General features: G+C 49.7%; 48 protein-coding genes, 2 rRNA genes and 1 riboswitch. Of the genes, 48 read left to right on the forward strand and 2 right to left on the reverse strand.

All coding sequences use genetic code 11. The annotated features are described in order from the left end of the window. The 21 genes from A8709_RS01920 to A8709_RS02020 form a co-directional block, all read left to right on the forward strand. Positions 1-83 (forward strand): 23S ribosomal RNA (locus A8709_RS01920); the annotation flags it as partial. A gap of 130 nt (positions 84-213) precedes the next feature. Continuing rightward, positions 214-330, forward strand: a 5S ribosomal RNA gene (gene rrf / locus A8709_RS01925). Between the two features lie 480 nt (positions 331-810). Next, positions 811-1,401 carry a chromate efflux transporter ChrB gene (chrB, locus tag A8709_RS01930; RefSeq protein WP_065850521.1) on the forward strand — a complete coding sequence of 197 codons (591 nt, stop codon included), beginning with the start codon at positions 811-813 and terminating at the stop codon, positions 1,399-1,401. Positions 1,402-1,403: 2 nt separating this feature from the next. Then, positions 1,404-1,937: a chromate efflux transporter ChrA gene (chrA, locus tag A8709_RS01935; protein WP_167356978.1), complete on the forward strand. Its 534-nt coding sequence runs from the start codon at positions 1,404-1,406 to the stop codon at positions 1,935-1,937. A 266-nt stretch (positions 1,938-2,203) separates the two neighbouring features. After that, positions 2,204-3,739, forward strand: coding sequence for an ABC transporter ATP-binding protein (locus A8709_RS01940; protein ID WP_065850523.1), 1,536 nt, complete (start codon positions 2,204-2,206; stop codon positions 3,737-3,739). Beyond that, positions 3,736-4,857 (forward strand): ABC transporter permease, encoded by a 1,122-nt coding sequence (locus tag A8709_RS01945; RefSeq protein ID WP_065850524.1) that lies wholly within the window; start codon positions 3,736-3,738, stop codon positions 4,855-4,857. The genes A8709_RS01940 and A8709_RS01945 overlap by 4 nt, the downstream gene beginning before the upstream one ends. 120 nt (positions 4,858-4,977) lie before the next feature. After that, complete coding sequence (locus A8709_RS01950) at positions 4,978-5,907, forward strand: ABC transporter permease (RefSeq protein WP_065850525.1); 930 nt, start codon at positions 4,978-4,980, stop codon at positions 5,905-5,907. A 238-nt stretch (positions 5,908-6,145) separates the two neighbouring features. Then, the gene (locus tag A8709_RS01955; protein WP_065850526.1) at positions 6,146-6,631 is read left to right on the forward strand and encodes a nucleoside deaminase; all 486 of its coding nucleotides are present in this window, start codon (positions 6,146-6,148) and stop codon (positions 6,629-6,631) included. A gap of 1,932 nt (positions 6,632-8,563) precedes the next feature. After that, positions 8,564-10,033, forward strand: coding sequence for a factor-independent urate hydroxylase (gene pucL, locus A8709_RS01960; RefSeq protein WP_084224600.1), 1,470 nt, complete (start codon positions 8,564-8,566; stop codon positions 10,031-10,033). Next, positions 10,030-10,386: a hydroxyisourate hydrolase gene (gene uraH / locus A8709_RS01965; protein WP_065850527.1), complete on the forward strand. Its 357-nt coding sequence runs from the start codon at positions 10,030-10,032 to the stop codon at positions 10,384-10,386. Before pucL ends, uraH begins: the two co-directional genes overlap by 4 nt. Before the next feature lie 43 nt (positions 10,387-10,429). Further along, entirely contained in the window at positions 10,430-11,821 is a 1,392-nt protein-coding gene (locus tag A8709_RS01970) for an allantoinase (protein WP_065850528.1), read from the forward strand. Beyond that, a complete protein-coding gene (locus A8709_RS01975; protein ID WP_244163069.1) occupies positions 11,814-13,106 on the forward strand; it encodes a Zn-dependent hydrolase in 1,293 nt (430 codons plus the stop codon). The genes A8709_RS01970 and A8709_RS01975 overlap by 8 nt, the downstream gene beginning before the upstream one ends. Beyond that, entirely contained in the window at positions 13,093-14,328 is a 1,236-nt protein-coding gene (locus A8709_RS01980) for a pyridoxal-phosphate-dependent aminotransferase family protein (RefSeq protein ID WP_065850529.1), read from the forward strand. Before A8709_RS01975 ends, A8709_RS01980 begins: the two co-directional genes overlap by 14 nt. A 2-nt stretch (positions 14,329-14,330) precedes the next feature. Then, positions 14,331-15,926 (forward strand): gamma-glutamyltransferase, encoded by a 1,596-nt coding sequence (ggt, locus tag A8709_RS01985; RefSeq protein ID WP_065850530.1) that lies wholly within the window; start codon positions 14,331-14,333, stop codon positions 15,924-15,926. A gap of 100 nt (positions 15,927-16,026) precedes the next feature. Then, on the forward strand, positions 16,027-17,061 hold the full coding sequence (locus A8709_RS01990; protein WP_065850531.1) for an XdhC family protein: 1,035 nt from the start codon (positions 16,027-16,029) through the stop codon (positions 17,059-17,061). Continuing rightward, positions 17,058-17,699 (forward strand): NTP transferase domain-containing protein, encoded by a 642-nt coding sequence (locus A8709_RS01995; protein ID WP_167356973.1) that lies wholly within the window; start codon positions 17,058-17,060, stop codon positions 17,697-17,699. Before A8709_RS01990 ends, A8709_RS01995 begins: the two co-directional genes overlap by 4 nt. Before the next feature lie 326 nt (positions 17,700-18,025). Continuing rightward, positions 18,026-19,030, forward strand: coding sequence for an FAD binding domain-containing protein (locus A8709_RS02000; RefSeq protein ID WP_065850533.1), 1,005 nt, complete (start codon positions 18,026-18,028; stop codon positions 19,028-19,030). Beyond that, positions 19,014-21,314 carry a xanthine dehydrogenase subunit D gene (gene pucD / locus A8709_RS02005; RefSeq protein WP_065850534.1) on the forward strand — a complete coding sequence of 767 codons (2,301 nt, stop codon included), beginning with the start codon at positions 19,014-19,016 and terminating at the stop codon, positions 21,312-21,314. The genes A8709_RS02000 and pucD overlap by 17 nt, the downstream gene beginning before the upstream one ends. Continuing rightward, on the forward strand, positions 21,307-21,792 hold the full coding sequence (locus tag A8709_RS02010) for a (2Fe-2S)-binding protein (RefSeq protein ID WP_244163070.1): 486 nt from the start codon (positions 21,307-21,309) through the stop codon (positions 21,790-21,792). The genes pucD and A8709_RS02010 overlap by 8 nt, the downstream gene beginning before the upstream one ends. A 5-nt stretch (positions 21,793-21,797) precedes the next feature. After that, positions 21,798-22,940, forward strand: coding sequence for a BMP family ABC transporter substrate-binding protein (locus A8709_RS02015; RefSeq protein ID WP_065850535.1), 1,143 nt, complete (start codon positions 21,798-21,800; stop codon positions 22,938-22,940). Between the two features lie 21 nt (positions 22,941-22,961). Further along, positions 22,962-23,942 carry an aromatic ring-hydroxylating dioxygenase subunit alpha gene (locus A8709_RS02020; RefSeq protein ID WP_065850536.1) on the forward strand — a complete coding sequence of 327 codons (981 nt, stop codon included), beginning with the start codon at positions 22,962-22,964 and terminating at the stop codon, positions 23,940-23,942. Positions 23,943-24,064: 122 nt separating this feature from the next. Here the strand turns inward: A8709_RS02020 and A8709_RS02025 are convergent, their stop codons facing one another. Further along, positions 24,065-24,265, reverse strand: a complete 201-nt coding sequence (locus tag A8709_RS02025) for a hypothetical protein (protein WP_065850537.1) — start codon at positions 24,263-24,265, stop codon at positions 24,065-24,067. 76 nt (positions 24,266-24,341) lie between these two features. Between A8709_RS02025 and A8709_RS02030 the strand changes: the two genes are divergently transcribed. From A8709_RS02030 to purD, 25 genes are all read left to right on the forward strand, one after another. Next, positions 24,342-26,648, forward strand: a complete 2,307-nt coding sequence (locus tag A8709_RS02030; RefSeq protein WP_065850538.1) for an ATP-binding protein — start codon at positions 24,342-24,344, stop codon at positions 26,646-26,648. After that, positions 26,645-27,277, forward strand: coding sequence for a response regulator transcription factor (locus A8709_RS02035; protein ID WP_065850539.1), 633 nt, complete (start codon positions 26,645-26,647; stop codon positions 27,275-27,277). Before A8709_RS02030 ends, A8709_RS02035 begins: the two co-directional genes overlap by 4 nt. Before the next feature lie 15 nt (positions 27,278-27,292). Further along, positions 27,293-28,231 carry a polyprenyl synthetase family protein gene (locus A8709_RS02040; RefSeq protein ID WP_065850540.1) on the forward strand — a complete coding sequence of 313 codons (939 nt, stop codon included), beginning with the start codon at positions 27,293-27,295 and terminating at the stop codon, positions 28,229-28,231. A 207-nt stretch (positions 28,232-28,438) separates the two neighbouring features. Then, the gene (locus tag A8709_RS02045; protein WP_065850541.1) at positions 28,439-29,935 is read left to right on the forward strand and encodes a response regulator transcription factor; all 1,497 of its coding nucleotides are present in this window, start codon (positions 28,439-28,441) and stop codon (positions 29,933-29,935) included. 1 nt (position 29,936) lies between these two features. Next, positions 29,937-31,679 carry a sensor histidine kinase gene (locus A8709_RS02050; RefSeq protein ID WP_065850542.1) on the forward strand — a complete coding sequence of 581 codons (1,743 nt, stop codon included), beginning with the start codon at positions 29,937-29,939 and terminating at the stop codon, positions 31,677-31,679. 230 nt (positions 31,680-31,909) lie between these two features. Further along, positions 31,910-32,827 (forward strand): ABC transporter permease, encoded by a 918-nt coding sequence (locus A8709_RS02055; RefSeq protein WP_065850543.1) that lies wholly within the window; start codon positions 31,910-31,912, stop codon positions 32,825-32,827. Positions 32,828-32,852: 25 nt separating this feature from the next. Continuing rightward, on the forward strand, positions 32,853-33,734 hold the full coding sequence (locus A8709_RS02060) for a carbohydrate ABC transporter permease (RefSeq protein WP_065850544.1): 882 nt from the start codon (positions 32,853-32,855) through the stop codon (positions 33,732-33,734). 56 nt (positions 33,735-33,790) lie between these two features. Next, positions 33,791-35,419 (forward strand): extracellular solute-binding protein, encoded by a 1,629-nt coding sequence (locus A8709_RS02065; protein WP_065850545.1) that lies wholly within the window; start codon positions 33,791-33,793, stop codon positions 35,417-35,419. 92 nt (positions 35,420-35,511) lie between these two features. Beyond that, positions 35,512-37,047, forward strand: coding sequence for an ABC transporter substrate-binding protein (locus A8709_RS02070; RefSeq protein WP_065850546.1), 1,536 nt, complete (start codon positions 35,512-35,514; stop codon positions 37,045-37,047). Then, positions 37,044-38,003, forward strand: coding sequence for a pectinesterase family protein (locus tag A8709_RS02075; protein WP_141692388.1), 960 nt, complete (start codon positions 37,044-37,046; stop codon positions 38,001-38,003). The genes A8709_RS02070 and A8709_RS02075 overlap by 4 nt, the downstream gene beginning before the upstream one ends. A gap of 313 nt (positions 38,004-38,316) precedes the next feature. Further along, positions 38,317-38,499, forward strand: a complete 183-nt coding sequence (locus tag A8709_RS34855) for a hypothetical protein (RefSeq protein ID WP_141692389.1) — start codon at positions 38,317-38,319, stop codon at positions 38,497-38,499. A 221-nt stretch (positions 38,500-38,720) separates the two neighbouring features. Then, positions 38,721-40,187: a catalase gene (locus A8709_RS02080; RefSeq protein WP_208607625.1), complete on the forward strand. Its 1,467-nt coding sequence runs from the start codon at positions 38,721-38,723 to the stop codon at positions 40,185-40,187. A 38-nt stretch (positions 40,188-40,225) separates the two neighbouring features. Then, complete coding sequence (locus A8709_RS02085) at positions 40,226-40,498, forward strand: Fur family transcriptional regulator (protein WP_065850548.1); 273 nt, start codon at positions 40,226-40,228, stop codon at positions 40,496-40,498. A gap of 310 nt (positions 40,499-40,808) precedes the next feature. After that, positions 40,809-40,910, forward strand: a riboswitch (purine riboswitch). Between the two features lie 135 nt (positions 40,911-41,045). Further along, entirely contained in the window at positions 41,046-41,531 is a 486-nt protein-coding gene (gene purE, locus A8709_RS02090) for a 5-(carboxyamino)imidazole ribonucleotide mutase (protein ID WP_065850549.1), read from the forward strand. After that, positions 41,528-42,700 (forward strand): 5-(carboxyamino)imidazole ribonucleotide synthase, encoded by a 1,173-nt coding sequence (gene purK / locus A8709_RS02095; RefSeq protein ID WP_065850550.1) that lies wholly within the window; start codon positions 41,528-41,530, stop codon positions 42,698-42,700. Before purE ends, purK begins: the two co-directional genes overlap by 4 nt. A gap of 25 nt (positions 42,701-42,725) precedes the next feature. Then, positions 42,726-44,021, forward strand: coding sequence for an adenylosuccinate lyase (gene purB, locus A8709_RS02100; RefSeq protein ID WP_065850551.1), 1,296 nt, complete (start codon positions 42,726-42,728; stop codon positions 44,019-44,021). A gap of 65 nt (positions 44,022-44,086) precedes the next feature. Then, positions 44,087-44,944 (forward strand): phosphoribosylaminoimidazolesuccinocarboxamide synthase, encoded by an 858-nt coding sequence (locus tag A8709_RS02105; RefSeq protein WP_065850630.1) that lies wholly within the window; start codon positions 44,087-44,089, stop codon positions 44,942-44,944. A 25-nt stretch (positions 44,945-44,969) separates the two neighbouring features. Next, positions 44,970-45,209: a phosphoribosylformylglycinamidine synthase subunit PurS gene (purS, locus tag A8709_RS02110; protein ID WP_065850552.1), complete on the forward strand. Its 240-nt coding sequence runs from the start codon at positions 44,970-44,972 to the stop codon at positions 45,207-45,209. Positions 45,210-45,260: 51 nt separating this feature from the next. Continuing rightward, positions 45,261-45,956 (forward strand): phosphoribosylformylglycinamidine synthase subunit PurQ, encoded by a 696-nt coding sequence (gene purQ / locus A8709_RS02115; protein WP_065850553.1) that lies wholly within the window; start codon positions 45,261-45,263, stop codon positions 45,954-45,956. Next, positions 45,934-48,177, forward strand: coding sequence for a phosphoribosylformylglycinamidine synthase subunit PurL (gene purL, locus A8709_RS02120; RefSeq protein ID WP_065850554.1), 2,244 nt, complete (start codon positions 45,934-45,936; stop codon positions 48,175-48,177). Before purQ ends, purL begins: the two co-directional genes overlap by 23 nt. After that, complete coding sequence (gene purF, locus A8709_RS02125; protein WP_084224602.1) at positions 48,162-49,694, forward strand: amidophosphoribosyltransferase; 1,533 nt, start codon at positions 48,162-48,164, stop codon at positions 49,692-49,694. Before purL ends, purF begins: the two co-directional genes overlap by 16 nt. Before the next feature lie 107 nt (positions 49,695-49,801). Further along, positions 49,802-50,842: a phosphoribosylformylglycinamidine cyclo-ligase gene (purM, locus tag A8709_RS02130; protein ID WP_065850555.1), complete on the forward strand. Its 1,041-nt coding sequence runs from the start codon at positions 49,802-49,804 to the stop codon at positions 50,840-50,842. Then, a complete protein-coding gene (gene purN, locus A8709_RS02135) occupies positions 50,842-51,453 on the forward strand; it encodes a phosphoribosylglycinamide formyltransferase (protein ID WP_065850556.1) in 612 nt (203 codons plus the stop codon). Before purM ends, purN begins: the two co-directional genes overlap by 1 nt. Positions 51,454-52,086: 633 nt before the next feature. Further along, the gene (gene purH / locus A8709_RS02140) at positions 52,087-53,634 is read left to right on the forward strand and encodes a bifunctional phosphoribosylaminoimidazolecarboxamide formyltransferase/IMP cyclohydrolase (RefSeq protein ID WP_065850557.1); all 1,548 of its coding nucleotides are present in this window, start codon (positions 52,087-52,089) and stop codon (positions 53,632-53,634) included. Between the two features lie 66 nt (positions 53,635-53,700). Further along, positions 53,701-54,966 carry a phosphoribosylamine--glycine ligase gene (gene purD, locus A8709_RS02145; RefSeq protein ID WP_065850558.1) on the forward strand — a complete coding sequence of 422 codons (1,266 nt, stop codon included), beginning with the start codon at positions 53,701-53,703 and terminating at the stop codon, positions 54,964-54,966. Between the two features lie 379 nt (positions 54,967-55,345). Here purD and A8709_RS35375 read toward each other — a convergent pair whose 3' ends face one another. After that, positions 55,346-55,474, reverse strand: coding sequence for a hypothetical protein (locus tag A8709_RS35375; protein ID WP_279615838.1), 129 nt, complete (start codon positions 55,472-55,474; stop codon positions 55,346-55,348). A 93-nt stretch (positions 55,475-55,567) separates the two neighbouring features. On the opposite strand from A8709_RS35375, the gene A8709_RS02150 reads away from it, so the two are divergent. Together A8709_RS02150 and A8709_RS02155 are read left to right on the forward strand one after the other, a co-directional pair. Then, on the forward strand, positions 55,568-56,521 hold the full coding sequence (locus A8709_RS02150; RefSeq protein WP_084224603.1) for an N-acetylmuramoyl-L-alanine amidase family protein: 954 nt from the start codon (positions 55,568-55,570) through the stop codon (positions 56,519-56,521). A 179-nt stretch (positions 56,522-56,700) separates the two neighbouring features. Then, positions 56,701-57,495: a DODA-type extradiol aromatic ring-opening family dioxygenase gene (locus A8709_RS02155; protein WP_065850559.1), complete on the forward strand. Its 795-nt coding sequence runs from the start codon at positions 56,701-56,703 to the stop codon at positions 57,493-57,495. The last annotated feature ends 176 nt before the right edge of the window (positions 57,496-57,671 follow it).

Consider the following 57,671-nt stretch of genomic DNA (forward strand, 5'->3'; position numbering starts at 1 on the left):
AGACGACGAGGTTGATAGGTTCGAGGTGGAAGTGCGGTAACGTATGCAGCTGACGAATACTAATCGGTCGAGGGCTTAACCTAATCCCAACCAAGTGAAGATAAGCTTTGTAGCGAATTCCGAGTACTTGATTGGGGCCCAGAAAATCCTAAGTATATTACTTTACGCACGTTTCGTATCTAGTTTTCAAGGCGCAAACAAACGCTTTGACTGTTTGGTGATGATGGCGGAGGGGACCCACGCGTTCCCATCTCGAACACGACCGTTAAGCCCTCCAGCGTCGATGGTACTTGAACCGCAGGGTTCTGGGAGAGTAGAACGTTGCCAAGCAACTGAAAGAGTCTTATCCGGAGAAATCCTGATAAGACTCTTTTTTGCATTTGTTACGGCTCCACCAGACTAGCAGCATCACTCTCGTTAGTGACACTGTCATCAGCGATTAACTGTATTAACTACAGCTAATTTCGGTGATTGGCCCTGAAAAATCGAGTTAGATGGAAAAGCTACATCTAATATCAGCTGATATGGTGATTTTCATCTGAGCAGGCGATATTAGCTACATAAAATCCAGTTATCGCGATGAAAGTTGCAAAAATGGCGAAATTAGCTGTACAAAATCCAGTTAGCTTAGTGGGAAGGCAGCGGTGTGCTTGGAGGAGTGTTGCGAGGGCTGGATCCCAAGATTTACAAAAAACTTTGTCATTTTCACAAAAATACAAAGAGAATCCTAATAAATACTTCATTTTATATTACAATAAAGCTTAGTTTACTTCTTAGGGAATAACAACGATGGAATGGGAGTGATACATAGTGGAGAACGCCTATGTTCAGATAGGGACGGCGATGTTCCGGACAGGGATTTTGGGATATGGCGGCGGGCCGTCGATTGTGCCATTAATTCGGTATGAAGCGGTGACGCGTTTTAAGTGGATGAAGGATGAGGAGTTCATGGAGGTACTCGCGATAGCGAATACACTGCCAGGGCCGATTGCCACGAAGCTGGCGGGCTATTTGGGTTATCGGCTCAAAGGAAGCTGGGGGGCGCTGGTTGGTGTTCTGGCCCATATTTTGCCTACGTGTGTGGCGATGGTGGGCTTGTACTCGTTTATTACATTTTTCAGCACGTCGCATGTGATCAAGGGTATGATTGCGGCAGTGGTGCCCATCGTTGCGGTCATGTTGGGTGTGATGGCGTATGAATTTGGAGAGAAAGCGATTAAAGGACTAGGCTGGCCAGCGGGGGTTACCTTTTTCATCATTGCATTCCTGCTGCTGCAACCATTAGCGGTGCACCCGGCAATCGTGATATTCATGTTCCTTCTCTACGGAGCATTCCATCACAAACTGAAGGACAAGTGGACGAAGAGCAAGAAACCGCTTGGCAAAGGTGAAGGCGTATGATAATGGACTGGTGGCATTTACTCGTTAGCTTCTTTCTTGCGAATGTGTTCGGTTATGGCGGCGGGCCTTCGTCGATTCCGCTGATGTTCCAAGAGATCGTCACGAATCACAGCTGGATGAACAGCAGTGAGTTCTCGAATATGTTAGCGCTGGGCAATGCGCTGCCGGGGCCGATCGCGACGAAGATCGCCGCGTATGTCGGCTACCAAATCGGCGGCTGGATTGGCGTGCTTATTGCAGTGGCGGCAACGGTGGTTCCGTCAATTATTGCGCTGATTATTTTGTTGAACATTTTGCAGAAATACAAGCAATCCCCTGTGATTAAAGGGATGACGCTGCTGGTGCAGCCCGTGATTGCGATTATGATGGTGCTGGTCACCTGGAGCAGCTTGGTAGAATCGACGAAAGTGATCGGGTATTTGCAGTTTTTTGGGATCGCGGCAGTCGCTTTTTATTTGATTCAAATGCGTAAGATTCACCCCGCCTTTGTCATTCTTGCCGGGTTCGTATATGGTGGAATTTTCTTATCGACGTAATCTAATCTCACATTTTTGGCGCTAAGCACAAAGCTTGCGCCTCTTTTCGTTACATCACCAAACTTCATGTCACCTTTATTGACGCCAAACAGAGGCTGACCGTATAGTGATGTGAAAGGGATAGACGTGAAATGACTGAAGATATCGGAATCCTGAAACAGCAAATCCCTTGGGAGATGCTGTTTTGTCATATCGGGGTGTACGGATATGGTGAGATGTCATTGACCTGTATCGGGGTGTTAACGGAATAAGGAGGTCGAGCGCCAATGCGTACTCAAGATAATTATGCGGTTGAGATGATCCAAATCGTGAAGCGTTTCGGATCGGTGCTCGCGAATGATGAGGTGGATTTCCGGGCGAAATCAGGAGAGATACACGCGCTGCTTGGCGAAAATGGTGCAGGCAAAAGCACGATGATGTGCATGCTGTCCGGCGTGTACCGCCCAACGAGCGGCGAGATTCTGATTCATGGCGAAAAGGTGCGCATTCGCTCACCAAAGGATGCGATGAAGCTGGGCATCGGCATGGTGTTTCAGAACTTCCGCCTTGTGCAAACCTTAACCGCGGCGGAAAATATTGTGCTGGGGGAAGCTGGCGCATTCTGGCGCGGACCCGGTTGGTTGGCGAAGAAATCGGAGGAAATCGAGGCGATTTCGAAGCGTTTTGGGCTGCTGTTTCCTGTGGATCGGCCCATCTGGCAGCTATCCGTTGGCGAGCAGCAGCGAGTGGAAATTGTAAAGACGCTCTATCGGGGAGCGGATTTTATTATTTTAGATGAGCCAACGTCGGTGTTGACGCCTGGCGAGGTGGATCAGCTTTTTGAGACGCTGGACCGTATGAAGAAGGAAGGCAAAACGGTCATTATAACGACGCATAAGCTCAAAGAGGTGATGTTCGCGGCGGATCATATTTCGGTCATGCGCAAGGGCAAGATGATTGCGACAATGTCGAAATCGGAAACGAGCGAGCGTGAGCTGGCGCAGTTGATGGTGGGCGAGATGAGTCTGAATAGCCGCGCACCTTTAAGAACGCAGACAACGGGTAAGCCGATGCTCACGGTTCGAGGGCTTGATGTCTATGCGGACCATGGACGCAAGGTGCTGGATGGGCTTCATTTTCAGGTCAATGAAGGTGAGATTGTCGGTATTGCTGGTGTCTCCGGGAATGGGCAGAAGGAGCTGGCAGAGGTGCTGACGGGGCTGCGGATGTGGAAGCAGGGGGGAGTTGATTTTGATGGCAAAGCCCTGCGGAATGGATCGGTTCGGGCGGCGATTGAGCTGGGGATTGGGCATGTGCCGGAGAATCGGATGCGGAGCGGTCTGGCCGGGAGCCTCGGTTCGGTGGATAATTTGCTGTTCAAGACGTATCGTTCCTCGGAGCGATCGAGGTTTGGTTTATTGAGGACAGGAAGCAATCGGAGCTGGTCACAGAAGTTAGTTGAGACCTTCGATGTGAAAACGTCGGGGATCGATGCGCCGATTCAGTTTATGTCGGGTGGGAATCAGCAGAAGCTGCTTTTTGCCAGGGAGATTGATCAAGGTCCGAAGCTCATGATTGCGGTGCATCCGACACAGGGGCTCGATGTGGGTGCCTCGGAAGGTGTATATCAGTTGTTGGAGGATTTGCGAAGCAAGGGACGTTCTGTTTTGCTCATTTCGGAGGATTTGGATGAAGTGCTGCAGCTAGCTGATCGCATCCTTGTGATGTACGATGGGCGAATTGTTGGGAATATAGCGAGGGAAGCGGCAAGCCGCGAACATATCGGTATGCTGATGGCGGGATCGGAGGAGGATGCAGGATGAGGGAACAACGAACAGCAGGCAGCATTCCCGTCGAAAATAAGGTGCCTAGGCACGGAGCAGGGTTCCGCTTGCCGTATCGGTTAGAAATCGATCCTGCAGGAGCGAACAGTCCTTGGTGGATAACGATTGTCGCCATCGCATTAGCGCTAGTAGCTTGCGGTGTGTTCATTGCCCTGAATGGGATGAATCCGTTCATGGTCTACAGCAAAATGGTAAAGGGAGCTTTCGGCTCTACTTTTGGATTAACGGAAACGCTGGTGAAGGCGATTCCTCTGCTTTTATGTGGGCTGGGTGTGTCTATCGCATATCGCATCTCTGTGTGGAACATTGGGGCGGAAGGCCAGTTCGTGGCAGGAGCCATGGCGGCGACAGCGATTACGGTGTATTTTCCGACGCTGCCGATGTATGCATCGATTCCGTTGATGATGGTCGCGGGCATCGTGGCCGGCGGTTTCTGGGGATTGCTGACTGCAATTCCGCGGAATTATTTTCAGGTAAATGAACTCATTACCTCGTTGATGCTGAACTATGTGGCGCTGCTTGCGCTGAATTATGTGGTTTTCGGACCGTGGAAAGACCCGAAGGGTTTTAACTTCCCAGGTTCTCCGATGTTTAAAGCGGCGCAGACGTTACCGGCCTTTGGCACGACGCGACTGCATATAGGTATTATTTTCGCCATCATCGCGGTACTGATCTATGCCTTCGTTGTTCGGTATACGCGGTGGGGCTATGAATTGCGATTAATTGGAGCCAACAGTGAGGCAGCTAAGAACGCCGGCATTCGCATTTCCAGACATGTGCTTGTGGTGATGGTAATTAGCGGTGGACTGGCGGGACTGGCGGGAATGAGTGAAGTGTCTGGGGTGGCGCATCGGCTGATGTACGGGATTTCGCCAGGGTACGGGTATACGGCAATTATTGTGGCTTGGCTTGCAAAATTGAATCCAATTGGCCTCGTGATCTCATCCGTGCTCTTCGGTGGGCTTATTGTCGGCGGGTACAGTGTGCAAACGATCGGACTTCCGTCCTCCATATCGTCGATGATTCAAGGCGCGATTCTGTTTTTCCTGATTGCTGGTGGGATGGCAGGAAAATTCCGCATTCGGCGGAACGGCTAATGGGATTTGGTGCGAAGGGGTCAGGGATCATTAAAGTGTGGCGTTCAGCGCGACAGGCGATGTCGTACAGTGACATTGTTAATGGCATTAATGAATGGTTCAAAAAGGAGGCATAAAGAGATGGACACGATCACGCAAATCATTGTTTCGGCGATCTCATCGGGTACTCCGTTGCTGTTAGCCGTGTTGGGAGGCATCTTGATCGAGAGATCGGGCATCATGCAGCTAGGCGCAGAAGGCCTAATGCTGATGGGCGCTGTGACTTCGTGCCTCGTTTACATCCATACAGGCAGTTTGGTGCTGGCGATACTGTGTGTGCTTGCGGTTAGTGGAGTTCTCGGGTTGCTTCATGGGTTTCTCTGTGTGACACTGCATGCGAATCAGGTTGTTTGCGGGCTGGCGATGACGATATTTGGCGCGGGACTAAGCGCGTACTTAGGTAAACCGGTGAGTGGACATCCACTTGTGGGTGCAGTGCCGAAACTGAATATGCCTTGGCTGGAGCCTGTGCCAGTGATTGGGAAGATTTTTGCCCATATGGATTTATTTACATGGTTAAGTTTCGTGCTGGTGCTGGCCATGCATCTGTTCATCCACCGTACGTCATGGGGGCTGCATCTTCGGGCAGTTGGCGGTAATCCGGCTACGGCCGATGTGATGGGGATTCCGGTAGTGGCGATCCGTTATGGCTGCATAATTATAGGTTCGATGCTGATCGGGATTGGCGGGGCGGATTTGCTGCTCGTGTACACACCCACTTGGAACGAGGGGATGACCTCCGGACGCGGGTGGATTGCTGTGGCGCTTATTATTTTCGCGAGATGGAATCCAATTCGTGCTCTGGTGTGCGCGTATTTCTTCGGTATCCTAGATAGTCTGGGGTTCCGTGTGCAGCTGATCGGCAGCCATATTCCTTCTTATTTTCTGAAAATGATTCCGTACGTCGTCACCATTCTGGTACTGATGTTCCTCGGTTGGCGGAATAAAAATAAGCCATCTGGTGCGCCTGAGGCGCTTGGGGTGCCTTATATACGTGAGCAGAGATTTTAGCTTAGGGCAAAGCGGCTAGGGAAGAACCTGGGGGAATCCAGGAAATGCAAGAAATGCAAGAAATGTAAGAAATGCAAGAAATGCAAGAGCGAAACTAGAAGTAGGGCGAGAGCAAAACTAAAACTTGGGACATGAAAAGAGTAAAACTAGGAGTAACAACATGGGAGAGACACAAAGGAGTAACAATATTGGCAAAACAACAAGGAGTAACACCATGGGAAAAACAGGAGGATCAAATATGAGTGAATTCGAGGTTCATATTCCATATCTAAAAAGATGTGTGGAGCTTTCCTTGTTAGCGAGAGAAGCTGGCAATACACCGTTCGGTTCGTTGCTCGTTGGACCAACGGGTGAGATTCTGCTGGAGCACGGTAATGTGGAGATTACCGAATCGAACTGCACAGGGCATGCGGAAACGATGCTCATGGAGGTGGCTTCGAAGCGGTACAGTAAGGAAGAGCTGTGGGCGTGCACGCTGTACACTTCGACGGAGCCATGCGCCATGTGCGCGGGGGCGATTTATTGGGGCAACGTGGGGCGCGTCGTCTTTGGGATGTCGGAAGCGATGCTTATTGTGCTGACGGGAGACAGCGAGCAGAATCCGACATTGGCGTTGCCTTGTCGGGAGGTTTTTGCGAGAGGGAACAAGCCGATCGAGGTGATCGGTCCTGTTCCTGAGGTTCTGAACGCAGCTATTGCGGCGCATAGCGGGTACTGGAAGTGAGAGAAGCCACTGGGACGAAGTTTGTCCTGGTGGCTTCTTTCGCATGTTGTACTTCGTACAACATAATTGATGGATTTGGCCTCAATTAGAGGCCGATGTTGTAGTTTGTGCAACATTTTGGGGCGATTTCAACCGAAATGGGCTGAAATAAGAAATAATGTTGTACGTCGTACAACCTGAAGACGGATTTGGCGTGTTTAGGGGCTTCGAGGTTGTATGAAGTACAACTTCGGGAGATAAGGGGAGGGAGTGGAGTGAGTGATGGAGGATGGATTGAAAAGTAGAAGGAGAAGCCACTGGGACGAAGTTGTCCTGGTGGCTTTTTTGCATGTTGTACTTTGTACAACATATTTGATGAATTTGGCCCCGACGAGAGGCCGATGTTGTACGTCGTGCAACTTGCAGAAGGATTTGGCGTGTTTAGGGGCTTCGAGGTTGTATGAAATACAACTTCGGGAGATAAGGGGAGGGAGTGGAGTGAGTGATGGAGGATGGATTGAAAAGTAGAAGGAGAAGCCACTGGGACGAAGTTGTCCTGGTGGCTTTTTTGCATGTTGTACTTTGTACAACATATTTGATGAATTTGGCCCCGACGAGAGGCCGATGTTGTACGTCGTGCAACTTGCAGAAGGATTTGGCGTGTTTAGGGGCTTCGAGGTTGTATGAAATACAACTTCGGGAGATAAGGGGAGGGAGTGGAGTGAGTGATGGAGGATGGATTGAAAAGTAGAAGGAGAAGCCACTGGGACGAAGTTGTCCTGGTGGCTTTTTTGCATGTTGTACTTTGTACAACATATTTGATGAATTTGGCCCCGACGAGAGGCCGATGTTGTACGTCGTGCAACTTGCAGAAGGATTTGGCGTGTTTAGGGGCTTCGAGGTTGTATGAAATACAACTTCGGGAGATAAGGGGAGGGAGTGGAGTGAGTGATGGAGGATGGATTGAAAAGTAGAAGGAGAAGCCACTGGGACGAAGTTGTCCTGGTGGCTTTTTTGCATGTTGTACTTTGTACAACATATTTGATGAATTTGGCCCCGACGAGAGGCCGATGTTGTACGTCGTGCAACTTGCAGAAGGATTTGGCGTGTTTAGGGGCTTCGAGGTTGTATGAAATACAACTTCGGGAGATAAGGGGAGGGAGTGGAGTGAGTGATGGAGGATGGATTGAAAAGTAGAAGGAGAAGCCACTGGGACGAAGTTGTCCTGGTGGCTTTTTTGCATGTTGTACTTCGTACAACATATTTAATGGATTTGGCCTCAATGAGAGGCCGATGTTGTATTTTGTGCAACATTTTTGGGAGATTTCAACCGAAATGGGCTGAAATGAGAAATAATGTTGTACGTCGTACAACTTGCAGAAGGATTTGGCGTGTTTAGGGGCTTCGAGGTTGTATGAAGTACAACTTCGGGAGATAAGGGGAGGGAGTAGAGTGAGTGTTGGGAGAGGGAAGGAAAGTAGAAGGTGATGCGGCTGTAGAAGAAGGATTGGCAAGTACAGGTGGAGTGGAGTGAGTGATGGGGGAAAGATTGAAAAGTGGAAGGAGATGCGGCTGTAGAAGAAGGATCGGCAAATACAGGTGGAGTGAATGTTGGTGTATGGATTGGAAGTAGAAGGAGGTGCGTCTGCAGGAGAAGGATTGGCAAGTACAAGGTGGAGTGAGTGTTGGGGATGGATTAGAAGTACAAGGAGATGCGACTGAGGGGGAAGGAAGCAGAAATGGAGTGAGCAGAGATGAAGTGGGGGCGATTTGTGAATGTGAGGAGCACAGTGCGCAGCTATTTTAGCAAAAATACAAAAAAACTTAACGATGTTATGAAAGTTTACAAACTTCTTTCATATAAATTGACCCATAGGGATGGTGCATTTACAATGAAACAAATCTTGGTAAAACATGCATGGAATTTCAGGCGGAAATTGAGGTGACGAGGCGATGAAGCACTCACGGAAGCAAGTCAATGATATGACTCAAGAAGCGTTCGTTCTAGCGTTTGGCCCTCTTTTTGAACACTCGCCTTGGGTGGCAGAGCGGGCTGCGGGATCTCGGCCTTTTGCCACCCTGCAGGATATGATAAGTGCTCTTGAACTAGCAGTCGAGCAAGCCAATCGGGAAGAGCAATTAGCGCTGCTGAGGGCACATCCCGATCTCGGAACCCGCGTGCGGATGACCGACCATTCCGTCCAGGAGCAGTCAGGTGCCGGTCTGAACCAGTTAACCCCTGAAGAATACGAACAATTTCTTTCTTTTAATAAACAGTACACGGATCGGTTCCAGTTCCCTTTTATCATGGCGGTGAAGGGGCAGACCAAGGATACAATACGCGAGGCACTACGTCTTCGGATCGCGGGCGATCCGGAAGTGGAGCTGCATACGGCATTGCAAGAGGTAGGCAAGATTGGGCGTTTTCGGTTGGCAGATATCGTGATGAATGAAACGGAGGAGAAAGCGATGGAACAAGCAAAAGGCACAGAGAGAATCATGTACTACGGAAAAGGTGACGTCTGGGTCTATCGTTCCTACGCCAAACCTTTGACGAATATTACCCTGATACCAGAATCCGGGTTTACCGGTCGAGATAATGTGCTGTTCGGAATGAACATCAAAGTCGCGGTGAGCGGCGAGAAGTTGTTTACGTCCTTTAGTGAAGGCGATAACACACACGTTGTGGCAACGGACTCGATGAAGAATTTCATCTTGCGCAAGGCGGGCGAATATGAAGGATCTACGGCAGAAGGGTTCTTGGCTTTCGCGAGTCGACTCTTCCTTGAGAAGTACCCTTGGATGACGGGGATAAAAATGAGTGCGGATCAGGTGGCTTTCGAAGTGCTGCCAGTACCTGGCGAATCAGGCTTTCAAGCAGGAGATCTCGTCTATCGCTATTCTCAAAATGAACACCCAACCGCAGCGGTAGAACTTGTTCGCACAGAGGATGGCGTTGGCGTCGTTGACCACTCCGCTGGTATTGCCGATCTCAAACTGATCAAAGTCAAAGGAAGCTCGTTCGCTGGTTTCGTGCGTGATGAATACACAACGCTTCCGGAATCGTCAGATCGCCCGCTCTTTATTTTCCTAGACATTGCTTGGAGCTATGAGTCAAGTGAGGATGCTTTCGATGCAGACTTGGGTCGTTATGTAGCGGCAGAGCAAATTCGTGACATTGCGCATACCGTATTCCATGAGCAGCATTCACCGTCGATTCAAAATCTCATCTATCGGATCGGACAACGCTCGCTGCAACGGTTCCCGCAACTGAAAGAAATTCGGTTCGAATCGAATAACCGGACATGGGAAACGATTCTTGAGGAAGTGTCCGCAGGTGAGGGCAAGGTGTTTACAGAGCCTAGACCACCGTATGGTTTCCAAGGATTTTCGATGACAAAGCGTGATCTGGAGGGCCTATGAGCGTAGGGATCACATCGCACGTGCTGGATGTTAGCCGAGGCCAACCAGCGGTTGGTGTCAGGATTGATTTATTCAGGCTCGAAGGCGGTATAGCGGAGTTGCTGCGCACCGACTTTACAAATACAGACGGCAGGTTACCAGGGCCGATGCTAAGTGGGGAAGATTTTACAGGTGGGACGTATGAATTGCTATTTCATGTAGGGGACTACTTCAGAGAGAAGGGCGTTGAGCTTCCAGAGCCGGCCTTTCTAGATCAGGTGCCGATACGCTTCGGCGTTGCCAATAGCGAGATGCATTATCACGTTCCCTTATTAATTGCCCCATGGGGGTACAACACCTATCGCGGGAGCTAGTTCAAGATGACAGACAGAAAGCTTCGAGGGAGGGTTTCGTAAGATGAATCACTATGATCTTATCATTCGCAAAGGGACTGTGGTCCTGCAAGATGAGTGTCGGCAGATAGACATCGGAATACGGGACGGCAAAATTGCAGCACTAGGCGAAAACCTCAAATACTCGGAGCAGACGCCTGTATATGACGCGGAGAACCTAACAATTATGCCCGGCATGATTGATGCGCATGTTCATTTCAATGAGCCGGCACTCGGTCACTGGGAAGGGTTCGCAACGGGCTCGGCTTCCCTTGCTGCTGGCGGATGCACGACCTATATCGATATGCCGCTAAATGGCGTTCCGCCAACCGTAAGACTCAGCGCGTTGGAGCTAAAGCTGGATGCGGCAGCAGGCCAATCCTATGTGGATTATGCACTCTGGGGCGGTCTTGTACCCGGCAATATTGGTCAACTCGAGGAATTGGCGAAAGCGGGTGTGATTGGCTTCAAAGCGTTCATGTCCTGTCCGGGTGGAGAGGGTGAAGACATTTTCGCAGAGGTCGATGACGTGACTCTCTTCGAGGGGATGAAGGAGATTGCGCGCTTAGGGCTGGTGCTGGCGCTTCATGCGGAGAGCGAGGAGATCGTCGCCAAGCTCGGCGCTGAGGCTGTGCAAGCTGGCAAACGCAGCGCATTGGATTTCATCGCCACGCGGCCTATTGCCGCCGAAGTGGAAGCAGTAAACCGCGCCCTAGGCTACGCGGAGCAGACAGGCTGTAAGCTGCACTTCGTGCATATCTCCAGTGCAGAAGCGGTGCAAGTCATCACCGAGGCGAAGGTGAAGGGATTGGACGTGACCGTGGAAACGTGCCCGCACTATTTGGTACTCACAGATGAGGACGTGGCACGTCTCGGTCCCGTGGCCAAATGCGCACCGCCCGTACGCACGGCGGAAGATCAAGCGCGGCTATGGAGAGAACTGGCCGCAGGTCGGTTCGACATCATTGCCTCCGACCACTCGCCATCGCCAAAGCATATGAAGCAAGGGGACTTTTTCGCGGCGTGGGGCGGTATTTCAGGTGCGCAAAGCTCGTTAGAGCTCATGATCGATGAGGGGCATCTCCGCAGAGATATTCCGCTGCCAGAGCTCGCTCGGATGCTAGCGATAGAGCCAGCTAAACGCTTCGGATTATATCCGCGTAAAGGTGAAATTGCCCTTGGTGCCGACGCAGATTTAGCCATCATCGATTTGGCAACGGGCTATACCTTGCAAGAGAGTGACTTGCACTACCGCCATAAGCAAAGCCCCTATGTGGGGAAAACGTTCAACTGCAGCGTGAAAGCAACCTTCCTGCGGGGAACGAAGGTGTATGACAGAAGTGTTGGCGTTGGAGCAGATACAGACGGCGCTTGGTTGCGTCACAATGCAGCGATCGGAGGCGGGCTAGATGGCTAAAATGCAACAGCATCCACAGGAAGAAATCCTAGCTCAATATGGCGAGCGTATGCTCCTTGCTTTGGATTGGTTATCGACGTTCGGCTCAGATCCCGAAGGCGGCGTGACCCGTCTCTTGTATGCGGAGCCTTGGCTCAAGGCGCAATTAGCTCTGATCGACAACATGCAAAGCATGGGGCTCAAGGCAGATTTCGATGAAATCGGCAATGTGTACGGCAAATTGCAAGGGTCCAACCCTGCATTAAAGCCGGTCCTGACAGGCTCGCATATCGATACTGTCAAAAACGGCGGGAAATACGACGGTGCATACGGTGTCATCGCTTCGATGATGGCGCTGGGGTATTTGAAGGCTGTATATGGAACACCGAAACGGACGCTGGAAATGGTCTCCTTTTGCGAGGAGGAGGGAAGTCGCTTCCCATTGGCGTATTGGGGTTCTGGCCATGTGACCGGGGTTCTGTCGTTAGCTGAAGGCGTCGGACTGGCCGATCCAGAGGGGGTAACATTACTTGAGGCGATGGAGCAAGCGGGCTTCGAGACCTCGCAATCTGGACAGTACCCGGCGAAGCGTGATGATATTGGCGCATATATTGAAATTCATATCGAACAAGGCGCAGTCCTTGAGTTTAAAGAGAAGCAAATTGGCGTTGTGACAGCCATTGTAGGCCAAATCCGTATGACCGTTGTGGTGACAGGCACGCCGAATCATGCAGGAACGACGCCGATGACGATGCGCAAAGATGCGCTCGCTGCAGCTGCTGAAATGGTCGCGTTGACCGAGCAGATGGCACTTACGGAGGGTGAGCCGATGGTAGCCACCGTAGGACGGCTTGAAGTCAAACGGGGAACATCGAACGTAGTGCCTGGTGAAGTGGAATTCACCTTAGATATCCGACATACTGACGAGCGAAAGATAGAGGCTTTTCGTGCAGATTTGCTGGCAAAGTTCATGGAAATCGCGGTGCGAAGAGATCTTCATATAGAAATGGTTGAACATCTAAATGCATTACCCGTGGCCATGGATAGCGGGATATCGGCAGAAATTGAGGCTGCCTGTGACTTCTATGGCTATGAGCATATCCGCATGCCAAGCGGCGCTGGACATGACGCTCAGTTATTTGGGCCGATATGTCCTTCGGCGATGATTTTTGTACCTAGTCGGGCTGGTATCTCTCACAGTCCCAAAGAGTTCACGAAGCCTGATGAGCTGGTGGTCGGCTTCCAAACGCTCGTTCATGTGTTGTATCAATATGGTTATGGGGGGAAAGCAGATGAAACATTATAAGGATTTATCACCCTCGCTCCGAACCATCATGACCCCAGGGCCCGTCGAGGTAGACCCAAGGGTGCTGCGCGCGATGTCCTATCCAATTCTGGGCCAGTTCGATCCGGAATTCACCGAGCTGATGAATGAAACGATGGAGATGCTGCGTGAGGTTTTTCAAACGACGAATCAATGGGCTTTCCCGATTGATGGCACCTCCCGATCAGGGATTGAGGCTGTGCTCGTTAGTATCATTGAACCAGGAGATAAGGTGCTCGTTCCGATCTACGGGCGATTTGGGAATTTACTGGTAGAAATAGCGGAGCGCTGCGGCGCGGAAGTGATCATGATAGAGAAGGATTGGGGCTCCGTATTCGAGCCTGAGGAAATTATTTCAGCCATTGCACGTGTAAAGCCTACGATTGTAGCTATGGTTCATGGCGAAACGTCAACGGGTTGTATACAACCGTTCGATGGGATTGGAGCCGCTTGCCGTCAAGTGGATGCACTTCTCGTTGTAGATGCGGTAGCGACCATTGGCGGTGTACCTGTGAAGACAGACGAATGGCAGCTGGATGCGGTGATTGGCGGCACGCAAAAATGTTTATCCGTCCCATCGGGAATGTCACCGATTACGTACAATGATCGCATCGAAGCGAAGGTGCTCAGACGCAAGACCATCGAGCGCGGACTGCGGGAGAAAGGCTCCGCTGTATCAACAGGTAAACCCGTGGCGAGCAACTACTTTGATCTCGGACAACTGCAAGACTACTGGAGTCCGAAGCGATTGAATCATCATACAGAGGCAACGACAATGTTGTATGCGCTGCGTGAAGGCTTGCGGATTGTGCTGCAAGAGGGGCTGGCAGAGCGCTTCGATCGTCACAAGCGTCACGAAGAGGCTTTGGTTGCTGGGCTGCAAGCGATGGGATTGACGCTCTATGGAGATCCCGCCTGTAAGCTGCCGGTCGTCACCTGTATTCGCATTCCAGGAGCGGTGGATGGTGAGGTTGTTCGAACGATGCTTCTGAATAGCTTTGGTATTGAAATCGCGAGCTCCTTCGGACCGCTAAAGGGTCAGATTTGGCGCATCGGCACGATGGGTTTTAGCTGTAATCAAAAGAATGTGCTGCACGTGCTTGGGGCGCTGGAGGCAACGCTGCATTGGCATGGTGTGGATATATCTGTAGGGAAGGCGCTGCAAGCTGCACTAGCGGTGTACGCTCATAAACGGGAGGAATAATCATGTTAAACATCATGCCACGAGCAGAGCGAGCCATGATTGCTACGCCTCATTATTTGGCTAGTTCAGTGGGGAGCGCGATTCTACAGCAAGGCGGCAATGCCTTCGACGCGGCAATTGCCATTAGTGCGACCCTGGGTGTCGTTTACCCTCATATGACGGGGCTCGGCGGGGATGCTTTCTTCCTCATGCATGATGCGGCAACCGGCGCATATTCCGGATTTAATGGCAGCGGCAAATCGGCTGCGAAGGCGACGCCTGATTTTTATAAAGAGCAAGGGATGGAGAAAATTCCACAACGCGGCATTTTAAGCGCGATCACGGTTCCAGGTATGGTAGATGCCTGGTGGCAGGTGTGGGAAAAGCACGGCAAGCTCCCCTGGGCAGAGTTGCTGGAGCCTGCTATCGCTTATGCGGAAAAGGGGTTCCCGATCTCGCGTAATTTACTGTACTGGATGCGCAAAGATGAGCCGTTTATTCGTGCTTCTGCGCAGCTTCGTGCTTTGTATATGCGGGATGGTGAGCTGTTGAAGGAAGGCGATCGCCTTATTCAGGCTGATATGGGAAGAACATTGCGTCTTATCCAACAAGAAGGCAGAGATGTATTCTACTCTGGTGAGTTGATGCAGACGATGATTAATAGCATGAAGCAAGATGGCGGGTTGCTGGAGGAAGAGGATTTCCGCAGCTTCGCAGGTGAATGGGTGGAGTTGCTTTCAACGACGTATCGTGGCTATGAAATTTATCAAATGCCGCCGAACTCACAAGGGTTCACAGCGCTTATGATGATGAATATGCTGGAACATGTCGATGTTGCAGCTGTGCCGAGAGCTTCGGCGAATTTCTATCATCTCATGTCTGAGGTGATTAAGAAGGCATTCAAAGATCGTGATCTGTATCTCACGGATCCTCATTTCAGGGAGATTCCGCTCGAGCGATTGTTGTCCAAATCATACGCGCAGGAGCTATGGCATGATATTCAGGCGAAGCCTTTTCAAGCAAGTGAGCATCTCTCGCCAGCAATCGGCCAGGACACCGCGTATGCGGCTGTAGTAGACGAGGAAGGGAACTCGGTTTCTTTTATCCAAAGCCTCTATTTCGATTTCGGAGCGGCATACGTCCCCGAGGATACAGGGATTATTATGCAAAACAGGGGTTCCTTCTTCTCCCTTGATCCGAATTGTGCGAACGCGCTAGAGCCAGGCAAAAGATCCTTCCATACCTTGATGCCCGCGATGGTGAGTAAGGCAGGTAAGCCTTATATGCTGTTCGGTACTCAAGGGGGAGAAGGTCAGCCGCAAACACAGCTTTCTATACTCACCGGGGTATTGGACTATGGTTTATCAATTCAAGAAGCGATATCGCTTCCGCGTTGGGTGTATGGCCGTACGTGGGGAGAAGATGGCGACGCATTAAAGTTAGAGCATCGACTTGATCCTGAGGTGTATACACGGCTAAGGCAGTGGGGGCATCGCGTGGAGCCTGTGAAGTCATGGGATGGCATCATGGGGCAGGCGCAGGGCATTGTGATTGATGAGCAGGGTTTCAAAAGTGGTGCAGCTGATCCGCGTGGCGACGGGTTGGCGATTGGCTGGTAGCCAGCGGGTAAGGCGCGTGTAGAATGATGGCAAAGGTAACGAACACATAAGGGAATATATGGAGAATCAAGGCATTTGTAAAAAGAAGGAGCGATGAGCGATGGAGGCCTATGACATTTTGCTAGCTGTGGAGAGTAATCCCAATGCACGTGTATTGGCGACAGTGATTCATGTGGAAGGCCACGCTTATCGTAAGCAAGGAGCTGTCATGCTGCTAATGGCAGATGGAAGCACGGTAGGGAGTATTTCCCCAGGTTGTTTGGAAGGGGACCTCGCCGCCTATGTGCCAGGCGTGTGGGACTCGCAAAAGCCTCAAATGGTGGAATATGACATGCGGCCTGCCGACGACTTCGGTTGGGGAGAAACAATTGGATGCGGCGGGCTGATTCGAATTCTACTGGAACCCTTGTCGGGGGAGCTTCTGGTGAATCTACTGGTGATAAAAGCAAGCTTAGATCGCGGTGAAGAGATGGAGCTGATCCGCACTTATACAGATGGGTATTCCGAGATTGCCTACACGCTGCGTGAACCTGGCAAGGTGGAGACTACGCTGCCTTCTGATAGGGATCCAATGAGGTACGAGACAAGATTACGCTTCATGCCGAAGCCAAGAGTCATCGTGTTTGGGGCGAATCCGGATGCACGTCCATTGGTGCAAATGGCTGCAAACAGTGGGTTTCGCGTGGTTGTTGCGGATTGGCGCGAAGCGTACTGCAATGGGGATAAGTTTCCCGGGGTAGAAACGGTTGTAGCTTTTCCTGAGGCATTAGTCAAAAAGCTTGCGCTGAACGATCGTGACTATGTTATCATCATGAGTCATCAATTGGAGAAAGACACCGCTTTTTTCCAAGGTGTTATGGCTTACAACCTGCATTATCTCGGGATTATGGGGTCGAAGGACCGCACGGGTAAAATGCTGGAGGGCTTCGAGCGCCCCGACTACCTGCATGCGCCTATTGGGGTAAGCATCGGCTCAGAGGGCGCATTCGAGAATGCGATCTCTATCGTCGCGGAGTTGATTGCGGTAAAGCGCGGTAAGCATGGTAGACACGGAAAACATAGTAATCCAGGAGCAGGTCCGTGGAGTTCCCCCCTAGCTAACGGACGGGATGTCCAAAGTTTTAGCACATGGTGACACATGGGAAGAAGCTGGTCGGCATTTATTTGGCGGCGGGAAGCAGCCGTCGCATGGGGACAGCGAAGCAGTGTTTAGAGCTGGCGGAGGGCATTAGTCTTGGCGGTATTGCGCTGACGGAGGCGCTGCACTCCGAGCTGGAGCAGGTGATTGTTGTCGTGCGCAAAGGCGATACGTTGGGCTGGTTGCCGGAGGAGGCACATGGGCACATTTCGAGTGGCCGATGCCGAATCGCGGAATGTCAGGATGCTGACTTGGGCATGGCCTATTCGCTTCGCACAGGTATCCAGGAGGCCGAGGCGCTAGGTGCGGAAGGAGCGCTGGTCATGTTAGCCGATCAACCGTTCATTGATGGCGCCATGCTGGGCAGGTTGAGGGATGGTTTCAGTGAAGGTGAAGGTTATGACTTTATCGCTAGCGGTGATAAGGGAGTTCCAAAACCGCCTGTCATTCTGGCACGTGGCATGTGGCCGGCAGTCGCTGTTTTGGAGGGGGATGCAGGTGCACGATCCCTGTTTCAATTACCTGCCTATCGTGGGCAGATCATCGAGGAAGCTGAACAGCTGAAATTCATGGATATCGATACCGTTGAACGATATGAAAAAGCTGTGAAAATCTTTAAGCACCATTTTATGTGAATTTAAATAACATAAAAATAGATGGGGAGTGCATTGATACGAATGATGCGCTCTTTTTTTATACAAAAAAACAAAATGATGTGAAGTTAGTTGACGTTAATTTCGAAAATTGATTATAGTAGATCTAATTTATTCGAGCGAATGCAGAAGATAAGGCGTTATGTGTGGGAGCCAGCAGTGGAATTGGCCTCATGTGAAGAAAAAATGGAACGACATTCCGCTCTTGTAGGTAATTGGCGCCAAATGCAAAGTAAACAAGTTTCTCAAAGTAACTCAGAACACTTAACGAGCACGTTGTCACTTAGAAACTCTGAGGAGGGGTGCACATGTCAGTTCCTATACATCAGCTGCCAGAGCAGCAACCTTCCGTATGGCAGCCAACAAGTGTGGAGGAAGCCATACAATTGAAACGTAACTGGGGCGACAACGCGGTGATTGTAGCTGGAGGCACTTGGCTTCGCACACGTTGGGAGAATGGCCTCGCACCGATGCCGCAGCATCTCATAAGTCTTGGACGCATTCTTGCACTCTCGGGATTAACGGTTAATTCCTTAGGGCAAGTTCACATAGGGCCAGCGCTTAGCATAGCAGATCTAATGAAGAACGAGCTGGTTCAGCACACATGCAGGCTTCTCGTGCAAGCATGCTCGGAAATCGCGGCACCTTCCATACGAAATCTTGCCTCTATAGGAGGTAATGTCATGACACGTACAGGGGATTTGATCCCCGCTTTACTAGTGATGAACGCGCAAATTCGTTGCGCGGATGGGCAGACAGAACGAACCACGCTACTGAAAGATTGGCTTGCCGCACCTGTGGCATCAGATGAGCTGGTAACAAGCATTATTGTACAGACAGAGACAGGGACAGCGAGCACGGAGATAGCTGAACAAACGGACACTAGTGGAGGAGCTCAGAGCACCGAAGATACGCATGTACCATTGGATGTTGATCCATTTGCAGAAGCGGTGGTCAAACATGAGTTTTACCTCAAGGTAGGGCGCAGAGAGGCATTTACACCCTCGGTTGTAACTGTGGCAGGCATTCTCACCATCGGCGTTGACGGAGCAATTACTGACATAGCGCTAGCCGCAGGCGGAGGGTCAGCAATCCCAATGAGGTTCCCGAATTTGGAAGCTGATCTAATGGGGAAACGATTATCCAAGACGGTGTTACAGTCTCTCCATAAGGGCATCATGGCTGACTTCAACGCAGTGGCGGATGATTATGCTGGTGTGGCTTATCGGAAGCAGACAGCGGCGAATATGATCATTTCGGAGTGTTACAAAGCTTGGCGTAAAGGGGGCGGAGCCCATGCTCCTAAATCGTAATACGCATGCGAAGAAATGGATTATCCGACCAGACGGGAAAGAAAAGGTTACGGGGGAGCTCCACTATCTCACCGATTTAACAGCCCCCGGCATGCTGCATGGCAAGGTACTGCGGAGCCAATATCCGCATGCTTGGATTCTTTCGATCGATACAACGAAAGCCAAACAACTACCTGGTGTACGTGTAGTCCTAACGGCCGAAGATGTACCAGGTCTCAATTTATTCGGCATTGCTTTTCCGCATCAGCCGGTGCTGTGCCATGATCGTGTTCGCTATATCGGAGATGCGGTAGCATGCCTAGCGGCAGATACGGAGGAAATTGCGGAGTATGCGCTTAGCCTCATCGAGGTCGTGTATGAGCCGCTCCCTCTTGTCGATAATCCAGAAACCGCACTAGAAGCGGGTACGATCATGCTGCATCCAGAGGGGAATTTGCTGCATCAGACTTCCTTGCGACATGGCGACACAAACATAGATGACGTATTTGAGGCATGTGCACATGTCGTTGAAGCTACCTATTGGACACCTCGACAAATGCACACGTATATGGAAACAGAAGGCGGTCTCTTCCTTCCAGAAACGAATGGACGGCTTACCGTATATTCGCCAACGCAGCATGGCTACAAAGATCGGTTTCAACTCGCACGTATTCTTGGCGTCCCCGAGGAGCAGATACGCGTTGTATCGAGCCCTATCGGCGGTTCATTTGGCGGCAAAGATGAGTTGAATGTGCAGCCTTTTGGCGCCATGATGGCGCTGCGGACAGGTAAGCCGATCAAAATGCACAATTCTCGCCGTGAATCCGTCATTTCCGGCATCAAGCGTCATCCGATGCGGATTACGATGAAGACCGGGACAGATCAAGATGGACGGCTTATCGCGCATCAAGTTCGCATCCTCGCGGATACAGGAGCCTATGCGACACTCGGTTGCGAGGTATTGAATTTTGCTACCGAGCATACGATTGGTCCTTATACGATTCAACATGTGGATGTTGAAGGCAAGAGCGTCTACACGAATAACGGGGTATCCGGTGAGTTTCGGGGATTCGGCGGCAATCAGGTGATTTTTGCGGTGGAGAGCCAGATCGAACGCTTGGCCGAGAAGCTCGGCATGGATGCGTGGGAGCTGCGCAAGCTCAATCTGCGCCAGCCGGCAGATCCGGGCCCGATGGGCCAGCAGATCGTGGCGACCGAAGGCGCCGACCAGGTGTGGGCGAAGGCGCAGGCATCGCCGCTCTGGGCGAAGCGCGCAGCGTATGCTCGCCAGCCAGCGGCTGCGCAAGAACCTTGGCTGCGCCGAGGCGTCGGCGCTGCGCTGGTGATGCACGGTGCCGGGCTCGGCCTCGGCATCCCCGATCACTCCGGCGGCCGCATCGAGCTGACGCCGGAGGGCAAGATCCAGGCCTCCTTCGGCTTCGAGGAGTTCGGCCAAGGGCTTTATGCAGCACTCACGTTGATGCTGCAAGACTGCTTCGGCTGCGCCGCCGATGACATCCGCATCGTCATCGGCGATACCGACCGCGTGCCCAGCAGCGGTTCGAGCACGGCCTCCCGCGCCACCACGATGATGTGGCGCGCGCTCCAGCGGCTGAAGCCAGCCTTCGAGCTGGCGCTGCTGGAGCAGGCTTCGCAGCTCTGCGGCCTCCCAGCCGCAGAGCTCACAACCGGCGCAGGCGGCATTCATCACAAGGGTGATGAAGCGGGGAAGCCGGTTGTCACGTATGCGGTGGTTGCTGCGGCAGCAGCTAAGCCGATCATCGCGCATACGGAGTTCGACTACCCGACGACGCCCGAAGGGCGCGTCGGTGCGCACTATCTCTACTCTTACGCAGCAGCGATCGTCGAGGTCGAGGTCAATATGCTGACCGGCAGGGTTAAGGTGCTACAGACCGATCACGTCATCGCCGCAGGTCCTGTCATTAATCCGATGGGCTTTCTCGGGCAAATCGAAGGCGGCAGCGTAATGGCCTTGGGCTACACGTTGACCGAGGACGCGGTGATGAAAGAGGGGCGTTACCTCAGACATAACCTCGATACGTACTTGGTTCCTACGTTCAGCGACAGCCCGCTTAGCATTCAAGTTGAAGCGATCGAAGATTTGCCCGAGGGTGATACTTTCGGACCTCGAGGCGTCGGCGAAATCGGCTCTGTCGGCTTAGCCCCTGCGATCACAGCAGCGGTTAGGCAAGCGACAGGCATCTGGGTGACGCATTTGCCCATATCACCAGAAGACATCGTGCAATCCATCGATTGGTTAGAAGGGGTGGAGGCCATTGATTAATACATCGTATGTGCTAGATTGCTTCATTAACGGTAAGGCCGTGTCGATGGCAGTTCCAGCATCCAAACGGATGTCTGCCATTTTGCGGGATGACCTGCTGATGACCGGTACTAAGGTTTCTTGTGAAGTGGGACGCTGCGGCGCTTGCATGATTCTGCTCGATGGCCAACCCGTAAATTCCTGTCTGCTTATGGCGTATCAGGCAGCGGGGAAGGAGATTACAACCATCGAAGGGATATCAGCAGGCGAAGAGCTGCACCCGATTCAACAAGCGATGCTCGAGGAGGGGGGATTGCAGTGCGGCTATTGCACCGCTGGCATGGTGGTTACGTTAACGGCCTTATGGGAAACGAATCCTTCTCCGACGAGGCGTGAAGCTGAGGCAGCACTATGCGGGAACATTTGCCGGTGCACAGGGTATGAGGGGATTTTCAGAGCGGTAGAGAAATGCGGATTGTCCATAAAAAGAGAGGGGTAGAAGCGATGAGAAAATTGATGCTGTCTTTAACGGCTATACTGTTAGTTATTTTGAGTGCCTGCTCCACAGAAACGGCAACAACGAGTTCAACACCGGCGCCAAGCACGGCGCCTGCTTCCTCCACAGCGGCTGCCACGACGCCGACAACGGAGAAAAAGCTGCCTAGAGTTGCCTTTGTCTACATCGGAGTTCCGGGAGATGGCGGTTGGACGTATGAGCATGATCAAGGCCGATTGATGATGGAAAAAGAGCTGGGGATTAAATCGACGACTGTCGAAAATATACCGGAAGGTCCTGACGCTGAGCGCGTATTCGAAGAGCTGGCTCAGAAAAATGATATCATTTTCGGAACCTCCTTCGGCTATATGGACGCCATGGTTGCTGTAGCTGCAAGACATCCAGAGGTGAAGTTCCTGCACTCCACGGGCTACAAAACAGCGCCAAACCTTGGAACTTACATGGGACGTGAGTATCAAAGTGCTTACCTCGTCGGTATGGCTGCTGGGAAAATGACCAAAAACAATCACTTGGGTTATGTCGGTGCATTCCCGATCCCAGAAGTGATTTACACCATTAATGCTTTTACACTTGGTGCGCAAAGCGTGAATCCGAATATTGATGTCTCCGTCGTATGGAGTAACACGTGGTTCGATCCTGCAACGGAGAAGCAAGCGGCAATTTCCCTTTTGGATAAAGGGGTAGATGTCCTAGCGGCTTACCAAGATTCACCGGCAAGTATTCAAGCAGCTGCTGAACGCCACGTGTGGGGCATTGGGAATGACTCCGATATGGGCAGATTCGCACCAGATACGTACATATCTAACCCGAAATGGAACTGGGGCCCTTATTATGTAAAAACGGTGAAGAGCATCATGGATGGCACTTGGAAATCCGATGCCTACTTCGGCAGCATGAAAGACGGCATTACGGACATTGCTCCGCTTGGCAAAAATGTACCTGCTGATGTGAAGGCCTTAGTTGAGAAGAAGAGACAAGAAATTCTAAATGGCACATTTGATGTGTTCACAGGGCCTCTCGTTGATCAAGACGGTAAAACGCTTTACGAGACAGGCAAAAAGATGACAGACGAGGAAATCCTCGGCACAACTTGGTTTGTTAAGGGCATTAAAGGTGTTATTCCTAAATAAAGCACGAAGGATGTGAGGACGATGACAATACAAGATATGGCGTTGATTGACGAGTGGCATCCCGTGTTGTTGTCGTCAGCGCTGCCCATGGATAAGCCAGAGGCCGTTGTTATTTTAGGCGAAAAAGTAGCGGTCTTCCGCACTACGCAAGGTGTCCACGCGTTTAAAGATCTATGCATTCATCGCGGAGTCCCGCTATCGCTGGGGAAAGTGCGCGGGGATGAACTTGTCTGTGCTTATCATGGCTGGTCCTATAACGGCTGCGGCACTTGCACGAAGATCCCTTCGCTGCCGAAGGATCAAGCCATTCCATCGAAAGCCAAAGCATTCGTTTATGCTTGTGTGGAAGCCCACGGTTTGATCTGGTTATGCTTAGGAACACCTGCACAGCCGCTGCCTAAAGTGAGCGCTTATGTACCTGAGGGCTTCAAGGAAGTATTCATGGGACCCTACACGCTGCAAGCGGCAGGTCCACGAATTATTGAAAATTTCCTCGATGTATCCCATTTGATGTTCGTGCATGAGGGGCTGCTGGGCGATAGTGAGTTCGCTGAAATCAATGATTATCACGTCTTGGAAGAGGATGGCGTCTTGCGCTCCGAGGAAATTGTCGTGTATCAGCCGGATGCGGATGGAACGGGGCGTGGGGTTCATAGTCGGTATGTCTACGAAGTATTCGGACCGTTATGTGTGGCCTTTACCAAAAGAGACGATATATCCGACCACATCTTCCGACTGTTCTTGATGGTGCTGCCCGTCACGGAGCAGACAAGTGTGGCGTATATGTTGAAGCAGAGAAATTATGCGTACGACGAGTTAGATGAGGTTTTCATCCAATTCCAAGACCGGCTCATCGAGCAAGATCGCATCATGGTAGAAAACCAGAAGCCGGAGCTGCTGCCGCTAGATTTGCAGGCAGAGCTGCATTTGAAGTGCGATCGATTGAGCATTGCTTATCGCAAGCGGCTTCGTGAGCTAGGGGTTACATTTGGAACGGCCTAATCCAACTGGTTGAATCTAGGAAATAAGCAAAGAACATGCATACGAAATAAAAAAAGGATTGTATAATTAGCAGAGGCTAATATGCAATCCCTTTTTTTATTTGGTAAACTGAGACTACTAGATTACCACCAGTAGTTGGAAGGCTCGTTAGCATCTTGTTGTCTTGTGTGTGAAGGTGTTGTGAACGTCTTGATTAGTGCTGCTGTTTCTTCTGCAGATAGAGGTTGAGCAACCATGAAGGAATCTGCCTGCTTGCGCAATTCTGCGCGTTTCACTGCGTGAACGGAACGTTGTAATTCTGGGTTTAACTGAATAACTGTCATAGATTTAGCTCCCTCTTTAAAGTAGTAGTGTACACCAGCAATTATAGCAAAATATTGGAATTTAGGGGAGAGGTAATTGAAATTATTATCGAAGTTTAGTGTCAGTTTTTGTATCGTAATCGTCGTTGCCTTACAAATCTGGTGTTCCTTTATTACGTTTCATTATCCCTATAATGGTATCTATCTGGATCCAGCACGTACGGACGAGTGGGTGGTCATCAAGCTGGAAGCAAACAGTATGAATACGAATATTCATATTGGTGATAGGGTCATCGCCATTGATGGAAAGCCACCTGGAGAATCGTCTACGGTACGTAGATGGAATGTCGTAGAGAAGGCGGGCACAGTCGTTATTGAACGAGCTGGGAATGTAGAATTAATCGACTTAAGAACGACTAAACCTTCCGCATTAGATATTATTTCGCTCGCTGAGGAAATCGTATGTCTCTTCATGTGCGCTTTATTATTACTGCGTGAAAGTCGCTCACCGTCGGCGCGGTTGCTAGCCTTCTCCTTCTTGAGCGCTGCTCTTATTTTCATGAGCTTAGGTGCGTCTATGCGAGGCGACTTAATAGGCAAATTAATGATTGCCAGTTCGATGATGGTGCTGCCCATTGTTTTCCTGCATTTTCTTGTTGTCTTCTTCAAGGAAAAAGGGGATATGGAGTTACCCAAACGGCACTTTAAATACTTATATACCATTGCTTTACTGGCTTTTCTATCAAGGGTCTTATACTTCTTTCCTTCGATGGCTTTCGTCTATCAATATGACGGTTCGATCACGATGGGATTCTTCATTATTGTAATTTCCTTGAATATTGCACTCTTGGCGACACTCTTTGTTAAAATTAGAAAGGTGCAATCGCCACTTGCCAGTATTATCAAAAGTGTGTTTTATTCGTTGCTTATATCCTTTCTACCGATAATTTGTCTATCGTTTCTGCCGCAGCTTGTTGTCGGGGATTGGATCTTCGATCCGATTTATACGAGCTCGCTGCTGCTCATATTTCCGATTACGTTCTCTTATTTAATCGCATCGGATCAACTCTATGATATCGGACTCGTAGTCCGACGCGTTGTGTTTGCATGTTTAATGGCGGTTGTGCCAGTCAGTGTGTTTACAGGTGCATTTGCCGTTATCTTTCATGGGGAAACCAATGGTAAGCAACTGGTATTCGTATTCATCGGAACGCTGTTCCTGTTATCAGCGATGCTATATGCGGCCGAATATTGGACGACACGGCTTGAGCCCTATTTATTCCCGAGAAAGTACATATTGCAGTCGGCATTGAAAAAGATTTCCAAAAACCTCGGCACGATCTCGAGCTTTCGTGATTTGAAGGATATTATCCTTGTGGATATCGTGAACACGCTGCAAGTGACGGGCGGAGCCATTGTTTTTCGACATAAAAATGATATTGAAGTGATTTGCGAAGGTGAAATTGATACCGCAGAGATTCAACAATTGGTTAATTCATCCGTGGTCGTCAATCATCCTTACTATACCTTCATGGAAATGAACTGCCACGAAGAGTATACGAGCTATCTTATTGTGACACGCAAGAAGACGAATACGCGTATTGCCAAAGAAGAGATGCAGTGGCTGCAGCTGATTACCTCCTACTTGGAAGTAGGGATGGAAAATGTGTATCTCATTCGTAAGCTGACAGGCAGACTCCAGCAGATGGTTTCCCATCTTCCGCAGGAAGAGCATCTGTGGTTGCGCAAGGTGATGTTCGAGCTGCAGGAGGAAGAACGAATTCGCATTGCGACGGATCTTCATGATACGACGATGCAGGATTTATTTTTCCTGAAACGGAGATTAACTTCACTGGCTGAGAAGCCGTCGATGCGTCAAGAGGATCGTGAACAGCTCAACAGCATGAACAATTTCGTAGAAATGATTAATGCCAGCTTGCGCCAGAGCTGTTTTGAACTCAATCCGCATCTGCTGAAAGAAGTCGGTTTGAAACAAACGTTAAAGATGTTCGTCGAGAAAGAATCGTATACAACCCCTTTCGAAATTTCGTTCCGAGCGGAGCAAATTTCCGATATTGAAGGCAAGGATCTATCGTCCAAACGGCATATTTTCCGGATTGTTCAGGAATTACTTAACAACGCTAAGAAGCATTCGCAAGCCGCAAACGTTAGCTTCCACATGTGGGAAGAAGGAGCGTTCTTTTACCTAAGTTATCGCGATGATGGTGTTGGTTTTCATGTGAAGGAAGAAGTTGCCGTTGAAATTGCAGCGTCAGGCATGGGACTAGCCTATATGAGAAGCCGGGTGCTGCATATTGGCGGAAGCTTTGAACTGGAGACTGGAGAAGGCGAAGGCACTCATATCTTTATTACCATACCGATTGAGGAAGTGATGTCAGCATGAGTGAGATTGTCAAAACATTAGTGGTCGATGACCATCCTTTATTTGCGCGGGCGACGAAGTCGTTATTAGATGAAATTGATCGTATTGAGGTTATCGGCGTTGTCAGCAATGCGAAGGAATGCTTGGAGCAGGTTAAGCTGCAGCAGCCTGGGCTTGTATTTCTGGATTACCAGCTGCCTGACCAGACGGGGACGGAAGTTGCCTATCAACTGAAGCAATTATATCCGCATATTCATATTGTTATTTTTACAGGTATCGAGCTGGCGGGTATTTATAATAAACTCATTGAAATGAAAGTAAGCGGTGTTCTCTCTAAGGAGTCCAGTGAGCGCACGATCAAGAATATGGTGTATTGCATTCTGGATGGGTATACGATGATCCCGCTGTCCTTCTTTAATCAGATGCAATTGAACGAAGCGGATGCTGGGGAAGAGTGTGAGCTGCAAGAGGAAGAAGTCCTCATGATGAACATGCTGGTGAAAGGGGCCACGCATGAGCAAATTGCGGAGCGCATCTTCATGAGCAAGCGAACGGTTGATAATTACTTGCGCAAGATCTATGACAAGTGGGGCGCGAAATCAAGAACTGAGGCATTGGAGAAGTTTATCAAAAGTAAATACTATACTTGAAAGTAGGCGCTTTGCATGCAAGAAGTTCAGCAGCATATGGCTCGGATGATGGATGATTATATGTTTGATGAAGATTTAAAAATGCTGCTGCGCTCATGCATGTCTGACAATGAGACGGCGAGTCTCTCGTGGGCCAAAATCACACTTTGCACGCATGCCATGGTAGGCGGTCATTCTCCTGATATTCATCGTCGTGCGGCATTGACCGAGTTGGTTATTCTCATCCTCGATATCGTCGATGATCTCCAGGATCAGGATAATGCGAGTAAGCCTTGGATGCAAGTGGATTCCGCAAGCGCATTGAACGCCGTCTTAGCGCTTATTATGGGTGTAGTGGGTGAATTGGGCAGATTGCAGGCAAGCGGGAACATGCTGGTTGAAATCAGCAAAATCATCGCGAGATCGATTAACGGGCAACATAAGGATGTGACCAATGCCGCTTCAACCGTCGATGAGTATCTGTGGATGACCCAAGAGAAATCGGGCTCCTTGTTCCGATTGGCGTGCTTCATGGGCTATGCCGATGCGGATTGTGGGGAAGAAACGATAGAGCAGCTGCATCAGATGGCGGATTGCGTGGGACTTCTCCATCAAATTCAGAATGATATGCGCGATCTCGTTCGCTATGATGAGAAAAGCGATTTGATGGCGAAGAAACGGACACTGCCAATCTTGTATATTCTTGCGGTGGAAGACGAGGTCTTCTCACCGGTGAAGGCTTATTATGAGAGTGCGGTGACAGCGGAGTTCATGACTGAGAATCAAGACCAGATCAAGCGGTTGATTCATGACTCGGGCTGTTTGGAGTATGCACGTATTGTGCAGTCCGTGTGTGTCCAGAAGGCCAATGAGATTTATGAACAGCTGAAGGCTTTGTCGCCTTGGAAAGAGGATTTCCGTTCGCTCATGCTGGGCGATTTCATGAAGCTAGGTGTGGAGGTGGAACAGGCATAGTGCCTGTTCTTTTTTCTTTTGCTTACAGGATCATAAAAAAGTCACATGGAACGCAAAAATGTTGAATGTTCATCGTGAGCGGGGTCTGATAAAATTTAGATGGAGTCGGTATTGTCTAGGAGGAGTTCATCATGACTACACAGAGGTTCCAAGCAGCTGCCAAAGGTTTCCAAGGCATTATGGCCTGCTTAGAAAAGGAGGCAACCCTTGTTTCAGATTCTCATTGTTGATGACGAATACATCGAAAGAGAAGGAATTAAGCGGTTAATTCACAAATATAAGCTGCCCTTAGTCGTGCTGGAAGCAGAGAATGGTGAAGAGGCACTGGACATTTTACTTGCTCAGCCTATCGATATTTTATTAACGGATATCAAGATGCCTTTTATGGATGGTCTTTCCTTATGTGAGAAGGCTAGGGCGCAATTCCCTGACTTGAAAATTATGATTTTCAGCGCATACGGCGAGTTTGAATACGCGCAAAGAGCGATTCACTATCACATCTTCTCGTATCTGCTTAAGCCGATCGATGTCAATGATTTTCAGCGAGCGTTTACCGAGGTTATTGCGCTGTGCCAAAAGGATCAAGAGCAGGAGAAGGAGGAGCTGCTTCTAGAGATTATCCATCCTTCCCAGTCAGCAACAGGGCTTGCCAGCAAGCTAGCTTCGCTTGATATAGATTTTAATCAGATGTCGGTTCAAATGATCTTGATTGACTATGCGTCTTCCGTTTTTGATGTGGAGCATGATCGACTCCCTGGCATTTTGCAAGAAGTGGTTCCTGTGCCGTTCGATTATGTGAATTTAAACGAAAGTCAGAGTTTACTTTTTGTGCGATGGGATGATAAAGAGGATGAAGACGTGCTTCAGTCGCTAGGAAGCAGGCTCAAAGAGCGTATAGCGAGCGCCTACGATGAAATCTTCACAGTCGTGATGTCGAATCGGTTACATGCAGGAAATGATCTGGCCACGGAGTTCAAGATGCTGGAGAACATGCTGGACTATAAATTTTTCTTCCAGGAAAGCACAGTCATGTATTCGGACGAAAGTCAGGGGAAAGAAGACATCTCCAACACCATTCCGAAATTGATGGAAACGATCCATTGGCATCTGGACATGAAGGATGAATTTGGTCTCCGTCAGGGCATAGAGCTATTCTTCAAAACGATTGACGGAAGCGGGCAGCACTCTGCCATCTATGTGAAATACATGTGTATCGAGCTGGCTAAGAAGATTTGGGAAACGGCCGGCAATCAGGATAGTTACACGTTTAAATCCGTCGTCGAAACGATATTTGGCTGTAAGTCGTTGACGGAGCTGAAGGCACAGATTCAATCGGTTCTAGGTTTATTAAATAGCGACGCAGAGGTTCATAATCCGGAGTTTAGTAAGAAAGTGATCAAGGATATCCGCAAGCTCATCGAGGACAATTATCGATCAGATATCAGCTTGCAATGGATTGCCGACAAGGTATTCCTTACGCAGACGTACGTGAGTTATCTGTTCAAGAAGGAAGCAGGGCAAACCCTTGTAAAATATATAACGAGCATCCGTATGCATAAGGCAGCAGAGCTTCTCCACGGGACGAATCTAACGATCGCAGATATTAGCGGCCAAGTGGGATTCATGAATACGTCGTATTTTTGTAAAACATTCAAACAGTATCATGGGCAAAGTCCTGCCAAATTCCGTGAGAGAACAGGCTAATATGAGACTATTTCTAGCATATTTTCAAAATTTGAGATTCAAGCAGAAGCTCTTTATCTCTTATATTGTCGTATCCATTATTCCCGTCGTCGTACTGGGTTTGTTCTCTTATCACCAAGCTAGCTCCTTCCTGTTGCAGCAGGCGAAACAGAATTTGGACGGCGCTGTCAGTCAAATTGCGGAGACGATTAACTATCGGGCGAAGCAGCATGAAGCGATTATTAATTCGATCACGCAAAATGTCGTATTCAAACGGATCTTCATTAGTGATGACGGCAACTTTTCTGATCTGTATCGGGACTATGTGGATCCGTTTTTTAGCAACATTCTGGATTTCAATCGTGATATTTTACAAATATCGGTGTTTACAGAGAATCAGGCGATTCTCCGTGGCGAGTATATTCTGCCTCTCAGCTTGACGACCGATCTCCAATGGGCGAAGAACGGGCGGATGCCTTCAAAAGAGACCCAGTGGCACATTAAGAATGGCAAGCTCTTCGCTACTCGGCCGTTCGTCAGTGACGAGGAAGTGCCGCTAGGGAAATCCCCTGCCGTATTATACCTAAGTATCGATGCGGACAGTTTATTTCAAGGATTGGACGATATCAAAGCGAAGGCTTATGGCATCTTGATTTTAGATAAAGAGGGGCATCAGATTTTATCAAAGAACATGCATATGAGTGCGGACCTTCCGATAGAATCGCTGCAGACCGCCCAATTGACAGAGCGAATCGGTTCCTTCTCCATGAGTGCAACGGATTATATGTACATCACGGAGGAGATGGAGGAGCCGGGGTGGAAGCTGGTCTATTATACACCAAAGAATGGCATTTCCGTAGATGCACGGAGTATTGTGAGCGCCACAGCGCTGATTACTCTGATTTGCTTAGCCGGCTTGCTGCTCATTATATGGATGTTCTCGAACACGTTCGTCAAACGCATTATTAAGCTCAATAAGAAGATGTTGATCGTCGAAAATGGGAATCTGAAGATTGATGTGACAAGCCAGTCTAGAGATGAAATTGGCCAGCTCACGAATCGCTTCGGCAATATGCTTACCAACATTAATACGCTGATTGAAGAGGTTTATCAAAGTAAGATTACGCAGAAAGAAGCCGAACTCAAGGCGCTGCAAACGCAGATCAATCCGCATTTTCTCTATAACACGTTGTCGATCATTAATTGGAAGGCGCTAGAAATCGACGCGATGGAAATCAGTCAAATTACGAATACGGTTTCGCGCTTTTACCGAACGGTGCTCAATAAAGGGCGGGATTTCATTCCGGTTCGCTATGAACTGGAGAATGCCAAGGACTATATGCATATCCAAAGTATCATGCACAATTATCGCTTTGATTTTATCTGCGCGGTTGATGAAGAGCTGCTGCAATATGATATGATCAATCTGATTTTTCAGCCGATCTTAGAAAATGCCTTAGAGCATGGGATCGATAAGCTCCGCAAGGGAAGTGAGCGCGGCGTTATCCGTCTTCGGGGCTACAGGTCGGGAGATGATTTGGCGTTCTGTATCGAGGACAACGGGCCAGGGATGAGCAAGGAGCTAGCGGAAGAGGTCATTAAGCGAAATTCGGTCGGTTATGGGCTGAAAAATGTGCACGATCGCATCCAGATTCGCTTTGGTCAAAGCTATGGCTTGCGGATTGAAAGTGAACCGGGGCAGGGCACCCGTGTGTTTGTGGATTTCCCCGTTTATACAGCGGAGGAGCTTTCCAGTAGAGAGTAGTAATCAGAAAAATAGTCACATGGTGATGATGGAACACTTGTTTGGCAGGCGCGGCAGCGACCTGACTAAGCAGGTGTTTTTTTGTGCGCAACGCTCCCCTTACGACTGTATTGCCCAGCTATAACTTCCATAAGAAAGTGTTATATATCGCAAGAATGTTGGATATTTGCCAAGTCGCTTATGCGCTAGAATTTACTTATAGGATTACTGATTGAAAGGAGCTGGACATAGTGGGGGATAAGAAGCCGCTGCTGATCAAGCTGATTCGCAGAGATAAATTGCTTCTATTGATGTTTTTACCGGTCTTTTTGTACTATCTCATCTTTTGTTATTTACCCATGCCGGGAATTCTCATTGCCTTCAAAAATTTCACCCCAGGTCATGGTGTCTTCGGAGGCGATTGGGTAGGGCTCAAATGGTTAAGCCAATTCGTCCATTCTCGGTATTTCTGGCGGCTGCTGAGAAACACCTTTTTACTGGCGTTTTATCCGCTGGTCATCGGATTCTCCATCCCGATCTTCTTCGCGATATGCGTCGTTGAAATCAAGAATGGGCTCTTCAAGCGTTTTGCCCAAACAGTGACGTACTTGCCGCATTTCATCTCGACCGTTGTCATCGCGGGAATGATCATTAACTTCCTGTCTCCGACGGACGGTATCGTGAATACGATGCTAGCCTCGCTCGGTATGGCCAAAATAAATTTCATGATGGCCCCTGAATGGTTCCGTTCGATCTTTACGGTGTCGGGTGTTTGGCAAAGCTTCGGCTTTAGCTCCATTATCTACATCGCTGCCATTATGGGGATTGACCAGGAAATGTATGATTCCGGAAAGATTGATGGCGTTAACAAATTCCAAGAAGTGTGGCACCTAACACTGCCCAGCTTGAAGCCAACGATTGTCATCCTGCTACTGCTCTCCATCGGCGGCATTATGAGTGTGAATTTCGAGAAGGTGTACCTGCTTTACAATGGAGCGACTTACGAAACGGCGGACGTCATCTCGACCTATGTGTACAGACAAGGGATAGAGTCACAGAACTTCGGCTTTGCCACAGCGGTAGGGTTATTCAATTCCGTCATTAGTTTCATCTTAGTGTATGCGGCCAACCAAGCGAGTCGTCGTGTGAACGATATGTCTCTGTGGTAGCACCGCTGCAAGAAAGGAGGCCCTCATGGTGAAGTCATGGACGGACCGGAGCTTTTATGTAATCGTTTACAGCATTGTTATTTTAGCCATCATTGTCACTTTGTACCCCTTTATCTATGTCGTGAGCATCTCGATGAGCTCCGTGCAAGCCATAGACAATAAGCTAGTTACCTTTTTACCAGTAGATCTAAATTTCGATGGTTACAAAATGGTGCTGGGCTACTCGGAATTATGGAAATCGTACTACAACACGATTTGGTATACCGTCGTCGGGACGATCTTCAATCTGGCAGCCACCTGCTTGGCGGCTTATCCGCTTTCGAGGAAGACGTTCTTCCTCCGAAGAAAGCTGAACTTCTACATCGCGTTCACGATGTATTTCTCTGGCGGGTTAATTCCCCTGTACATGGTGATCACGGAGTTGGGGCTCTACAACACCAGATGGGCCATGATCCTGCCTGTGCTGGTCAGCACGTTTAACATCATGATCTTGCGATCAGCCTTCGAGAATATTCCAAACGAAATATTTGAGAGTGCGAACATGGACGGGGCAAAGGATTTCACCTTGCTATTCCGCATTGCGATACCGCTTACAAAGCCCACACTCGCGGTGCTGACCCTGTACTATGCCGTCGCACATTGGAATGATTTCTTCAATGCGCTCCTGTATCTGGGAAAGGCAGAGCTGCAACCGCTGCAAATTTTTCTCCGGAGAGTGCTCATTATGGCCTCGCCTGAAATTATGCAGAAAATGGGGGGCGAAACAGCGGCTAAGGCGCTTGCAGTTTCGACGCTGCAGGTACGCTACGTTTCGATTGTCGTCAGCATTTTACCCATTATTACAATCTATCCGTTCATCCAAAAATATTTCGTGCGCGGTATCACACTCGGTGCAGTCAAAGGGTAGCGATACCTTTGCTGGATAAAAAGTTAAGTTTCAACCATTTGGGGAGGGTTACGAAGATGAAAAAAACACTTAAAACCACAGCAAGTTTGTCTTTGATCACGGCTTTATTCGCACTACTAGCAGCAGGCTGTACAAGTGAAGGGTCGACGTCGCCTACCGCTAGCACAGATACCTCAATGAAGAAACCGGATGCGAGCGCTACAGCTGCACCTGCAGGTTTCGCTTATACAGGAACAGGGCCAATAACGGATAAAGCGGGCTCGCTCAAAATCCTCGCAACGAACGCTTGGACGAACAATGTCGACTTGAATCAAGCGCCTATCGTGCAAGAGCTCAGTAAACGAGCAGGCATTACAGTGAACTGGGAACTACTTCCTCCGTCCACGTATCAGGATGCGATTAGTCCGAGACTTGCTGCGGGCGCCGATCTGCCCGATGTGATCTATCAGCTAGATCTGGATCAGACGATGAAAAATATTCAGGGTGGTTTGTTCAAACCGCTTAATGATTACATTGATAAGTACGGCGTGAACATCAAGAAGCTGTTCGAGAAATACCCCGCGTTGAAAGCGAGCCTAACGACGCCAGATGGTAAGATTTACTATCTACCGCAGTTGGCCGTTACGAAGAACTATATGCCTACCTTTATGGTGAACCAGAGATGGTTAGATAAGCTAGGGTTACAGGATCCAACGACGTTGGATGAGTTCACGAATATGCTGCGCAAGTTCAAAACGGATGACCCGAACGGCAATGGGAAACAGGATGAAATCCCGTTCACGGTTGCACCTAATCAGCTGGCCAGTGCTTTTGGTCCTGTATTTGGCTTGGATTTAGCGAACAATTTCTATGCGGACAAGGACGGCAAGGTACACTATAGCTACTATGAGCCCAACTATAAGGAATATTTAACCTACTTAAATGGCCTCTATAAAGAAGGATTGTTGGAGTCGGATTTCGCCAGCGTCACAGCGGATCAGATCACGTCGAAGTTTTCGCAAAATATTACGGGCTCTACGTTTAACTTCAGTTGGTATACCTCCATGGTGTACAGCAAGCTGTTCAAGGATTATGATCCAACGAAACCGTTGATTAAAGGGATTGCGCCATTCAAAGGGCCGCATGGAGATCAATTCTACACAGGAAGAAACCCAATTACAGGTATATTCGGGATCTCCAAAAATGCCAAGGATCCAGAGCTCGCGTTCAAATTCTTAGATTATGCGAGCAGTGAAGAGTCCAAAGAGATGTATGTATGGGGTCTGAAAGGGCAAACGTACGATGTGGTTGATGGCAAAAAACAATTTACGGAGAAAGGCAAGGATAACGATTTCATTCAGAAATTTGGTATCAATCCTACCAATTTACCGATCGAGCAGTCTGTTGAAGCAACCGATGTACTGGTAGCCCCATGGCATGCTAAAATTGATAAAGAGATGGAAAAATATATTAAGGCACCGTTCCCATTCGTGTACGCGCTCAAAGAAGAGGCGGACAAAGAGAACACAGTCATGCCGGATATCACAACGTATGTGAATGAAATGAATATTAAATTTATAACGGGCAAGGAAAGTTTGGATAAATTTGATAGCTATATCAAGTCCTTGAAGAGCATGGGCGTTGAGGACGTTATCAAAGGCAGACAGGCACAATATGACCGTTATGTAACAGCTAGTAAGAAATAAACAAGGATCGTCGTTCGATGTCAAACACAGCAGCCTCTGATGGGGCTGCTGTGTTTATCCGTTTGTTGCGGCGAATAAAGGAGGTTTCCGTGATGAAAAGATCCACCTATCTCCTGCTTACGCTAGTGACTTGCGTACTTATTGTTGTGGCGTTGATGTATGGGAAGGGCGGAGGCCCGGGGCGCACATCGACAGCATCACCCGAGAAGTCGAAGACAGGCATACAGCCGACGACGCTGCACTTATTGTTTCCCTTGGAGAAGCCTGTCGCCCAAGATGAAGTCATACAAGCTGTTGAGGCTAAGCTGGCTAAGGACGGTTTGCCTATTAAGCTCGAATTTACGTATATTCCGTACGATCAGTATTGGAATAAGCTGTGGCTAAACGCCGCAAGCGGTGAGCCTTACGATATTGCGCTATCGGCATTCTCGAATATAGCAGATTTAGTGTCGAAGAAAGTATTAGCACCGCTAGATGATGCACTTCGCGATTACGGGCAAGCCATTGTGGCGAGTACACCGGATTATGCGTTCCAAGGCGTCACGATTAATAGCCATATTTATGGGATACCGCGGGTAATGCCGATTGCCGAGTTTCAAAGCTTCGTGCAAATTCGTGGTGATCTGAGGAAAAAATACGGCTTGCCCGAAATCAAGACGGTTGCCGATATGGATACGTATTTGGAGACGATTCATGTGAATGAACCGACCATTACGCCTTATTTTTACGATACGGGGCGTTTCTTGCTTAGAGAGTATGGCGATGTGGCCTTTTTTGCGGGCGGCTATCTGAATGCGCCTGTGTATATCGATCCGGCGGATCCTGAGCTAAAGGTAAGAGATACGTATGAATCGGACTTTTTCCTTCATATCATGGAGAAGATGCACGAATGGCAGAAGAAGGGCTATATTCCTTACGGCCCTTCGGATACATCGAAGTATCCAGATCCAGAGCTAGCTTTTAACTCGGGCAAAATTGCCGCTACCTGGAGTGTCGTCATGAAGCAAACAGAGCGAATTGATGCTTTCAAAGCGATGTACCCAGACGGAGAGCTGGAAAATGTGTATTTGCACCCCGAGAAGCCGAAGTACTTATTTACCGGAGCGGACAATATTCTCTCTGTCTTTTCGACCAGTCAGCATGTGAATGAATCTGTTGCCTTTCTCAATTGGCTGAGAAGCAGTCAGGAGAACTATGACCTCTTCACCTACGGGATCAAGGATGTGAATTATAAGCTGAAGGATGAGGCCATCGTGTATGAAGGGATTGATCCTAAGCATGCCTATAACCCCATCAGTTGGACGTGGAACGATATCCGATTTGCCCGGTTTAGTACATATATTTCCCCCGCGTACAGCAAGCAGCTGCGAAATTGGGATAAGGAAGCGATCGTCTCGCCAACGCTGGGCTTTGTGCCCGATCTAGCTCCGATCAAATCGGAAATTGCGCAGCTTAATGTGATCATTACGGAGTATTTACCGCTTTTGTATGATGCGAAAGTGGATTGGACAGCGACGATGGCAAGCTTTAGAGCCAAATTAAAAGATGCGGGAATGAATCATGTGATGACTGAAATTCAACGTCAATTTGATGCGTACCACGCAAGCCGAAAGGTGGATAAATCATGATAACCGTTGCCGCAGATGGAACCGGGGATTTCCTTCGGGTTCAAGAGGCGATTGATTCCGTGCCCGAAGGGCGGATGAAGCCGATAACTATTCTTATTAAAAGCGGTACTTATAAAGAAAAGATTTATATCGATAACCCGTGGATTCGTTTGGTTGGCGATGGGGCGGAAACGACGGTCATTACGTATGACGATTATGCGAATAAATTGTTCCCGAACGGCGAGCCGTATCATACGTTTCATTCGTACACGGCTTATATTGGTGGGGACCATATTACGGTGGAGGGGATCACGTTTGAGAACTCCGCTGGGAAAGGCGAGGTCGTTGGGCAGGCGCTAGCTGCCTATGTCGACGGAGACTGCGTCGTCTTTCGCGGGTGCAGATTCCTTGGACATCAGGACACGCTGTTTACAGGGCCGTTGCCACCGGAGCCGCGGGACCGCGCCAGCTTTGGCGGCCCAAGGGACGATGTGCCAAGAAGAGCGGTGCGCCAGTATTATGAGCGCTGCTATTTGGAAGGCGACATTGACTTCATTTTCGGCTCCGCGACGGCGGTCTTTCAGGATTGCGAGATCCGGTCGTTGGGCCGCGGTTGGGTCACGGCGGCTTCCACCCCAGAGGATGTGCCATTCGGGTATGTTTTTCGGGGATGTAAGCTGACTGGGGAGGCACCCGAACAATCAGTTGGATTAGGGAGGCCTTGGCGGAATTATGCGAAGACGGCCTTCCTAGATTGCTGGTTAGGGCCGCATATTAAAGCGGAGGGCTGGGACCGTTGGAATGAACAGGAACCGATAGATGAGGTTAGGTATAGCGAGGTTGGCAATGTGGGGCCAGGCGCTGTAAGCGGTGAACGTATCGCGTGGGCGACGTCGCTGAGTACGGTGGACGCGGCGAGGTGGACGGCCCGATATGTCTTGGCCGGCGAAGATGGCTGGGATCCGACGAACGCGTAGGGGGGAGTTACTAGGTCATAACGCGAGCGGATGCTGGGCGCGCGTTGTGGCTTACGCGCATGGCGGAATGATGGAACACAGGAAGCTCGTAATCCGAAACTCGAAACTCGAAACCCGAAACCCGAAACCCGAAACCCGAAACCCGAAACCCGAAACCCGTAAGCCAGAACCTAGAACCTAGAACCCAGAACCCAGAACCCAGAACCCAGAACCCAGAACCCGTAACCCTGGCACCGTTTCACCACCGTTCTTCCGATTTTCGGAACCGGGGATAAGACAACGGGAATCGCTTATTCGTCTCGTATCCTTGGATATGAACGAGATTAGCTATCCTGGTGTGCTTATATTCGCAAATGCGCGGCGATTCTCGCTGTTTGCAGGTAATAAGCACGTGCGGAGGTCTTATCATACGAAATACGCAAGTATTCGAATATATAAGCAAGCTAAGCTTGCCTATGCCGCCAGGATCAGCGATCCTGACGGTTTTTTATTTTAAGAAGCAGTAATTCGGTTATAGAACTTTCATTCCTGTTGGTGATTAAAAGCCACTCACACGTATTCGATAGTCTATTCTCCTTGCTGTGGGGGCTTTCACGATGATCCCATAGGATTGTTGACAATGGTTCTCATTTAAACTAAAATAAATACTATATTATAATAATTATAAATAAGAATGTTGATCATCCCTAAATCTTATAGCTGAGAAGGAGAATGCAGATGACATCTAACCATTTAACAACGAATCAAGGGGCGCCAGTTGGCGATAACCAGAACTCACGGACAGCAGGCCAGAATGGCCCGACGCTTTTGGAGGATTATCATTTATTAGAGAAGATCGCACATTTCGACCGTGAGCGTATTCCAGAGCGTGTGGTTCATGCGCGTGGAGCGGGAGCATTTGGAACCTTTGTGGTGGAGAATGCCATGAAACGGTACACGAAAGCGGGCTTCCTAGGTGAGGTGGGCAAAGAGACACCGGTGTTTGTTCGCTTTTCCACCGTGATTCACGGACAGGGGTCACCCGAAACAGCACGCGATCCGCGCGGCTTTGCGGTGAAATTTTACACAGAAGAAGGCAATTACGATTTGGTCGGCAATCATCTTCCTGTTTTCTTTATTCGCGATGCGATGAAATTCCCTGATATGGTGCATTCCTTAAAGCCGGCTCCGGACACGAATGTACAGACCCCGGATCGTTATTGGGATTTCATGTCACTGACTCCGGAATCGACGCATATGCTGACTTGGGTGTTTTCTGATTATGGTACGCCCGCGAATTACCGTGAAATGAACGGTTTCGGTGTCCATGCGTTTAAATGGATCAATGCCGTGGGGAATTATGTGTATGTGAAATATCATTGGAAGCCGCATCAAGGCGTGCGCAATTTGAGTAAAGCGGAAGCTGCGGCTGTACAAGGCGAAGATTTCTCGCATGCGACAAGAGATTTATATGATCATATCGCTAGCGGAGATTTCCCGAAATGGGATTTGCACGTGCAGTTGTTGCAGCCAGAAGATCTGGATGCGTATGATTTCGACCCGCTGGATCCAACGAAGCTGTGGCCGGAAGATCTCATCCCGTTACAGAAGGTAGGGACGATGACGTTAAATCGAAACCCGCAGAACTTCTTCGCGGACGTGGAGCAGGCGGCATTTGCGCCAAGCGTATTGGTCGCTGGCATTGAGCCGTCGGAAGATAAGCTGCTGCAAGGCAGATTGTTCTCTTATCCGGATACGCAGCGGCACCGCCTAGGTGCCAACTACCTGCAAATCCCGGTGAACTGCCCGTATGCGACGGTGCACAACAATCAACGCGACGGCGCGATGCAAATGAAGCCGCAGTCTGGCAGTGTGAACTATGAGCCGACACGTCATGCGGATGCACCGAAGGAGGCACCAGAATACCGCGACAGCAGTGCTCCGTTGCAAGGTTCATCCGTCGTTAGGCAAAAAATCGCCAAAACGAATGATTTCGCTCAAGCCGGCGACACGTATCGCAGCTTTAGCGAGCTGGAGCAAGCGAATTTCCTTGCCAATCTGATCGGTGATCTGGCTTCCGTTCACGAGAAGTCGAAGCTTATGGCGATCTGCAACTTCTATCGCGCTGACGCCAATTTAGGCGAGAGCCTCGCGGCAGGTTTGAACGTAGATATTTCGAGTTATGTGCAACATTTGAAGCGGTAAATATATTCTTTTGCACAATGAAAAGAGGAGGTTCCCTAATGGTTAAACATGATCTGAATCTAGCGTTACAGCGGATGCGGGCGAGAAATATCCCGCTAACTCCGCAGCGGCGCGCGTTACTTGCGTTTCTGTACGCACAGGAGAGTTACACGACGGTGAAAGACATTTGTGAAGCGATGGCCGGTGAGTACCCGCATCTGAATGCGATGACAGTGAGCAGCACGCTGCACGTGTTTAAACAGCTCGGATTAGTGAATGAATCGACGGTTAGCGGAGCCTCCCTGCGATATGAAGCGGCGATTTGTTCGTGATGGGTAGCGATCTATTCTGAATGAAATAAAAAATCTAGAGACAGCCTCTCAGGCTCGTCTCTTTTTACTTTCCTCTCATTGTCGAAAAATATTACGCTCAACACGAACGATTTTGACGTTTTCGGAGAAAGCAAACCTTATATTGAGATGTTGAGAAACGTAACCGTGGTCTTCAACGGACGAAAAGATCGAAAATATGCCTTAAAAGCGAACTATTCAAAAGAATTAACATAAAATCGTTCGTTTTTTCAAATTGACATGATACGTCAGTTGGTAGTAAACTAGGAAAGCGGGAAATGAACCCGCACCAATTGAAAATGTCGAATCAACTCGTATAAAATCAGGGATAAGGCCTGAAAGTTTCTACCCAAAAACCATGAATTTTTGGACTACGAGGAAGCGAATGAGGGGAACCATAGGAAGATGATGGTCTTTTTGCATTCGGTTCTTTTGCTGTCCAGCGTATAGAATCAAGAATTCTAGCTCTGGGCATTTTTTATTTAGCGTATGAAATGATTATAAGTCGGCTTTCAGAAAGAGGTTTGTGATGACGGTACGTGTTGGTGTTATTATGGGAAGCCAGTCGGATTGGGAAACGATGAAGCATGCTTGTGATATGTTGGACGAACTGGGCGTAGCCTATGAGAAAAAGGTCGTTTCCGCGCATAGAACGCCGGATTTGATGTTCGACTATGCGGCTTCCGCAATCGAGCGTGGCCTACAAGTAATTATTGCCGGAGCAGGCGGTGCGGCGCATTTACCAGGAATGGTAGCAGCCAAAACAGAGCTTCCGGTTATTGGTGTTCCAGTCAAAACGTCTACGTTGAACGGTATGGACTCGCTGCTTTCTATTGTTCAAATGCCAGGCGGCATTCCTGTTGCAACGGTTGCAATTGGGCATGCGGGTGCAACGAATGCGGGCTTGCTTGCTGCGCAAATTCTAGGCGCTTTTGACCCAGAGATTCAAGCGAAGGTGAAAGCACGCCGGGCGCGCATCACACAAACGGTATTAGAAAGCAGTGACCAGTTATGAGTGAAGCTACAAGCGGTAAGGTCATCCAGCCAGGAGGCACGATTGGCATCCTCGGCGGTGGGCAATTAGGGCGTATGCTCACGTTAGCCGGACGCAACATGGGATATCGCTTCGTGACGCTTGATCCGACAGAAGACGCACCATGCGGTCAAGTAGCCGATCAGATTCAAGCGAATTTCGACGATGTGGAAGCAGCCAGAAGGCTTGCGGCACGGTCGGATGTCATCACGTACGAATTCGAGAATGTGGATGCGAACGTGACCAACATTTTGATGGAAGAGTCCTATGTTCCACAGGGCAGCCATCTTTTATACACGACACAGCACCGTCTTCGTGAAAAAAGAGCGATAGAAGCCGCAGGCGTGCCTGTTGCACCTTACGCGGAAATCACCAGCGAGGCTGACCTGAGAGAAGCGGCAGAACGCTTCGGTACGCCATGCGTACTCAAAACCGCTACCGGCGGGTATGACGGCAAAGGACAGTGGGTGCTTCGCTCGTTGGATGAAGTCCATGAAGCCTACGAAACGCTAAGCCGCGCCAAAACCGAGCTGGTGCTCGAACAATTCATTCATTTTGACAAAGAATTATCTGTTATTGCAGCTAGAAGTCCACGCGGCGAGGTCAAAGCATTTCCTGCTGCTGAAAATATACATGTACATAATATTCTGCACGAATCCATCGTGCCGGCACGTATTCCTGTGCCCGTGCAGAAGGCAGCCGAAGAATTGGCGATTCGTATCGCTGAGTCTCTCGGTGTGATCGGGCTCATCGCGGTTGAGCTATTCCTAACCAAGGATGGTCAGCTATATGTCAATGAGCTTGCGCCACGCCCGCACAATTCCGGGCATTACACGATGGAAGCATGCCGGACGTCACAGTTCGAGCAGCATGTGCGCGCGATATGCAACTTGCCTCTCGGTTCAACAGAACTGATCACACCGGTGGTCATGGTTAATCTGCTGGGTGAACACATTGCGCCGCTGCACGATCGACTAGCTGAGCCAGGCTTCCTAGAGAACGAAGATTTGGGAGTCAGCGCGAAGCTTCATCTATATGGCAAGAAAGAAGCCAAAGAGAAACGCAAGATGGGTCACTTTAATCTTTTAACAGACGATGTTGCGAAAGCATTGACTTGGATAGAACAGACAGGCATTTGGGAAAGTAAGTAAAAGAACCTTATTGGAGGAACGGAACATGATTGAACGTTACACACGCCCTGAAATGGCACGCATTTGGACCGAAGAGAACAAGTTTAACGCTTGGTTAGAAGTTGAAATTCTTTCTTGCGAAGCTTGGGCTGAGCTTGGTGTTATCCCTAAGGAAGATGTGAAGGTATTGCGTGAGAAAGCAAGCTTCAACATCGATCGTATTTATGAAATCGAGCAAGAAACGCGCCATGACGTGATCGCCTTCACAAGAGCGGTTTCCGAAACGCTAGGGCCTGAGCGCAAATGGGTTCACTACGGCTTAACGTCCACAGACGTTGTCGACACAGCATTAGGCTATTTATTAAGACAAGCGAACGAAATTTTGGACAAAGACATTCAAAACTTCATCGAAATCCTTCGCAATAAAGCGATTGAACATAGAGATACAGCCATGATGGGCAGAACGCATGGTGTGCATGCAGAGCCAACGACGTTTGGTTTGAAAATGGCGCTATGGTACGAGGAAATGAAACGTAACTTGGAGCGTTTCCGCTTTGCCGCTGATGGTGTGCAATTCGGTAAAATCTCTGGAGCTGTAGGAACGTACGCGAACATCGATCCGTTCGTTGAAGAATATGTGTGCGGCAAGCTTGGCACGAAAGCAGCGCCAATCTCCACGCAAACGTTGCAACGTGATCGTCACGCTGAATACATGGCTACTTTAGCTTTGGTAGCGACGTCCTTGGACAAATTTGCAACTGAAATCCGTGCTCTGCAAAAGAGTGAGTTCCGCGAGGTTGAAGAGCCGTTTGCTAAAGGTCAAAAAGGTTCTTCCGCAATGCCGCACAAACGTAACCCAATCGGTTGCGAGAGCATTTCCGGTCTTTCCCGCGTGATTCGTGGCCACATGGTGTCCGCATACGAGAACGTAACGCTTTGGCATGAGCGCGACATTTCGCACTCCTCCGTTGAGCGTATTATTTTACCAGATGCAACACAGTTGCTAAATTACATGTTGAACCGTCTAGGTAACATCATCAAGAACCTAACGGTGTTCCCTGAGAACATGAAACGCAACATGCGCAGCACGTATGATGTTCCTTTCTCCGGCCGCGTGATGACGAAGCTGATCGACAAAGGTTTTGCGCGTGAGCAAGCGTACGATACGGTACAGCCGAGAGCGATGCAAGCGTGGGAAGAGCAACGTTCTTTCCGTGAAATCGTGGAGAATGCATCCGTGATCACAGAAGTGTTAAGCCCAGAAGAAATCGCAGATTGCTTCGATCCGAGCTGGCATTTGAAACACGTAAGCACGATCTTTGACCGTTTAGGTTTGAAATAGAAAGTCCATTGGAGCAGGAAGGAGTGAGGTTCGTGTTACAGGGTATCGTGGGTACAGCAGAAGAAATGATTAATGCGCCTCTGGTGCACAAAGGCAAGGTTCGTGAACTCTATGATCTAGGCGATAGCTTTTTGATCGTGGTAACGGATCGGATTTCGGCATTTGATTACATTTTAAAACCAGGCGTTCCGGATAAAGGATATGTACTGAATGCACTCAGCAAGTACTGGTTCGGTGTAACCAGCGGTTATATGAACAATCACATCATCCACACCGACGTGGAGAAGCTTCATGCGATTATTCCTAGCGCTGAGGATCGCGAACTATTGAAAGAGCGTATCATCGTGGCGAAAAAAGCGGACCGCATCTCCATCGAGTGCGTGGTTCGTGGCTACATCACGGGGAATGGCTGGAGACAGTACGAGAAAACCGGGGAAATTAACGGTCTTAAACTGCCTGAAGGCTTACGTAAAAACCAACGCTTGCCGGAACCGATTTTCACGCCTGCAGCGAAAAATGATGTTGGTCATGATGAAGACATCTCCCTGGCTCAAATGAAAGAACTTGTGGGTGAAGAGTTGACCTACGCCCTGCAAGAGCGCAGCATCATGCTGTACACGCTGGCGCACTCCATCTGCGAGCAAAAAGGCATTATTTTAGCGGATACGAAGTTTGAATTCGGTTTTTATGCGGGTGAACTTATTATTATTGATGAGATTTTTACACCGGATTCTTCCCGTTATTGGTCTGAAGATAAATATGCCTTGGATATCGAGATCGATTCCATGGACAAAGAGCCTGTTCGCACGTACTTAGCGGGATCAGGTTGGGATAAAAATAGTGAACCGGACGAGCTTCCAGCATCAGTCGTGGAAGAGACTTCGAACCGATATAAAGAAATTTTGCACCGCTTGGTTGACTAAAATAACGCTGAGGAGCGATTTCAGGATGAAAGCAACAGTCTATGTAACGATTAAACAAAACGTATTGGACGTGCAAGGAACAGCTGTACAAGGAGCGCTTCACTCCATGGGCTTTGAAGAAGTAGGCAAAGTACGCATCGGTAAATATTTGGAGCTTGAACTAGGTACGACGGACAGAGCAGAAGCAGAAACACGCGTGAAAGCAATGTGCGAGAAGCTGCTTGCGAACACAGTTATCGAAGACTACCGCTACGAATTGGTGTAATTAGAGGAAGTAAGCAAGCTTAACTATGCAAAACTTTTAGGAGGAAATACCATGAATTTTGCGGTTCTTGTGTTCCCAGGATCGAATTGCGATATCGATATGTATAAAGCAATTGAAGATAGCATTGGACAACCTGTTGATTATGTATGGCATACGGACGGCGACTTGTCCAAATACGATTGTATCCTAGTACCAGGAGGATTCTCTTACGGGGATTACCTGCGTTGCGGAGCGATTGCGCAATTTACGAACGTGATGAAGGCTGTTGTGAAGGCTGCAGAAGAAGGCAAATACATTCTAGGTATTTGTAACGGATTCCAAGTCTTAACGGAAGCTCGCTTACTGCCAGGCGCTTTGCTGCGCAATAACGGCATGAAATTCCGCTGCCACCAAACGGTTCTGAAAGTGGAGAATAACACGACGGCGTTCACACGTGACTATGCCGAAGGTGAATTGATCACGATTCCGATCGCACACGGTGAAGGCAACTACTATTGTGACGAAGCTACATTGAAAGAATTGCAAGAAAACAACCAAATCGTGTTCCGTTACGAAGCGGGTAATAACCCGAATGGTTCACTTGATGATATCGCAGGAATCAGCAACAAAGCAGGGAACGTAGTGGGTATGATGCCCCATCCAGAGCGTGCCATTCATGAGATTCTAGGCTCCGCTGACGGTAAGAAAATGTTTACATCAATTCTAAGTGCTTGGAGGGAAAAACATGACGCAGCAGCTATCCGCTAAGGAACCATCCCCGGAACAAATCGCGGAACAGAAGATTTACAAGCAAATGGGTGTAACCGACGAGGAGTTTGCGAAAATTTGTGGTTTCCTTGGACGTACTCCGAACTACGTTGAGATCGGTGTATTCAGTGTAATGTGGTCCGAGCATTGTTCTTACAAAAATTCCAAGCCCGTTCTTCGCAAATTCCCAGTTACAGGACCTCGCGTTCTAATGGGACCTGGTGAAGGTGCAGGGATTGTAGATATCGGAGACAACCAAGCGGTTGTTTTCAAAATAGAAAGTCATAACCACCCTTCCGCAATCGAGCCTTATCAAGGCGCGGCGACAGGTGTGGGCGGTATTATTCGTGATATTTTCTCCATGGGCGCACGCCCAGTGGCGTTATTGAACTCCTTGCGTTTCGGTAAATTGGAAAACGATCGTGTGAAGTACTTGTTCGAGCACGTTGTCTCCGGTATCGCTGGATACGGTAACTGTATCGGGATTCCAACAGTTGGCGGCGAAGTGATGTTCGATGAGAGCTATGAGGGGAACCCGCTCGTTAACGCAATGTGCGTGGGTCTCATCGACCACGACATGATCCAACGCGGTGTTGCCAAAGGTGTTGGCAACCCAGTCTTCTACGTGGGCCCGGCAACAGGCCGCGATGGTATCCACGGTGCGACATTCGCATCCGAGGAACTAACAGCTGAATCCGAAGCGAAGCGTCCAGCGGTTCAAGTGGGCGATCCGTTCATGGAAAAGCTCGTGCTAGAAGCTTGTTTAGAGTTAATCGATTCCGGCATCGTGCTCGGAATTCAAGATATGGGTGCAGCGGGCCTTACATGTTCCTCCGCTGAGATGGCAAGTAAAGCAGGTAACGGCATGGAGCTGTACCTGGATGAAGTTCCACAACGCGAAGAAGGCATGACAGCTTATGAAATGATGCTGTCTGAGTCCCAAGAGCGTATGCTTTTCGTTGTTGAGCCGAAGGATGAAGCGCAAGCGAAAGGCATCTTCGAGCGCTGGGGCTTGCATTGTGCGAAAGTCGGTAAGGTAACCGACGACGGTTTCCTTAAGCTGATTCACCACGGTGAAGTCGTGGCGAACATGCCTGTAGGCGCACTCGTGGACGAGTGCCCGGTTTACAATAAGCCAAGCAAAGTGCCGGCTTATTACGAAGCAAGCGCAGCGATCGATACAACACGTTACCCAGAGGTAACGAAGTTGACGGAAGCGCTGAAATCTGTACTCGCGTCCCCGACGGTAGCGAGCAAAGAGTGGGTTTACAACCAGTATGACTACATGGTTCGTACAGAAACAGCTGTGCGTCCAGGTTCGGACGCAGCCGTAGTCACAATCCGCGGTACGCGCAAAGGTCTTGCGATGACAACGGATTGTAACGGACGTTACGTATACCTAGACCCAGAAGTGGGCGGACGTATCGCAGTATCCGAAGCAGCGCGTAACATCGTTTGTTCCGGTGCGGAGCCTCTTGCTGTAACAGATAACCTGAACTTTGGTTCCCCTGACAAGCCGGAAATCTTCTGGCAGCTGGAGAAATCCACAGACGGTATGGCAGAAGCTTGCCGCTTCTTGGATACGCCAGTTATCGGCGGTAACGTTTCACTTTACAACGAGAACTCCAAAGGGGCTATTTACCCTACACCAGTTATCGGGATGGTTGGTCTTATCCATGATGTGGATCACATCACGACACAAGGCTTCAAAAACGAAGGCGACATCATTATCCTGCTAGGCGAGACGAAAGCGGAGCTCGGCGGCAGCGAATTCCAATATGTAATTCATGGCGTAACTGAAGGCCGTCCACCTGAATTGGATTTGGCAACAGAGAAACTTCTACAAAACACAGTGCTTAAAGCGATTCAAGAAGGTCTGGTTGCTTCTGCGCATGACTTGTCTGAAGGCGGCTTGGCTGTAGCACTTGCAGAAAGCTGTATCAGCGGAAACGTAGGCGCATCGGTGAATGTAGCGTCTGATCTTCGTCCTGATTTCGCTTTGTTCAGTGAAACGCAATCTCGTATCGTTCTAAGTGCTACGCCTGCCAAGGCTGATGCGCTTAAACATTGGATCGCTTCCCAAGGCGTACCTTATCAAGAAATCGGAACAGTTACAGGCTCAGACCTGACTGTCAAAATCAATAACGAACAGCGTCTCCAGTCTCCGATAAGTGAGCTGGCGAAAGTCTGGAAGGATGCGATTCCATGTCTAATGGCGTGAAGCAATCCAAGGCCCTGAAGCTTCCTGCGGCTCCGCAAGTTCAACTTGCAAATGGGCAGCACGAGCTTTGGACAGGCGAATATTACAACGAAGGTATCGGCGGCCAAGGCGGATTGTTCGATAAGCTGAATGAGGAGTGCGGTGTGTTCGGGGTGTACGGTCATCCCGACGCGTCCTCGCTGTGCTATTATGGGCTGCATGCCCTTCAGCATCGTGGACAGGAAAGTGCTGGCATCTGTACGGTCGATGATGGTAAATTCAACTATTACCGTGGGATGGGACTTGCGAAGGAAGTTTTTACAAATGATAATTTGCATCCACTCACGGGTTCAACGGCTATCGCTCATGTTCGTTATTCAACAGCAGGCGAGAGCAAGTTGGCGAATGCGCAGCCGCTCGTGTTCAAATACCGTGAGGGCGATCTAGCGATTGCGACGAACGGGAACCTGGATAATGCCAACATTATCAAGCGTGAACTGGAGCGGAAGGGTTCCATTTTCCAAACAACTAGTGATACCGAGGTTATGGCGCATCTGATCGCTCGCTCGGAGCATGATGATATCGTGGATGCTGTGAAAGATGCGATGAATCAAGTCATCGGCGGTTTCGCTTTCCTCATTATTACCAAAGATAAATTGATTGCTGCACTTGATCCGAACGGCTTACGTCCGTTCATGATCGGCCGTCTCGGAGAAGCTTACTTATTCGCTTCCGAGACATGTGCATTTGATGCGGTTGGGGCAACCTATTTCCGTGATGTGCAGCCTGGCGAGATCATTGTGATTGATCGTGATGGCTTCCGTTCGGAACGTTTTACTGAGAGTGGGAAGCGTGCGATATGTGCGATGGAATACATTTACTTCGCTCGTCCTGACAGCGACATCGATACGGTGAATATTCACTCCGCTCGTAAGCGGATGGGTAAACGCCTAGCGATGGAAGCGTTCGTGGATGCGGATATTGTAACCGGCGTGCCGGATTCCAGTATTTCGGCGGCGATTGGCTTTGCGGAACAAACGGGTATTCCTTATGAGCTGGGTCTGATTAAGAACCGCTACACAGGTCGTACGTTCATCATTCCAAGCCAAGAGCTGCGTGAGCAAGGGGTTAAAATGAAGCTGAGCGCCGTTCGCAAGGTGGTCGAAGGCAAGCGTGTCGTGATGATCGATGATTCCATCGTTCGCGGGACAACGTCCTTACGCATCGTCAACCTGCTTCGTGAAGCAGGGGCAACGGAAGTGCATGTGCGGATTTCTTCGCCGCCTTTTATGAACCCATGCTATTACGGTATTGATACGCCGGACCGCAAAGAGCTCATCGCGGCGATGAATTCCATTGAAGAAATTCGCAAGGCCATCAACGCGGATTCGCTTCATTTTCTGACGAAGGATGGATTGTTGGATTCAATCGGTCAAGGTTCCGCTGGCAAAGAGAGCGGCTATTGTACAGCTTGTTTCGATAACAGCTATCCAACCGAAATCGTTGATGTGACGAAGATCGGTTGTGCTTGTGATTAATAACTGATTCCGTAGATGCGTTGAGTTGCGTCGCGGTTCAGGTAACAAAGAGAAAGAGGGGGTCTAACGACCTCCCCATACATAGACAAACTAAGGAGTGTTGGTCAGTGTCGGATGCTTACAAAAAGGCTGGCGTCGATATCGCGGCGGGGAACGAAGCAGTAGAACGGATGAAAAAGCACGTAAAACGGACTTTCCGTCCTGAGGTGTTAACAGATCTCGGAGGCTTCGGCGGGCTGTTCAGCTTGAACAAAGACAAGTATGAGGAACCTGTTCTCGTTTCCGGTACGGACGGCGTAGGCACGAAGCTGAAGATCGCTTTTGCCATGGATAAGCATGATACGATTGGGATCGACGCAGTTGCAATGTGCGTGAATGATATTATCGTTCAAGGCGCAGAGCCATTGTTCTTCCTTGACTATCTCGCTTGTGACAAAGTCATTCCAGAGAAAATTGAAGCGATTATTAAAGGGATCGCTGACGGTTGTGCGCAATCAGGTTGCTCACTAATCGGCGGCGAAACGGCGGAAATGCCGGGCATGTATGCACAAGGGGAGTATGACATTGCCGGCTTTACGGTTGGAATCGTCGACAAGAAAAAGATCATCGACGGAACAACGATCCGTCCTGGAGATGTCGTGCTAGGACTAGCTTCAAGCGGTGTGCACAGTAACGGGTTCTCGCTTGTGCGTAAGCTTTTGCTAGAAGATAACGGGTATACCCTTCAAGGGCATGTGGAAGAGCTTGGTGACAAACTAGGTAACGTGCTGCTTGAGCCAACGAAGCTGTATGTGAAGCCAGTTCTAGCTATGTTGGAAGACGTAGCGATCAAAGGCATGGCGCACATTACAGGCGGCGGTTTCATCGAAAATATTCCGCGGGTTCTGCCTGATGGCGTGAACGTGGACATTCAATATGGATCATGGCCTATCCTGCCGATTTTCTCCTTGATGCAGCGTGTGGGTAACATCACGAACAATGATATGTTCCGCACATTCAACATGGGGATCGGGATGGTAGTGATCGTGGCAGCTGACGATGCAGAGAAAGCGATTGCTGCAGCAGAAGCGCAAGGCGAGAAAGCTTATCGTTTAGGCGTTATAACTGAAGGCGAGCGTGTCGTTACGTTCCAAGGAGCTGACGTTTAATGCAGCCTTATCGCATTGCGGTTATGGCTTCGGGCAGCGGCTCGAATTTCCAGGCCATCGTAGATCAAGTACAGAAGGGGAAGCTTGATGTTAGCATCGAGCTTCTTGTCTGTGATCGCCCACAGGCGTTCGTGGTTGAGCGTGCGAAGGAAGCGAAGGTGCCTGTGTTTGCCTTCAACCCGAAAGAATACGCAAGCCGCGAGGCGTACGAGACGCTTGTTTTGAAAGAGCTGCAGGATCGCCAGGTCGATCTGGTTGTGATGGCAGGCTACATGCGGATCATTACGAATGTGTTGGTTGAGCCTTTCTTCGGGCGGATGATTAACATTCATCCGTCGCTGCTGCCTTCGTTCCCCGGCGTACGCGCTGTGGAACAGGCTGTGGAGTATGGCGTGAAGCAGACCGGCGTCACGGTGCATTTCGTTGATGGCGGGCTGGACTCCGGCCCGATCATCGCTCAGCGTGCCGTGGAAATCCACGAGCACGAGACGGCCGATTCGCTCACGGAGCGAATCCATGCGGCTGAGCACGTGCTGCTGCCGCAGGTTGTGCGGTGGCTGCGCGAGGGCCGCGTGAGCTTGGACGGCCGCAGGGTTAGCGTGCGGCTGTAGGGTTTGCGGCGAGGAGGAGATGCCTCGCCGGAATCCGCACCGGAAAATTACACCGGACACGCGCAATAAGCACTCACGGTGGTCTTAATGCGCGAAGAATCGCGAATATGGAAGCAATACGCAAGCTAGAGGTGCTTATTACGCGAGTGTGCGCCGGAAGTCGCACCGGATTCGGGCAATAAGCACTCACGGTGGTCTTAATGGGCGATAAATCACGCATTCGGAATCAATAAGCAAGCTAGAGGTGCTTATTACGCGAGTGTGCGCCGGAAGTCGCACCGGATTCGGGCAATAAGCACTCACGGTGGTCTTAATGTGCGATAAATCACGCATTCGGAATCAATAAGCAAGCTAGAGGTGCTTATTACGCGAGTGTGCGCCGGAAGTCGCACCGGATTCGGGCAATAAGCACTCACGGTGGTCTTAATGTGCGATAAATCACGCATTCGGAAGCAATAAGCAAGCTAGAGGTGCTTATTACGCGGGTATGCGCCGGAAATCGCACCGAACTTTCGCAATAAGCACTAACGTTTACAACAATGCGGAACGGTAATGTTGAAACAATTCATTCATTCACTCACTCATACATTCATTTCATTCACATACAAACCCATTCCCTAAGGAGGAAGCATAGTGGCAATCAAAAGAGCACTGATTTCCGTTTTCGATAAAACGGGCATCGTTGAATTCGCGAGCGAGCTGTCGAAGCTGGGCGTCGAAATCATTTCCACAGGCGGTACGCTTAGTTTGTTGAAGGATAAAGGGGTACCGGTCATCGGTATTTCCGAGGTTACAGGATTCCCAGAAATCATGGACGGCCGCGTGAAAACACTTCACCCGAACGTACATGGCGGACTTCTAGCTGTTCGTGACAACGAGGAGCACCAAGCAAGCATGAAAGAGCTTGGCTTAGAGTACATTGATCTCGTTGTCGTGAATTTGTATCCTTTTGCAGAAACGATTGCGAAGCCAGATGTGACGTACGAGGATGCGATCGAGAACATCGATATCGGTGGACCTACCATGCTTCGTTCCGCAGCGAAAAACCATGCTTTCGTTTCCGTTATCGTCGACACGACGGACTATGCGAAAGTGTTGGAAGAAGTACAAGAGACTGGCGACACTACGCTTGAGACGCGCAAACGTCTAGCAGCGAAAGTGTTCCGTCACACAGGTGCTTACGATGCTTTGATTGGCGACTATTTGACTGGCCTCCAAGGCGAGCCTTACCCAGAGCGTTACACAGTAACGTACGAGAAAATGCAAGAGCTTCGCTACGGCGAGAACCCGCACCAAAGCGCAGCGTTCTACCGCACGCCGAATGCGGCTGCTGGCAACATCACAACGGCTGAACAATTACACGGTAAGGAATTATCGTACAACAATATCAATGACGCGAACACAGCCCTGCAAATTGTCAAAGAGTTCAGCGAGCCTGCGGTTGTTGCCGTTAAGCACATGAACCCTTGCGGCGTGGGTATCGGTACGAACGTGCTTGAAGCTTACACGAAAGCGTACAATGCAGACCCAACGTCCATCTTCGGTGGTATCGTTGCTGCGAACCGTGCGATTGACGAAGCAACAGCACAATTGCTGCATGAGATCTTCTTGGAGATCGTCATCGCGCCAGATTTTACACCAGAAGCACTTGAGATTCTAGCTAAAAAGAAAAACATCCGCCTACTCAAAGTAGCTGGTTTGGATACGATTGCTGGTCGTGAGTCCCAGCCAGTGATTACAACAGTGGAAGGCGGCATGCTGGTACAAGCTAGCGATGCTTACCAATTGACAGAAGCAGATCTGAAAGTCGTTTCCGAGCGTCAACCGACAGCAGAAGAGATGAAGCAATTACTTTTCGCATGGAAAGTAGTTAAGCACGTTAAATCTAACGCCATCGTACTCGTGGCTGACGATATGACTGTGGGCGTAGGCGCTGGTCAAATGAACCGTGTCGGCGCAGCGAAAATCGCGATCGAGCAAGCTGGCGAGAAGTCCAAAGGCTCCGTCCTTTCGTCCGACGCATTCTTCCCGATGGGCGACACGCTCGAAATGGCAGCAAAAGCCGGCATCACTGCCGTGATTCAGCCAGGCGGCTCCATCAAAGACGAAGAATCCATTCGCGTTGCTAACGAAAATGGCATTGCGATGGTCATGACAGGCGTTCGTCACTTTAAACACTAAAACAATTGAGAATGCTCACGATTCGTAAGTGGACCGTGGGCATTCCCCATGAGAGGGGTTTCCAGAATGCGTGTATTAGTTATTGGACGTGGCGGACGCGAGCATGCCATTGTATGGGCACTCAGCAAAAGCCCGAAAATCAGCAAACTGTTCTGCGCACCAGGAAACGGCGGGATTGCCGGATTAGCGGAATGCGTACCGATTACGGAGCTTCAATTCGATGAGATCAGCACATTTGCCAAGGAGCAAGCGATTGACTTGGTCATGGTCGCGCCTGATGATCCGTTAGCGGCAGGTTTGGTAGATCATTTGGAGTCGAAAGGCATTGCAGCATTCGGTCCGCGCGCCAACGCTGCAATCATCGAAGGCAGCAAAGTGTTTATGAAGCAGTTGCTTAAAAAATACAGCATTCCTACAGCTGCGTACGAGTCTTTTGACGCGTATGAGCCGGCACTGGCTTATTTGCGCTCACAGAAAGCGCCAATCGTCATCAAAGCAGATGGCTTAGCCGCTGGTAAAGGCGTTACGGTTGCGCAAACGATGGAAGAAGCGGAAGCTGCGCTGAAAGACATCATGGTGGGTCAGGTATTTGGGGCATCGGCAGGCGCGAGCGTCGTGATCGAGGAGTTCCTGATAGGACAAGAAATGTCGTTATTGGCGTTCGTTGATGGTTCAACGGTGCGTTTGATGGTGCCTTCGCAGGATCATAAGCCGGTATTTGATAACGATAAAGGACCGAATACAGGCGGAATGGGGACGTATTCCCCGCTGCCGCATATTCCAGAGTCCATCGTGCAGGAAGCACTTGTGAACATCGTTCAGCCTACGGCGGATGCCATGGTAGCAGAAGGCCGTCCGTTCAAAGGCGTGCTGTATGCGGGTCTGATTTTGACTCCTAACGGTGTAAAAACAATTGAGTTCAACGCGCGGTTCGGTGATCCGGAGACGCAGGTGATTTTGCCGCGATTAAAGACGGATTTGCTCGATATTTTCCTAGCGATCAACAACGGAACATTGGCTGAGCAGCCGATCGAGTGGAGCGAACAAGCTGCAGTATGCGTGATTGTCGCTTCACCAGGATACCCAGGGCCGTATCCGAAAGGACTGCCAATTACAGGACTTGATCAAGTGCAGGATTCCCTCGTGTTCCACGCGGGTACTGCGGTTGATGTGAACGGTCAAATCGTCACCAACGGTGGACGCGTGCTTGGGATCACTGGCCTTGGCAAAGATATCGTTGAAGCTCGTCAGAAGGCTTATGCGGATGCGGATCGGATCCATTTTGAAGGTAAGCATTACCGGACGGATATTGCGATGAAGGCATTGAAATAGGTTGTAGATGAACGATTAGAACGGCTAGAACGAGCTAGACCAACACAAAAACACAGTCCTCTTAGAAGCGAAACCCGATTGGGGGCGTGCGCAGGGGGCTGTGTTTTTTGCATGTTGGAGGGAACTAGGTGAAGTGGAGCGACGAGGGAATAAGTCACCATACGCCATGAGTTGTTGACCAACACAGCCCCTCCGGATAGATGGATTTTATGTAGCTAATTTTGTGAAATTCACGGATTTTCCGCGATTAGCTGGATTTCCTCCAGTTCATTTAAGGCGATTTGGTCGAAATGGCGAAAACAAGCAGAAATAGCTGTAAGATTTCCATCTAAGTCCGATAATAAGAGGGATAGCTCAGAAATAGCTGTAGGTTATCCATCTACTTATTACTCCAGCCGCGGATGTACTTGTCTTTATTCTTGTAGACATACCAGCAAGCGAGCAGCGCGCCGAGGATTAGGGCAATCGACAGCCAGTGCTGAGTGATATAACGCCAGAGTGCCAGCATTGCAGAACCTCCCAAATGGATACGTATGGTAGGGTTAGTTTTGTGTTTGTGGATTTTTTTTATGCAGCATATAGAGAGATGGGGGAATGATCGATGTTTGTTAAAAGAGTGCTGCTCCTAGCAGCGGTGCTGATGCTAGTCGTCGTGATGGTTGCTTGTTCGTCCAAGCTTCCGCAAAAGGCAGTTTCGCCTGGAGGAGAAGCTGTTATGTCAGCAACGGAGGTGAGCGCCGTTGCTGCTGGAAGCACACCCGCAGCGACAGCAGCCGCACCTGCGTCTGGAGGTGCAACTGCGTCGCCGATGGCGGAGGCTTCGCTAAGCCAAGCAGCAGTGGCCTCGCCGACGGCAACACCTGCGGCGTCACACGTCCCGTCTGCGACGGCTGCTCCGGCAGCAGAGCGGATCGTGCCCCGCACGGACAAGCTCGTGATGATCGATCCCGGGCATCAGCGGGTCGGCAACAACGAGCCTGAGCTGGTCGGGCCTGACACGCGGGAAACGAAAGCGAAAGTCAGCTCCGGAACGGTCGGCGTTCGCACGAAGAAGCCAGAATACGTGCTCAATCTGGAAGTATCCATGCTGCTCAAGGCAGAGCTGTTGAAGAGAGGCATCCCGGTTACGATGACACGTGAGACGCATGACGTGGACATCAGTAACAAGCAGCGTGCGGATATGGCGAACGATGAGGGCGCTGCGCTAGTTGTACGTATCCACGCTGACGGGGATAGCTCGGCGAGTACGAAGGGGTTCTCTGTGCTGTACCCGTCGCCATCGCAAGGTGCAACGAAGCCGATAGCTGCTGAAAGTCGTCAGGCAGCAGGCTTGCTGCTTGCCGGCTTGCAGCAATCAACAGGCACGAAAGGGCGCGGTCTCTCCGCGCGGGATGATCTCAGCGGATTCAACTGGTCGAAGGTACCCGTAGCACTCGTAGAGATAGGGTTCATGACGAATCCCGAGGAGGACGAGCTCATGTCCGATGCTGCCTATCAGCAAAAGCTGGCTTCAGGGATCGCGGATGGGATTGAGCAGTTTTTGAACGGGAAGTGAGGGCGAGATCGCTATTCAGGTGCACTTGGAACGGGAACATGTATACTTCGAGCACGAATGCTCTGATTGTTGACGAGCCGAGAATAATTTACGACGGCACGCGGTATGGTTTTATTTTTAACATTTCGAGAATAATGTAGATAATTGGCATGGATTTCAAAACAGGGAGGAGGGCTAGGATGCTGCCGACATTTTTTATTGCCCATGGGGCACCGAGTTTGGCGATTGAGCAGCATGCGTACACGGAGTTTTTGCGTAAGCTTGCGATGTCCATACCAACTCCCAAAGCCATCGTTTTGTTCAGCGCGCACTGGGAAAGCTCGGTGCAAAAGATTAGCTCGGCTGTTGAGCCGGAGATGATCTATGATTTCTCGGGTTTTCCAGATGAACTTTATGACATTAACTATCCGGCCAAAGGGGATCTGACGCTAAGTTTACATATTCAGCAGCTTTGTCAGCAGGAGGGTATACGCTGTGAGCTTAATGATAAGCGGGGATTGGATCACGGCGCTTGGTCGCCGCTCTCGATCATGTATCCGGATGCGCAGATCCCGGTGGTAACGATGTCTGTGAATCCACGATTAACCCCTGAGGAGCATTATCGGATTGGTGCAGCCCTAGGTCCTTTGCGGGATGAGGGGGTTTTGATTATTGGAAGCGGCGGAACCGTTCACAACTTGCGGAGATTGGATCACAACAATCCAGTGCCACAGCTGTGGGCGGTGGAGTTTGACGAGTGGCTGGCGGAGCAGCTGGAGACGTGGAATTTGGATGCGCTGATTCGCTACGACGAAAGAGCGCCCCATGCGCAGGAGGCGGTGCCGACGCCGGAGCATTTTGTTCCACTCCTGATCGCGTTCGGAGCAGGTGATGCTTCACGGAGCGCGAAGCTTCTCCATCACAGCTTCCAAATGGGGACGCTGAGCTTGTGTTGTTGGATGTTTGGCAGCTTGAAGCGGGAGAAGCGCGGCTAGTTGAACGATCCCGGCAACCTTTTAATTCAACATGCCCATCGTATCTCAACGCTCATCTATTAAAACTAGCTAATCTCTCACATCTAATACGCAAATCTTCTTGCGTACTTAACATCTTCAAGGTTCTTCCTCATCCCACTTCATCCCATCTCTCCCTCTTCTCCTCACCCCATTAG

The sequence above is a fragment of the Paenibacillus pectinilyticus genome (genome assembly GCF_001700435.1).
Taxonomy (GTDB): Bacteria; Bacillota; Bacilli; order Paenibacillales; family NBRC-103111; genus Paenibacillus_E; species Paenibacillus_E pectinilyticus.

Coding starts and splice junctions, on each gene's coding strand:
- chrA (WP_167356978.1), top strand. CDS start 1,404: ATGGACTGGTGGCATTTACTCGTTAGCTTCTTTCTTGCGAATGTGTTC.
- A8709_RS01940 (WP_065850523.1), top strand. CDS start 2,204: ATGCGTACTCAAGATAATTATGCGGTTGAGATGATCCAAATCGTGAAG.
- A8709_RS01945 (WP_065850524.1), top strand. CDS start 3,736: ATGAGGGAACAACGAACAGCAGGCAGCATTCCCGTCGAAAATAAGGTG.
- A8709_RS01950 (WP_065850525.1), top strand. CDS start 4,978: ATGGACACGATCACGCAAATCATTGTTTCGGCGATCTCATCGGGTACT.
- A8709_RS01955 (WP_065850526.1), top strand. CDS start 6,146: ATGAGTGAATTCGAGGTTCATATTCCATATCTAAAAAGATGTGTGGAG.
- pucL (WP_084224600.1), top strand. CDS start 8,564: ATGAAGCACTCACGGAAGCAAGTCAATGATATGACTCAAGAAGCGTTC.
- uraH (WP_065850527.1), top strand. CDS start 10,030: ATGAGCGTAGGGATCACATCGCACGTGCTGGATGTTAGCCGAGGCCAA.
- A8709_RS01970 (WP_065850528.1), top strand. CDS start 10,430: ATGAATCACTATGATCTTATCATTCGCAAAGGGACTGTGGTCCTGCAA.
- A8709_RS01975 (WP_244163069.1), top strand. CDS start 11,814: ATGGCTAAAATGCAACAGCATCCACAGGAAGAAATCCTAGCTCAATAT.
- A8709_RS01980 (WP_065850529.1), top strand. CDS start 13,093: ATGAAACATTATAAGGATTTATCACCCTCGCTCCGAACCATCATGACC.
- ggt (WP_065850530.1), top strand. CDS start 14,331: ATGTTAAACATCATGCCACGAGCAGAGCGAGCCATGATTGCTACGCCT.
- A8709_RS01990 (WP_065850531.1), top strand. CDS start 16,027: ATGGAGGCCTATGACATTTTGCTAGCTGTGGAGAGTAATCCCAATGCA.
- A8709_RS02000 (WP_065850533.1), top strand. CDS start 18,026: ATGTCAGTTCCTATACATCAGCTGCCAGAGCAGCAACCTTCCGTATGG.
- pucD (WP_065850534.1), top strand. CDS start 19,014: ATGCTCCTAAATCGTAATACGCATGCGAAGAAATGGATTATCCGACCA.
- A8709_RS02015 (WP_065850535.1), top strand. CDS start 21,798: ATGAGAAAATTGATGCTGTCTTTAACGGCTATACTGTTAGTTATTTTG.
- A8709_RS02020 (WP_065850536.1), top strand. CDS start 22,962: ATGACAATACAAGATATGGCGTTGATTGACGAGTGGCATCCCGTGTTG.
- A8709_RS02025 (WP_065850537.1), bottom strand. CDS start 24,265: ATGACAGTTATTCAGTTAAACCCAGAATTACAACGTTCCGTTCACGCA.
- A8709_RS02035 (WP_065850539.1), top strand. CDS start 26,645: ATGAGTGAGATTGTCAAAACATTAGTGGTCGATGACCATCCTTTATTT.
- A8709_RS02040 (WP_065850540.1), top strand. CDS start 27,293: ATGCAAGAAGTTCAGCAGCATATGGCTCGGATGATGGATGATTATATG.
- A8709_RS02050 (WP_065850542.1), top strand. CDS start 29,937: ATGAGACTATTTCTAGCATATTTTCAAAATTTGAGATTCAAGCAGAAG.
- A8709_RS02060 (WP_065850544.1), top strand. CDS start 32,853: ATGGTGAAGTCATGGACGGACCGGAGCTTTTATGTAATCGTTTACAGC.
- A8709_RS02065 (WP_065850545.1), top strand. CDS start 33,791: ATGAAAAAAACACTTAAAACCACAGCAAGTTTGTCTTTGATCACGGCT.
- A8709_RS02070 (WP_065850546.1), top strand. CDS start 35,512: ATGAAAAGATCCACCTATCTCCTGCTTACGCTAGTGACTTGCGTACTT.
- A8709_RS02075 (WP_141692388.1), top strand. CDS start 37,044: ATGATAACCGTTGCCGCAGATGGAACCGGGGATTTCCTTCGGGTTCAA.
- A8709_RS34855 (WP_141692389.1), top strand. CDS start 38,317: ATGAACGAGATTAGCTATCCTGGTGTGCTTATATTCGCAAATGCGCGG.
- A8709_RS02080 (WP_208607625.1), top strand. CDS start 38,721: ATGACATCTAACCATTTAACAACGAATCAAGGGGCGCCAGTTGGCGAT.
- A8709_RS02085 (WP_065850548.1), top strand. CDS start 40,226: ATGGTTAAACATGATCTGAATCTAGCGTTACAGCGGATGCGGGCGAGA.
- purE (WP_065850549.1), top strand. CDS start 41,046: ATGACGGTACGTGTTGGTGTTATTATGGGAAGCCAGTCGGATTGGGAA.
- purK (WP_065850550.1), top strand. CDS start 41,528: ATGAGTGAAGCTACAAGCGGTAAGGTCATCCAGCCAGGAGGCACGATT.
- purB (WP_065850551.1), top strand. CDS start 42,726: ATGATTGAACGTTACACACGCCCTGAAATGGCACGCATTTGGACCGAA.
- A8709_RS02105 (WP_065850630.1), top strand. CDS start 44,087: ATGATTAATGCGCCTCTGGTGCACAAAGGCAAGGTTCGTGAACTCTAT.
- purS (WP_065850552.1), top strand. CDS start 44,970: ATGAAAGCAACAGTCTATGTAACGATTAAACAAAACGTATTGGACGTG.
- purQ (WP_065850553.1), top strand. CDS start 45,261: ATGAATTTTGCGGTTCTTGTGTTCCCAGGATCGAATTGCGATATCGAT.
- purL (WP_065850554.1), top strand. CDS start 45,934: ATGACGCAGCAGCTATCCGCTAAGGAACCATCCCCGGAACAAATCGCG.
- purF (WP_084224602.1), top strand. CDS start 48,162: ATGTCTAATGGCGTGAAGCAATCCAAGGCCCTGAAGCTTCCTGCGGCT.
- purN (WP_065850556.1), top strand. CDS start 50,842: ATGCAGCCTTATCGCATTGCGGTTATGGCTTCGGGCAGCGGCTCGAAT.
- purD (WP_065850558.1), top strand. CDS start 53,701: ATGCGTGTATTAGTTATTGGACGTGGCGGACGCGAGCATGCCATTGTA.
- A8709_RS35375 (WP_279615838.1), bottom strand. CDS start 55,474: ATGCTGGCACTCTGGCGTTATATCACTCAGCACTGGCTGTCGATTGCC.
- A8709_RS02150 (WP_084224603.1), top strand. CDS start 55,568: ATGTTTGTTAAAAGAGTGCTGCTCCTAGCAGCGGTGCTGATGCTAGTC.
- A8709_RS02155 (WP_065850559.1), top strand. CDS start 56,701: ATGCTGCCGACATTTTTTATTGCCCATGGGGCACCGAGTTTGGCGATT.